Raw genomic sequence first — 57,671 nt, 5'->3', positions numbered from 1 at the left:
TTGCGCGAGGTCGCCCTGCAACACGACATCTGTCCCTATTACCTGAGCCAGGAAATGGCCCGCTGGGCAGACGTGGTAGTCGCCGATTACAACTACTATTTCGACTTCAGCGCGCTGCTGTTCGGGCTGGCCCAGGCCAATAACTGGAAAGTCGCGGTGTTGGTGGACGAAGCACACAACCTGGTGGAGCGCGGCCGGCAGATGTATAGCGCCAGCCTCGACCAATCGACCCTCAACGCTGTACGAAAAACCGCGCCCGAGGCGTTGAAAAAATCCTTGCAGCGGGTCAATCGTGAGTGGAATGCCCTGCATAACCAGCAACTCGGTGCCTATCAAGCCTATGACAAGGCGCCGGAAAAACTGCTCCAGGCGTTGTCATCGTGCAGCGCGAGCATCGGCGATTACCTGAACGATCACCCGCAAGGCCTGGACGGGGCGTTACAGAACTTCTATTTCGACATGCTGCAGTTTTGCCGAGTGGCCGAGCTGTTTGATGAACAGTTCCTGTTCGACATCAGCAAGCGCGACCTCGACCGCCAACGCAACCTGTCGCAGCTGTGCCTGCGCAACGTGGTGCCCGCTGGTTTCATCCGCCCACGCCTGACGGCCGCACGCAGCACCGTGCTGTTTTCTGCGACCCTGAGCCCTCGCCACTACTATGCCGACCTGCTTGGTACGCCAACGAACACGGTGTGGATAGACGTTGAATCGCCATTTCACGCCGATCAGCTGCAAGTGCACATCGTCAGCCAGATCTCCACGCGGTTTGTCCATCGCCAGTCATCCCTCGCACCGATCGTCGAGCTGATCGCCCGGCAGTTCAGCCAACGCCCCGGCAACTACCTGGCGTTTTTCAGCAGCTTCGATTATTTGCAGCAAGTGGCGCAGTTGCTGGCCCAACGGCATCCCGACATCACTCTGTGGTCGCAGTCCCGGGGCATGGGGGAAGGGCAGCGACAGGACTTCCTCGATCAGTTCACCGCCGAGAGTCAGGGCGTCGGTTTCGCGGTATTGGGCGGGGCTTTTGGCGAAGGCATCGACTTGCCGGGCGCGCGCCTGATCGGAGCGTTTATCGCCACCCTCGGGCTGGCGCAACTCAACCCGGTCAACGAGCAGTTGAAACAGCGCATGGCAGCCATTTTCGGCGCCGGTTATGACTACACCTACCTGTTTCCCGGCGTGCAGAAAGTGGTGCAGGCGGCGGGGAGGGTGATCCGCACCCAGCAGGATCAAGGGGTGGTGATGCTGATCGATGACCGGTTTGGCGACAGCAAGGTCAAACAGCTACTGCCGCGCTGGTGGTCGATTGCTCCGAGGATTTTGCACACTATCGAGTAGGATTTTTTACTTTAAAAACATCGACATATCTTGAAAGACACGCCCATTTGAACAAGCAGCGAATACTGTCTTTATTCAAAGAGCCCGTCATCACTTTCAAGCTGAATCTTTGATAAGGAAATCAAGATATGTCAGTAGCACCGCAATACACGTACACCCCTGAGCAGGTCACCGTAGCATTCAATGAAATAAAAGCGACGCTGTTCAGCGGCATCACGGCCGAGGCAACCCCCAAAATCCTGGTCGTTGCCGGGCTGCAAGGGTCAGGTAAAACCTACCTGCTGGAAAAGACCCTGCTGCCTTCAAATCGCTACAACAATTATGTTCGTCTTTACCTGCCCGACTACCGCAAGAAACACCCCCAATACACAGAGATGATCAAACACGGGGTCTTGCATGCGTATGAGCATACCGAGGCATTTGTTCGCGAAGTCAGTACGAAAATCTATAAGCAAGCCTTCAGCGGCAAATTCAACATCATCATGGAATGTGCGTTCGATAGCCTCGATTTTGCAGCCTTCCCGCCGTCGGCGACCGCCGCCGGTTATCAGTTAGAAACTCACATTGTGGGCTGCACTCAAGCGTTTGCTCATGTGTCGAGCATCAAACGAGCGTTCAAAAGCCTTGAAGACCAGGAAATGGAACGGTTTCTCACGGTATCGACGCTGGATGCCAGCATGAGTTATGCGCCTGCGATCATCCTGGCCTTGGAGACGGCTGCAAAAGCGGTCAGCGGCTCGCAAGTCAATGTGTACGAACGCGGGTTCGGCGTGTTGAACGAGCGGACCTTGATTGCCCAGAGTACTTACTCCAAAACTGCCGGCGGTTCCGTTGCCACAACGACAACCAAGGTGGATTTTGCGTACAGCATCTATTCGAATATTATCGACAACCACATCTTCGCGGCGAGCGATCGCGATGAAGTCATCAAAGAGTGCCACCTGGCACTGCTCAAGATGGCGACTCATGCTTCGCATGTTCCCAAATTCGTCTACAACGATCTGTACGCCTACATCGTCAAACACGTCAATCGATAACGCTGGGTGACGAGTACCGTTTTTCCGGCTTTCCAAATGCGTGGTATGTCGCATACTCCAAAAAACGGTCATACCAAGAGGGATCAATGAACGAGGATCGGACCAACGCCATCGACGACAGTCGTTTTCGCCTGTTAATCGATGCTGTGATTGACTATGCGATCTACATGCTTGATCCCGATGGCATCATCACCAGCTGGAACAGCGGCGCCAGGCGTTTCAAGGGGTACGAGGAGTCCGAAATCCTCGGACAGCACTTTTCGCGGTTTTATACCGAAGAGGATCGCCGTGCCGGTTTGCCCCAGCGGGCACTGGACACGGCGATCAGGGAGGGGCGTTTCGAGGGGGAAGGCTGGCGGGTTCGCAAGGACGGCACGCATTTCTGGTGCCACGTGGTCATTGACCCGATTCTCGACCCGTCGGGTAAGTTGCTCGGGTTTGCCAAGATTACCCGTGACCTGACCGACCGCAAGATGGCCGAAGAAGTCCTCAAGCAAAGCGAGCAGCAGTTCCGCCTGCTGGTTCAAAGCGTCACTGATTACGCCATCTACATGCTCGCCCCGGATGGCCGCCTGACCAACTGGAATCCCGGAGCCCAGCGCATCAAGGGTTATTTGCCCGAAGAGGTCATCGGCAAGCACTTCTCAATGTTTTACACCCCGGAAGACCGCGAGGCCGGCGAACCGCAACGGACCCTGGACATTGCCGTGCGAGAAGGGCGGTTCGAAAACAAAGGCTGGCGCGTGCGCAAGGACGGTACGCGGTTCCTGGCCAATGTCGTGGTCGATCCGATTTGGGGCGAAACCGGCACTTTGCTCGGATTCGCCAAGATCACCCGTGATATCACCGAAGTCACGCAAGCCCAGCAGACGCTGGAGCAAACACGCGAGGCGCTGTTCCAGGCGCAGAAAATGCAGGCCATTGGCCAACTCAGCGGTGGTATTGCCCACGACTTCAACAATTTGCTGACGGTCATCCTCGGCAATCTGGAAATCGTGCGCAAACGAGTGGGAGAGGATCCGAAAATTACCCGGCTTGTGGACAATGCCACCCAGGGCGCCTTGCGCGGTGTCTCCCTGACCCAGCGCATGCTGGCGTTTGCCAGGCGTCAGGAACTCAAAGCCGAACCCGTCGAGATCCCGGCGCTGGTGCAAGGCATCATTGGCCTGTTGCGCAGCTCGCTCGGGCCGTCCGTGGTGCTCGAAACCCGCTTTTCACCAGAGCTCGAACCGGTCCTGGCGGATGTCAATCAGCTTGAACTGGCGGTGTTGAACCTGGTGACCAATGCCCGTGATGCGATGCCTCATGGCGGGAAAATCGTCATCAGTACCAAGACCGAAGAAACCGTGGATCAACCGCAGTTATCCCTGCTGCCAGGCCGGTATGTGTGCCTGAGCGTCAGCGATACGGGGGAGGGCATGGATGAAACCACGCTCGGTTCGGCAATGGACCCGTTCTTCACGACCAAAGGCATTGGCAAAGGCACGGGGCTGGGTCTTTCGATGGTGCATGGTTACATCGAGCAATTGGGCGGGCGATTCGTCCTCAAGAGCCAGAAGGGCATAGGCACCGTCGCCGAATTGTGGATACCCATCGCCACGACCGGTTCGGTTGCCAGGCCCGTTGCCGAGGAGACCGCACCGCCGGTGCCCCGTCTATGCGTGTTGGTGGTGGATGACGATAGCCTGGTGTTGACCAGTACCTGCCTGTTACTCGAAGACCTGGGGCATCGGGTGGTCAGTGCGACGTCCGGGGCGCAAGCGCTGGAAGTATTCGACGCCGAAGCAGCGATCGACCTGGTCATCACCGACATGGCCATGCCGCAGATGAACGGCGCACAACTGGCGCAAGCTATCCGCACTAAAAAGCCGGACCTGCCGATCATTCTTGCTACCGGTTACGCCGAGCGTCTGGAAGGTTTTGCGACCAGACTGCCGCGTCTGTCCAAACCCTTTACCCAGCTCAATCTGGTGGAAATCATCGCCTCGACCATGAAGTGATTTCGGGTGCTCGCTGTTTGGTTGCATGAGAAGCGGGCGTTCGCAGCTTTTTCCTGATCGTTCCCACGCAGAGTGGGAACGATCAATGGGTAAGCGAGTAATCAACCATCAACCAGACAGCATGACGGTGCATCAAGCCGCCAGATGGGCTGCACTCATTTCCTTCTTGTACTGCGCTTTCAAACTTTCCATCTGCGCGCCCAACTCTTCCAAGGTGGCTTTGCCCAGCAGCTTCTTGGCCTGAGGAAACATCTCGGTTTCCTCTTCTTCAATGTGATGTTCCAGCAGTTCCTTGATCACTTTCACCCGACCGGCAAATTCCGGAGTGGTCGGGTCGGTGGCCTTCAAGTCTGGCAGCACCAGCGAATCTACGGTGCGGTGTTCTTCCTTGGCTTCGTAATACATGACGTCCTGCTCCTTGCCCCCGGCTTTCTTGTACGCCGGGTACAAGACTTCTTCTTCGAGGCGGGTATGGATGGCAACCTCCATTTCCAGCTTGGCCAGCAATTCGCTGCGTTTTTTAACACCACGCTCGGTGGATTCGCTTAATTGGGTCAGGATGCCTTTTACGCGTTCATGGTCAGCTTTCAACAAGTCTATGGCGTTCATGGTCGAGTCTCTCCACATGTCAGGGGGTGAGCGCGAACGGTCTCTAGGCCGAAAGTCGCTCATGGTCTTGAGCATTTGTCGTGCCGGTTTGCCAGTGCGATAACGTGTTTATAAAACAATAAGTTGAAGTGACTGATGGCGAACTGGGGTCATGCAGCCTGCATGAGTCCGGAAATTGACTCATGCAGTTCGCAGTGGAACATTGATGTTTTTTCAGTCAAAAAAAGCCCGGCGACTGTGCCGGGCTTTTCAAGTTCAGGATATGGATTCCGGCTGCTGGAGCGAACGATGAGCGTTTTGCGTGGATATCGAGACCGGCGGGAAATTTTCGTTGAGCAGCCGCAAGTGCTCGATCGCCTCCTCGAACTTCATGTCGGCCTTTCTGCGCAAGGCCTGATAGCGATCGAACTGGTTCACATCCATGTCGCCGCCCTCCAGTAACGCGAAGGCGCTGCGGCTGAGTGCCTGGGCCTCTTCAAACATTTGATGATTACGTTCCAGGGCGAAAGCCCGGCAGGCCTTTATTTCATCGGAGGTGGAATAGTGAACCATGACCAGCACCTGATTTTTCGAAGTTCTATTTGATAGGGATCGATGCCGCAGGGACCCGAACCCGACACGTCCCGCCGTGCAAAAGCCGAGCGGGATTAAGGTTGTGACCTGCGGGATTGCTCAAGGATTTCAAATTTATCAGCGAAGAAATTCGATAACTCACGCGGCAAACATTCACGGCCATATCAAAAAAGTTGATTTTTTTGCCGTTCATACCGAGCCAGGATCGGTTGAGTACTGATGCCGTGGAAGAGAATGCTGAGCGCAACCACGGATAACGTCAGGTCGATACATAACGTTGCTATCGAATCGCCCAATCCATGATTCACGGCATAAAACAGGTAATACAGACTGCCGATGCCGCGTATGCCGAACCAGCCAATCAGCATGCGCTGGTGGCCGTTGAGCAAACGGCCCCAAGGCATGGCGACGACGCTCAGGGGGCGTATCAGGCAAAACAGCACGCCAGCGATCGGCAACGCACGCCAATCCCAGTGAGCCATCAACACCACGCCGAGCAGCGTCACCAGAAACACTTCCATGGCCCGTTCCACCAGACTGCCAAAGGCGAGCATGTCGCCCATCATGATGCCCGCGGCGACCTGCTTGTCCTCAAGGCTTGTGGTATCACCATGAACCGCATGTTGCGGCTCGACGTTCTGATGTCCCACCACGGGCTGAACCAGATGCTCGGCGGGAAGCTCGTCGTCGCCTGTGGATTTGACCTCTTCGTGGCGCAAACCCAGACCGGCGGCGAACACCGACAAGAAGCCATAACCGTGAATCCACTCGGCCCCGACATACGCCAGGGCAATCAAGGCAAGGGCCAGGTAATCGTTCGGGGAAAGGGTACTGTCGTCATTTTTGATGCGCATGAATAAGGTCAGGCGGCCAATGCCACGGCCCATCCAGTAGCCGGTGAGCAAACCGGCCGGGACTGCCCACAACAGACTGCTCAGCACCCAGTCGCTCAGCCAGCCGGGGTTACTGTCGTGTTGCACCAGCAGCAGGCCAAGGATAACGAACGGGAAGGCGATCCCGTCATTGAGCCCGGCTTCACCCGACAGCCCGAAGCGCACGCTGTCGTCATCCCGGGCGTCGTTGACTTGCACCAGGGCGGCGAGTACCGGGTCGGTGGGCGCCAGAATCGAGCCGATCAACACGGACGCGCCCCAGGACAATTCGAAGCCGTAATGCAGCAACAGGCTGACCCCGGCAATCGTCAACACCATGACCGGGCCGGCCAGGCCGTAGGCAATACGCCAGTTTTCGTTCCTGAGCGGCAAGCGCAACTTCAAACCGCAGACAAACAATGAAAACAGCACCGCGACTTCCGTCAGGTGCTCCATCCAGATGGACGCCTCTTCGGTGTCCAGTTTCAACAGGCCCAGCCCCGCGGGACCGATGGCGGCGCCCAGCACCAGGCACACCGCCGACGTGGTCACCGGCATCCAGCGCAGGTACGAAGAGGTCAGTGCCAGCGTCAGCAGCACCGCACCCAACACCGCCACCCATAAAATGAAGCTCATGCTCGGTACTCGTTGGGTGCATGCCTGCGATGCGGGATCCGCCATCAACCGACGGTCGTGCGCAGGTATTCAGGCGTCAATACGTTGAACCATAGCAGGATCATCGAGACCAGGAGGGTGACCAGCACCAGCAGGCCGACGCCCCAGACGCAAGCGGCGTTCAGCAAGCCTTGTTCCTTGCGTTCATGCATAAAGGTCGGCAAGCCGACGAACAGCAGAAACGTCGAATAGATCGACGCTGCGCCCAGCACCACAATCGCCAGCCAGCGGCTGGGGTACAAACCGGCAATGCCGGCGAGGAAGTACGGGGTCACGGTGTAAGCGGCAAAGCCGATGCATTGGTTGACGGTCGGCCGTGCGTCGAAGGTGCGCGACATCCAGCGGATAAACAGCCCCATCAACGCCACGCCGACGACGATGGTCACGTAGAGCAACACGCAGAGCTGTAGCGCGCTGGCGGTGCTGAGCTTAACGAGTTCGTTTTCGACCAGGCTCCAGCCGACGTAGGTGGTGCCAATAAACAGGCACACGGCGGGAATCATGGCGAGCAACAATAAATGGGCGAGGTAGTGGCATGGATGCGCTTCCTCTTCCTTGCGGATATCCGTCCATACGTAGTTCGGTTGGGTGAACAGCTTGACGATAGGTGCGGACATGATGACCTCCGGATCTGGAGCGGCCCGTAGCAGGGGGCCCTAAACGTATTGAGGGGCGAGTTTTGACAGGGGTTCAGTTTTTTATCCCAAAGCCGGGCGTGGTCGGATAGAGGGAATGTTTGCGAACGCGCAAGGTCAACCGAGCAGCTCTCCTTTCTGGATGATGTGCCATGAACGTCAGCCAATCCGTGGTCGAATACTTGCGTCAAAACGACTTGCTGCTGACCACCGCAGAGTCTTGTACCGCCGGAAAAATCGTCACGCTGCTGGCTGAGGTTCCGCACAGCGGGGAGTCGATCGAATGCGGGTACGTGGTCTATTCCACCGAAGCGAAACAGCGCTTGCTCCACGTCAGCCCGAAGACGATCGAAACATTCAATCTCACCAGTTGTGAAGTCGCTCAGGAAATGGCCGTGGGTGCGTTGCGCGACAGCACGGCCAATGTTGCGGTGGCGACCACCGGCATCCTCGGGCCGGAAGACGTCGATGGCATCCCGGCTGGCACCATTTGTTTCGCCTGGGCCTATCAGACCGGGCAGGGACGGTGTGTTTTCAGCCGACAGGTGCGGTTTTCCGGTACACGCAGTGAGGTGCAGTTATTGGCCGCGGAGCACGCGCTGAAGTTGCTGCCGCACTTCCACCAACGGGCATTGGCGGGTGAGCAAGGGCAGGGCGCACTCGATGAATGATGAATCCGGGCATACCGATTACCACAGCCGCGACTATCCCGTGCGCGAAGACATGGCGCATCAGGTCAAGGTCTGGCAATTCGAGCGTTGGGGCTGGTACTTCCTGGCGTTGGTGGTGTTGCTGGCGTTGCTCGGCCTGTTTTCACGCGGGCCGCTGAGTACCCGGGACGTTCAGGGCGACGATGGCAAGGTCCGGGTGCAATACGAGCGGTTCCACCGCCACGGATCGACCAATCCGATGCAGATCAGCCTGAGCGGTGCGCCCAATGCCACGGTTGAGCTGGAACTGACCGGGGCGCTGCTGGACGGTTTCAACATCGAAACCGTGCAACCACAACCCCTGCGCGCCATCAGTGCCGGGCACGGCATGAGGATGTGGGTGCAAACCGACGCTCAGGGCCAGGCGAACCTTTATCTGACGTTGCGCGGCGATGGGCTGGGACTGTTTCGCAGCCGCGTTGCATCACCTGGCGCCATGCCAGTGAACATCGATCAATTCATTTTTCCTTAGGTGACCTATGGACTCGGTATTGCGCGCGGCTGCGATATATCTGGCGCTGGTGGTGCTGTTCAAGATTGCCGGTAGACGCTCCCTGGCCGAATTGACGACATTCGATTTTGTGCTGTTGATGATCATCGGTGAGGCGACTCAGCAGGCGTTACTGGGCGATGATTTTTCCCTGACCAATTCGATGCTGGTGATCGTCACGCTGATTGTCATCGACGTCGGCCTGTCGTTGCTCAAACAGCGCTCGCAATGGGTATCGCAGTTGATCGATGGCGGACCGACGATCATCGTCGAGAACGGCAAGATTCTGCACAAACGCCTGCGTCACGCGCGATTGATCGAGGCCGACGTCATGGAGGCGGCACGTTCGAGCCAGGGCATCGAAACCCTTGAGCAGATCAAGTTCGCGATCCTGGAGCGCAACGGCAAGATATCGGTGATTGCTCAAGAGTCGTCGTGAGCAATGAATTGCGGCCATACCTGGCTTTTTGTGGCGAGGGAGCTTGCTCCCGCTTGAGGGCGTAGCACTCACAAAATCGGTGATCGTTGCCAGATTTTTGGGGCCGCTACGCAGCCCAGCGGGAGCAAGCTCCCTCGCCACAGGGTTCTCACTAACTCAACGTACTGCATTCAAAGCATCGGCTTGCCGCCGGTGATCCCGTACCGCTGCCCCGTGATGTAACTGGCCTCATCCGATGCCAGCAACACATAAATCGGCGCCACTTCCACCGGTTGGCCCGGCCGTCCGAGCGGGGTTTGACCGCCGAAGTCCTGAACCTCTTCAGCGGGCATGGTCGAGACAATCAACGGTGTCCAGATCGGCCCCGGTGCCACACAGTTCACCCGAATGTTCTTCGGCCCCAGCATCTGCGCCAGGCCAGCGGTGAAGTTGGCTATCGCGCCTTTGGTCGTGGCGTAAGGCAGGAGGGTCGGTTTGGGCATGTCGGAATTGACACGAACTGGTGTTGATGATCGAACTGCCGGGTTTCATGTGCTTCAACGCGGCCTGACAGAGCCTGAAAATAGCGGTGATGTTGACGTCGAAGGTCATCACCCATTCTTCGTCCGGGATGTCCTCGAGGTTTTCGTGGCTCATCTGGAACGCGGCGTTGTTGACCAGCACATCGATTCGGCCAAAACGTTCGACCGTTTTGTCCACCAGTGCCTGGCATTGGGCTTTCTGCGCCAGGTCATCGGGCAATAACAGACACTGCCGGCCGGCGTGTTCGACCCAGCGTGCGGTTTCCTGTGCGTCTTCATGTTCATTGAGGTAGGCGACGACGACATCCGCGCCTTCACGGGCGAAGGCGATGGCGACGGCGCGACCGATGCCACTGTCGGCGCCGGTGATCAGGGCGATCTTGCCGTCCAGTCGGCCTGACCCCTTGTAACTTTGTTCGCCACAGTCGGGGTACGGGTCCATTTTATTTTGGGAACCGGGGACAGGCTGGCTTTGCTTAGGGAAGGGTGGTTTTGGATAGGAAGTCATTGCGAAATCTCCGTTCTCAAGGCAGAGGAGTCAAAGGGTTGACCCTGGTGTTTTGCCTTGAGTTCGGTTGGATTTCCGGGATGTCACTCTTGTCGCTGATCGTTCCCACGCGGAGCGTAGGAACGATCATCATCAGGCTTTGCGATTGAGCAAACTGCGTTCCATCCGCGCAATGCCTTCTTCCAGCAACGACCGTGGGCAGCCGAAATTCAGGCGCACGAACTGTTTGTTGGCATCGCCGAAATCCAGGCCAGGGCTCAAACCGACCTTGGCCTGTTCAAGGAAAAACTGCTGCGGGCTCTCCAGTCCCAGCGCCGAGCAATCGAGCCACGCCAGGTATGTGCCTTGCGGGATATTCATGGTCACTCCCGGCAGTCGGGTGTTGACCGCGTCCACCAGATAATCCCGATTGCCTTGCAGATATGCCTTCAACCCGGCCAGCCAAGGGCCGGCTTCGCTGTAGGCGACGCGCGTCGCTTCCATGCCCAACGGGTTGACGCTGTCGACCATGCCGCAGCGGGCGTGGTTGACCTTTGCACGCAACGCCGAGTCCTGAATGATCATGAACGATGTTTTCAGCCCGGCAATGTTGTAGGCCTTGCTCGCCGACATCAGCGTGATGGTGCGCTTGGCGATTTCCGGGTTCAGGGAAGCCGTCGGAATGTGCACGCGCCCGTCGAAACACAACTCGGCATGAATCTCGTCAGAGATGATCCAGGCGTCCTGTTCCAGACAGATGTTGGCAACCGCTTGCAGTTCTTCTCGCGGGAAGACTTTGCCTAGCGGGTTGTGCGGGTTGCTCAGCAGCAGCGCACCGCCACCGGTCAGCGCCCGATTCAGGGCATCGAGTGGCGTGGCGTAAGTGCCGTCCGCCAACGCGTCGAATTCGAGTTCAACCTTGTTCAGCCCCCAGTGCCCCGGCGCATGGCGCAGCGGCGGGTAGTTCGGGACCTGCACCACAACGTTTTGTTGCGGCTGCACCAGCGCATTCAGCGCCATGTTGAACCCCGATTCCACGCCCGGCAGGAAAATCAGTTCCTCAGGCAATACGCGCCAGGCGTACTTGTTCCAGAGGTCGGCGACGATGGCATTGCGCAAGTCATCCTGGGCCACGCTGTAGCCGAGCATCGGGTGTTCCAGACGTTTTTGCAGGGCCTGGATGATCACCGGCGGTGCGCAGAAGTCCATGTCGGCCACCCACATCGGCAACACGTCGGCCGGGTAACGGCTCCATTTGGTACTGCCGGTGTTGTGGCGGTCGAACACCTGATCAAAATCGAAAGTCATGCTCAGTCTCATAAAAAGCGGGGTTGAACGTGGGGCAATGATAAGCGCCAAGCCACTGTGGGAGCGAGCCTGCTCGCGATGGCGTCACAACAGTCAGCATCTATGGTGACTGACACTCCGCTATCGCGAGCAGGCTCACTCCCACAGGGTGTGTGATGGCTTACGCCTTGGGATTGCCCGATGGTCGGTTTTCACACAGTCAGTTCTAACATTGTCTACAGTTTCAAGTGTCGGCAGCCAGACTGCCACAACCGTGATTGTCCAGAAAAACCCGGCAAAAATACCGGGTCTCCACCTGACAGGAGTGCACGATGGACCTCAACCGTCGTCAGTTCTTCAAGGTCGCTGGTATCGGCCTTGCGGGCTCGAGCCTCGGCGCGCTGGGCATGGCCCCCGCGACTGCCTTCGCCGAGCAGGTGCGCCACTTCAAGCTTGCCCACACCCATGAAACCCGCAACACCTGCCCGTATTGCTCGGTCGGCTGCGGCTTGATCATGTACAGCCAGGGCGATGCTGCGAAGAACGTCGCGCAAAACATCATTCACATCGAAGGCGATTCCGACCACCCGGTCAATCGCGGCACCTTGTGCCCCAAAGGTGCCGGCCTGCTGGATTTCATTCATAGCCCCGGCCGCCTGCAATACCCAGAGGTGCGCAAACCCGGCACCACCGAGTGGACGCGCATCTCCTGGGATGAAGCGCTCAATCGCGTTGCCGACCTGATGAAGGCCGACCGCGACGCCAACTTCATCGAGAAGAATACCCAGGGCCAAACGGTGAACCGCTGGCTGACCACCGGTTTCCTCGCGGCCTCGGCGTCGTCCAACGAAGCGGGTTATATCACCCACAAAGTCATTCGCAGTCTCGGCATGCTGGGGTTCGATAACCAGGCGCGTGTCTGACACGGCCCGACGGTGGCAAGTCTTGCCCCGACGTACGGCCGTGGTGCCATGACCAATACCTGGACCGATATCGGTAACGCGAATCTGATCCTGGTGATGGGCGGCAACGCAGCAGAAGCGCACCCGTGCGGCTTCAAATGGGTGACTGAAGCCAAGGCGCACAACAAGGCACGCTTGATCGTGGTCGATCCGCGTTTTACCCGGACCGCCTCGGTGGCCGACTATTACGCGCCGATCCGCACCGGCACCGACATCGCCTTCATGGGCGGGCTGATCAATTACCTGCTGACCGAAAACAAAATCCAGCACGAGTACGTACGCGCCTATACCGACGTGTCATTCATCGTTAAAGCCGGGTTTGGCTTCGAGGACGGGATCTTCAGCGGCTACGACGCGGCCAAACGCATCTACACGGACAAGTCTGGCTGGGGTTATGAAATCGGTGATGACGGCTTTGTCAAAGTCGACCCGACCCTGCACGACCCGCGTTGCGTCTATCAATTGATGAAGACCCATTACAGCCGCTACACCATCGAACTGGCGAGCCAGATTTGTGGCATGCCCGTCGATGCCATGCAGAAGATCTGGGAAGAAATCGCCACTTGCTCGCAACCGGGCAAGACCATGACGATTCTCTACGCGCTGGGCTGGACTCAGCACTCGATCGGTTCGCAGATCATTCGCAGCGCCGCCATGGTGCAATTGCTGCTGGGCAACGTCGGCATGCCGGGCGGGGGCGTCAATGCCTTGCGCGGGCACTCCAACATCCAAGGGCTGACCGACCTCGGCTTGCTGTCAAATGCGCTGCCGGGTTATCTGACGTTGCCGCAGGATGCGGAGCAGGATTACAGCGCCTATATCACCAAACGCACGCAACTGCCGTTGCGGCCGGGGCAACTGTCCTATTGGCAGAACTACGGCAAGTTCCACGTCAGCCTGATGAAAGCCTGGTACGGCGCGAACGCCACGCTGGAAAACCGCTGGGCTTTTGACTATCTGCCGAAACTCGACATCCCGAACTACGACATCCTCAAAGTGTTCGACCTGATGAGCCAGGGCAAGGTCAACGGCTACATGTGTCAGGGCTTCAACCCCATCGCCGCGCTACCCGACAAAAACCGGGTAATGGCGGCGCTGGCCAAGCTCAAGTGGCTGGTGGTGATGGACCCGCTGGCCACCGAGACCTCGGAGTTCTGGCGCAATGTCGGGCCGTACAACGACGTTGAAACCGCCGGCATCCAGACCGAAGTGATTCGCCTGCCCACCACTTGTTTCGCCGAAGAAGACGGCTCGCTGGTCAACAGCAGCCGCTGGCTGCAATGGCACTGGAAAGGCGCCGACGGCCCAGGCGAAGCGCGCACCGATATACGGATCATGAGCGAGCTGTTTATCCGTCTGCGTCAGCGTTACCAGGCCAACGGCGGCGCTTATGCCGAGCCGATCCTCAAACTGTCCTGGCCCTACAAAATCGCCGAAGAGCCCTCGCCGGAAGAGCTGGCCAAGGAAATCAACGGCTATGCCACCGCCGACTTTACCGACGCTAGCGGCGCGACGATCAAGGGCAACGCGCAACTGGCCGGTTTCGGCCTGCTCAGGGACGACGGCAGCACGGCTTCCGGTTGCTGGATTTTCTGCGGCAGCTGGACAGAGGCGGGTAACCAGATGGCCCGGCGCGACAACAGCGATCCGTATGGCATGAAGCAACACCAGGGCTGGGCCTGGGCCTGGCCGGCGAATCGGCGGATTCTCTACAACCGCGCTTCGTGCGACCCGCAAGGCAAGCCGTGGGACGAGAAAAAACGCCTGGTGTGGTGGAACGGTAAATCCTGGGGTGGTACCGATGTGGCTGACTTCAAGTCCGACTCGCCACCGGAAGCCGGGATGAATCCGTTCATCATGAACCCCGAAGGCGTGGCGCGGTTCTTTGCCGTCGACAAGATGAACGAAGGACCTTTCCCCGAGCACTACGAACCGTTCGAAACGCCGATCGGGATCAACCCGTTGCACCCGCAAAACAAGAAAGCCACCAGCAACCCAGCGGCGCGGATCTTCGATTCGGTCTGGGAGACCTTAGGCGTAGCCAAGGACTATCCCTATGCCGCGACCAGCTACCGGCTGACCGAGCATTTCCACTTCTGGAGCAAGCATTGCGAGCTCAACGCGATTTCCCAACCCGAGCAGTTCGTCGAGATCGGTGAAGTGCTGGCCAAGGAAAAAGGCATCGTCGCTGGCGACCGGGTTCGTGTCAGTTGCAAGCGTGGGCACATAGAAGCGGTGGCGGTGGTGACCAAGCGGATTCGTCCGCTGCAGGTCAACAATCAGGTGGTGCATCAGATCGGTATCCCGCTGCACTGGGGTTTTACCGGGCTCACGCGCCACGGTTACCTGACCAACACCCTGGTGCCGTTCCTCGGCGATGGCAACACTCAGACCCCGGAATCCAAGTCATTCCTGGTCAACGTGGAGAAAGTCTAAATGGCCAGCCAAGACATCATCGCCCGTTCGGCCACCACGACCGTCCCGTCCTCGGTGCGCAACCAGGAGGAAGTGGCCAAGCTGATCGACACCACCAAGTGCATCGGCTGCAAGGCGTGTCAGGTCGCCTGCTCGGAATGGAACGAACTGCGCGACGAGGTCGGTCACAACCTCGGCACCTACGACAACCCCCGGGACCTGAGCGCAGATACCTGGACTTTGATGCGCTTCACCGAACACGAAACCGCCGCCGGCAATCTGGAGTGGTTGATTCGCAAGGACGGCTGTATGCACTGCGCCGAGCCCGGTTGCCTGGCCGCGTGCCCGAGTCCGGGGGCGATCATCAAGCACGCCAATGGCATCGTCGATTTCGACCAGGACCATTGCATCGGCTGCGGGTATTGCATCACCGGTTGCCCGTTCGATATCCCGCGAATCTCGCAAAAGGATCACAAGGCCTACAAATGCACATTGTGCTCGGACCGCGTGGCGGTGGGGCTGGAGCCGGCCTGCGTCAAAACCTGCCCGACGGGCGCCATTGTGTTCGGCACCAAGGAAGACATGAAAGATCATGCGGCCGAAAGGATCGTCGACCTCAAGAGTCGTGGCTTCGACAATGCTGGCCTGTATGACCCCGAAGGTGTCGGCGGCACCCACGTCATGTACGTGTTGCACCACGCCGACACACCGAAGTTGTATGCCGGCCTGCCGAGCGCTCCGACCATCAGTCCGCTGGTGGACCTGTGGAAAGGCGTGAGCAAACCCTTGGGATTGCTGGCTATGGGCTTGGCCGTGCTGGCCGGGTTCTTCCACTACGTGCGGGTCGGGCCGCAATTGGTCGAGGAGGACGAACTGCCGACCACTGTTGACCCTGCGGTGCATGAAGTCGATCCGTCGGTACATACCTTTGATCCGCGCGAGGAGGACAGACCATGATCCGCAGACAGATCCTGCGCTACACCTCGAACCAGCGCACCAATCACTGGCTGGTGGCGATTTTCTTCTTGATGGCGGCACTGTCGGGGCTGGCGTTGTTCCACCCGGCGCTGTTCTGGCTGAGCAACCTGTTTGGCGGCGGCCCGTGGACGCGCATTCTGCACCCGTTCATGGGCGTGGTGATGTTCGTCCTGTTCCTGGGCTTGGTGATTCAATTTTTCCGGGCGAACATTTTTATCACCAACGATCGCTTGTGGCTGCGACGTGTCGGGCGGGTGATCCGCAACGAAGAAGAGGGCGTGCCCGCGATCGGCAAATACAACCCGGGGCAGAAGCTGCTGTTCTGGATCTTGCTGATGTGCATGCTGGTGCTGTTGTTCAGCGGCTTGGTGATCTGGCGCGAGTATTTCAGCGAGTACTTCGGCATCACCAGCATTCGTTGGGCCATGCTGCTGCATGCGTTGGCCGGTTTGATCCTGGTGCTGAGCATCATCGTTCACATCTATGCCGGCATCTGGATCAGGGGGTCGGTCAGCGCCATGACGCATGGCTGGGTCAGCCGCGCCTGGGCGAGGAGACACCATGAACTCTGGTACCGCGAAGTGACCCGCGACGAGCACCCCGACCGGCCGATCAGCAAAAAAGGATAACCCCTTGGCGACGATTCTTGAGCCTGGCGAGATCGAAGCGGCGGCGAGCTCGCCGCCGTTTCTGCACCTGCCACCGAACAATTTGTTCACTTTGCGCGCCTTGCGCCTGGAGCGTCTGGTCGACGGCCATCCGCTGGCCGATTACCTGCGGCTGGTGACCGGCCTGTGCCACGTGCAGCAGGGGCTGCTGGACGAGCCGCCCGTCACCGCCATGCCCGATCCCGAACGTAGGCGCGTGTGCCAGCAACACGGCTTGCCGCCGTTCGCTGCCGACAGCCTGGTGCGCGAAGACCATTGGCTGCCTTACCTCGAAGCCCTGTTGCAGCGTTACCAGCCACCGCCGCAACCTGCCGTGGAAAAAGCCGTGGCGATGTTGCGCAGCGCCAACGTCGGGCAGCGCAAGGCCTGGGCGATTGCGCTGGTCAGCGGCCAGTTCACCTTGCTGCCCGCCGCCGTGGTGCCGTTTCTCGGCGCGGCGTTGCAAGTAGCCTGGAGTCATTGGTTGCTGAGCACGCCGGACCTTGCGTTGAAACCCGGTGACAGCCTCAGTCAGTGCCCGGCCTGCGGTTCGCCAGCCATGGCCGGGGTGATTCGCCACCGCGGCAAGTACAACGGCTTGCGGTATCTGGTGTGCTCGCTGTGTGCCTGCGAATGGCATGTGGTGCGGGTCAAATGCGTGTATTGCGAACAAAGCAAAGGCCTTGAATACGTCAGCCTCGATGACGACCGCCACGCTGCCAATCAGGCACCCATTCGCGCGGAGGTCTGCCCCGGCTGCCGCAGCTACCTGAAACTGCTTTACCTGGAAAACGACGCCGAGGCCGAAGCGCTCTCCACGGACCTGACCAGCCTGTTGCTGGACATGCGCCTGGAGCAGGAAGGCTACCAGCGTCCGGCGCCTAATCTGTTGCTGGCGCCGGGAGGTGACTGAGCTATCCCTTTAAGCTATCCCTCCGAGCCCAGCAGCTACACTCAGGCGCGACGGTCAACGTTTGCGGGAGCGCCTGATGTCTTCCAGATCCGCCAGCTCAACCCTGCGGCTGCCTTCTATCGACAGCTTGCTGCGTCATCGCGCCTGTCAGCCATTGGCCGAGCGTTACGGGCGTGACGCCCTGCTGGCCAGCCTGCGGCAATTGTTCGATGACTTGCGTGAGCCGGTGCTTTCAGGGCAACTCGACGCCATTGAAATCGCGCCTGAAGCGTTGGCGGGCAGGGCGGGTGAACGCTTGGCCTTTCAGCATCGCAGCAATGTGCGCCGGGTGTTCAACCTCACCGGCACGGTGCTGCACACCAATCTGGGGCGAGCGTTGTTGCCGGAGGAAGCCATCGAAGCGGTGCAAAGGGCGGCCCGCTATCCGCTTAACCTGGAATTCGATCTGAACAGCGGCCAGCGCGGCGACCGTGATGACCTGATCGAAGGCTTGATCCGCGAGCTGACCGGCGCCGAGGCGGTGACGGTGGTCAACAACAACGCCGCTGCGGTGTTGCTGGCGCTCAACAGTCTGGGCGCGCGCAAGGAAGGCATCATTTCCCGGGGCGAATTGATCGAAATCGGTGGCGCCTTCCGCATTCCCGACATCATGGCCAGGGCGGGGATCAGGCTCCACGAAGTCGGCACCACCAATCGCACTCATGCCCGGGATTACGAGGCGGCCATTGGCCCACGTAGCGGTTTGCTGATGCGCGTCCATGCGAGCAACTACAACATCGAAGGCTTCACCGCGCGGGTGCCGACCGCCGAGTTGGCGCTACTCGCGCATCAACACGGTTTGCCATTGCTTGAAGACCTCGGCAGCGGCAGCCTGCTGGACCTGACGCGCTGGGGCTTGCCCGCCGAACCCACGGTGCGCCAGGCGCTGAGCGATGGCGCTGACATCGTCACCTTCAGCGGCGACAAACTGCTGGGTGGCCCCCAGGCCGGGTTGATTGTCGGCCGCAAAGACTTGATTGCGAAGATCAAGAAGAACCCACTCAAACGCGCCTTGCGGGTCGACAAACTGACCCTCGCTGCCCTCGAAGCGGTGTTGGGCTTGTACCGCGACCCTGATCGTCTGGCTGAGCGGCTGCCGAGTTTGCGCCTGTTGACCCGACCGCAGGCGGACATCCTCGCCCAGGCTGAGCGTCTGCAACCTTCGCTGGCCAAAGCCTTGGGCGACGGCTGGAGCGTCCGCGCAGTCCCGGCGCTGGGGATGATCGGCAGCGGCAGCCAACCGGTGGCGCGATTGCCCAGTGCCGCGTTATGCCTGCGACCGCACGTCTCCAAACGTCTTCGTGGACGGCAGCTGCATGGCCTGGAAGCTGTCCTGCGTGCGTTGCCGATTCCAGTGCTCGGGCGCATTGATGACGATGCGTTGTGGCTGGATTTGCGGCAACTGGACGATGAGCCAGCGTGGCTGGCGCAACTCGATCAGATTGCAGGCACCCTAGCGTGATCGTCGGCACCGCAGGGCACATCGACCACGGCAAGACGGCCTTGCTCCAGGCACTGACCGGCCTGCTCGGCGACCGGCGTCGGGAAGAGCGTGAACGCGGCATGACCATCGACCTCGGCTACCTCTACGCAGCGCTGGAACCCCATGCGCCCCTGACCGGTTTTATCGACGTGCCCGGTCATGAGCGCTTCACCCACAACATGCTGGCGGGGGCCCAGGGCATTGATCTGGTGTTGCTGGTGGTCGCGGCCGACGATGGCGTCATGCCGCAGACCCGCGAACACCTGGCCATCGTTGAACTGCTGGGCATCCCTCGGGCGCTGGTGGCGATCAGCAAATGCGACCGGGTCGAACCGTCCAGAGTGCAAGCCGTTCGCGATCAGGTCCAGACATTGCTGGCACCGGGGCCTTATGCCGACGCGCCGCAGATTGCGCTGTCGAGTGTGACCGGGGAGGGCATCGAGACGCTGCGACAGGCCCTGCTCGCGGCGCAACGTGAAGTGCTTCAACGCAGCACCCTTGGCGGTTTTCACCTGGCGATCGATCGTGCCTTCAGCGTCGCCGGCGTCGGTATCGTGGTGACCGGCACTGCGTTGTCTGGCGTGGTGGCCGTGGGCGATACGCTGATGCTCGGCCCGCTGGGCAAACCCGTTCGCGTGCGCGGGCTGCATGCGCAGAATCGGGCGGCCGAGATCGCAATGGCCGGACAGCGCGTCGCGTTGAACCTGAGTGGCGAACGCTTGGCCCTGGAGCAGATCCATCGCGGTCAATGGCTGTCGGCCGAGTGGCTGTACGCGCCGACCCAGCGAGTGGATATCGAGCTGCAATTGTTGGCCAGCGAACCCAAAGCCTTCGAGCATTTTCAGCCTGTGCATGTTCACGTGGGAACTCAGGATGTCACCAGCCGGGTGGCATTGCTGGAAGGCACCCGTCTCATGCCGGGTGAACGGATGTTCGCGCAGCTGCTGTTGAACGCGCCGGTACAGGTCGTGAAGGGCGATCCATTGATCCTGCGGGACCAGAGCGCCCAACGCACCCTTGGCGGCGCGCGGGTGCTCGACCCGTTTGCACCGACCCGACAACGCCGCAGCCCCGAACGGTTGGCGCAGTTACACGCCCTCGCCACAGGCAATGCGTTGGAGGAGATCCTGCCGGCGTTATTGGCCAACAGCGACACCGGGTTCGACCCGCGGCGTCTGGAGCGTCAGTTCAACCGCCCCCGCAACACCTGGGTTTTGCCCGATGACGTGCGCCTGATCGACACCCGCCAAGGCCCGTTGCTGTTCAGTGCGGCCCGCTGGGACGCGCTGAAAGCGCCGTTGCTGGACCACCTCGCCCGTTTTCATCAACTGGAACCGGATCAAATGGGCCCGGACCGGGATCGCCTGCGGCGGTTCAGCGGCACAGCGCTGGAGCGTCCGACGTTCATCAGCCTGCTCGACGAATTACTCGCCAGCGGTGCCCTTGCCGCCAGCGGACCCTGGTTGCATTTGCCTGACCATCAAGTGCGTTTGAGCGAAGCCGACGAAGCCCTGTGGCAGCACTTGCAACCGTTGTTCGAACAGGCTGGTTTTGATCCGCCATGGGTGCGCGATCTTGGCCATGAGGAGGCGGCCGTGCGCTTGCTGTTGTGCAAGATGGCCAGGTTGGGATTGCTGCATCAAGTCGTCCGCGACCTGTTCTACACCGACACGATGATCCGCCGTTTGGCGGCTATGCTTGTGCAACTGGCCGCGCAAAACCCGGTGATTCAGGTCACGGCGTTTCGTGATGCCGTGGGCCTGGGTCGCAAGCGTAGCATCCAGATTCTCGAATACTTCGACCGGATCGGCCTGACGCGACGGTTTGGCGACAAGCGCCATCTGCGCCTCGACAATGCCCTGGCCCAACGCACCGATCACTGATTTCAAGGAAGGCAATCGCGCCCGGTGGCGCGGCCGGGCTTCAAACCCGGTTGGGGACGGCATCCGTTCCCGGGCAGGTTCGACTCCGGCTGCCTTCCGCCATTTTCCCCATCAGAGATGCCCGAAGCTCAGCGGGTACTGGATGACCACATAAACCCTATCGATATCATCCCCCGCCTGGGCTGTGTTGGCTCGATGCGAAACATGGGACAGCTGCACGGACAGTCCTTTGGCCGCGCCGGACTGCACGATGTAACGCAGGTCTATGTCGCGTTCCCAATGCCGTCCGCCATCGCCTTGTTGAGGCACGTATTCATCGACTGAGTCATCGAAAAGGTTGTAGGCGCCGCCCTTGGGCGCATGGGTGCCGTCGATTTGGCTGCCCATGACGTAACGCGTCATGAAGTTCAGGCCGGGAATCCCGAAAGCGCTCAAATCGAGGTCGTAGCGTGCTTGCCATGAGCGTTCATGGGCGCCGTTGAAGTCGGCGTATTTGATCGAGTTGGCCAGGTAGATCGAGTCTCCACCGACAAAATCGAACGGCGTGTCGCCATTGATTTTTTGATAGGCCAGGGTGAAGGCATGCGCATCGACGGTGTACTTGCCCGACAGGCTGAACGCGGTGTTGTCGATGGCACCAGCCAGCGCTTTGCCGGCGTCCTGCGTGTGGTAGAGATTGGCGTCGAGGAATACCCCAGGCTGCTTCAGGTGCAGGTTGGCGTAGTACTGATGCCAGGTGTCGCTGAGTTCTGAGGCATAGAGCGCGCCGCCGACTGGACGTTGGGTGAACAGGTCGGTGCCGAGAAACGTAATGCCTCCGGCCTCGGTGTTGGCGCCGTAGCCGTAGAAGTTGCCCTTGCCCGAAGAACTGTCCTGGTTCTTGAACGCGGTGAAATGACCGGCAACCAGATTGACGCCTTCAATTTCGTGGCTGTTTAGCAGTAATCCTGTGGCGTACTCCGGTTGCAGACGCTTGTCCGCGGTGTCGAATACCGGGGTTTCCACCATCATTTCACCGAACGCCAAGGTCGTTCGGGAGGCTCTGATTTTCAGCGCGCCGCCACCACTGGAATAGTTGTCTTCGCTACGACCGTCATCATCCACGGGCAACAATCCCGTCCCGGAATGTCCTTTGCCGCCATCCAGCTTCAGCCCCACAAAGGCATGGGCGTCGAGACCAAACCCAAGCGTGCCAGGTGTGAAACCGGATTCAAAAGCGCTGATAAATCCTTGAGCCCACTCTTTTTTGGAGCGTTTGTCTCCAGGTGAGGGGGATTGGTCTTCACTGTTGAGGTAGAAATTTCGGCTGAGCACCTCAAGCGTCGCTCTGTCCATAAACCCTTGTGCAAATTCATCAGCCATGGCTGTCCCGGCGGTACCGGCGAAGAGCACCGATAACCAGATGGGGAACCTGACGCAAAGGTCTCGCTTACCAAACTTCATCGGTCAATCACCGGCAGCAGTGACTGCGGAATGTCCGCAGTCACTCGCTTTTTATAGGAAAACCGCTTAATGGCCTTCCGAAGCACCGAACATGGTTTTGGCGTAGATCAGGCCAAGACCGTAGGAACCTCCGTTCGCAATCGAGGTTTTCACCGTTTCGTCATAGGTTTCAGTACGTGCCCAGTCGCGCTGGAGTTCAAGCAGGTATTGCAGCGAGGTCATTGGGCGGGCACCGATCTGGATCATGCGCTGCATCGCCATTTCATGGGCTTCGGTGCTGACGTCGCCACAGGCATCGGCAATCACGTAAACCTCGAAACCCTGGTCGATGGCCGACAGTGCCGGGCCCACGATGCACACAGAGGTCCACAGACCGGCGAGGACGATTTTCTGTTTGCCGAACGCGTTGACTTCGACGGCAATGCGCTCGTCTTCCCAGGTGTTCATGCTGGTACGGTCGATGACATTGTGTTCCGGAAACACTGACTTGATTTCGTCGAAGATCGGCCCGGAAAAGCTCTTCTCGGCGACGGTGGTCAGGATGGTCGAGACCTTGAAGCCCCGCGCGGCCTTGGCCACAAGTGCAGCGTTGTTGCGCAGGGTGACGGCGTCAATTGACTTGGTCGCAAAGGACATCTGCGACTGGTGATCGATCATGATCAGGGTGTGGTCGGACGGGGTCAGCAGGGTTTTGCCGGGAGCAGCTTTTGCGATGGCCATGACAATGTCCTTACGGTGTGAGTGAGGAGGACATGGTTGCCGGGATTGCCGTGAGGATATTGAATGTATGTGCTGTTTTTACGGGGATGGTGAAGAAAGAGCCCCCGCACGATAGTGGTTATCGCGCGGGCTTATCGATCACTGCATCACATAACGCCCCGGCGCCGACTCGATTGCCGGGTATTGCGCGTTGCCGGTGTGCAGCACCGAGGGCTGGCGTTCGCCGGACTGTTCAGCCAGCCAGACGAACCAATCATTCCACCAGCTACCGGAATGTTGCTGGGCGTTCTTGAACCAGGTTTCCGGGTTCTTGGTGACCCGGTTGTTGGTCCAGTAGTGGCGTTTTTCCTTGGCCGGCGGGTTGATCACCCCGGCGATATGCCCTGATGCGCCCAGCACAAAACGCTTGGTCCCGGAAAGCAACTCGGTGCTGGCGTAAGCGCTTCGCCACGGCACGATGTGATCGTCATGGGTGGCGAGGATGTACGCCGGAGCATCGATGGCACGCAGGTCCAGCTTGACCCCGCAACAGTCCAGCTCACCGGATTTCAGGTCGTTCTGCAGATAGGTGTGGCGCAGATACCAGCAATACATCGGCCCCGGCAGGTTGGTGCTGTCGTTGTTCCAGAACAGCAGGTCGAGGGGGATCGGTTTCTGGCCCTTGAGGTATTTGTCGACGTTGTAGTTCCACCACAAGTCGTTGGGCCGCAGCAGCGAGAAGGTATTGCCCATGTCCTCGCCCTTGAACAGGCCGATGGGCCCATCCTGGCCGCCGATGGTGCGCTCGCGGTAGGCCACCAATTGTTCGTCGACAAAAATGTCGATAGGGCCGGTATCGAGGTAGTCAAGGAAGGTGGTCAACAGGCTCACGCTGCCAATCTCGCGGTCGCCGCGCGCCGCCAGGACCGCCAGCGCCGAACTCAACAAGGTGCCGCCAATGCAGAAGCCGACACAATTGGGCCGTTGCTCGCCGCTAATCTCGCGGGTCACTTGCAGGCCTTTGATGATGCCGGTTTCGATCAGGTCATCCCAAGTGGTGGCGGCGTGCTCCTGGTCGAAGTTGCGCCACGACATCAGAAACACCGGATGCCCTTGTTTCAACAGATGAGCAACCATCGAGTTGTCCGGGCGCAAGTCGAGAATGTAGTACTTGTTGATGGACGGCGGCACGACAAACACCGGGCGCCGGTATTGGGTTTCGCTTTGCGGGTAATACTGAATCAGCTGGAACAGTTCGTTCTCGAACACCACTTCGCCAGGGGTGTTGGCGAGATCGACACCGACTTTGAATGCACCAGCGTCGCACTGGCGCATCTTGCCTTCTTGCAGGTCGCTGGCCAGGTGCAACAGGCCGGTGAGGAGGCTACTGCCCTGGGTATCGACGACACGTTGCAACGCATCGGGATTACTCGCCAGGAAATTGCTCGGCGCGCCGGCGGCGATGGCTTGTTCCACCAGATAGAGCAGGCGCTGGCGCGGTTTTTTGTCCGGGATCGCCAACTTGTCCAGCAGCTTGAGCAGGAACCCGGCGTTGAGCAGATAAAACGCGGCGAGCGAGCCAAACAGGGGCTGGCTCCAGTTGCCGCTGGCAAAACGCCGATCCTCGAAGCTGAATGGCTGACCGGTCAGCAGTTGCTGGCCGAGTGCGCCCCATTGCTGTTGGTAGTCCGATTGAAGGCTGTCCAGGGTGCTGCGCGGCAGGTCAAACCACGCGTTGTAGTCCTGGCCGGTAAACCACGGATTGGTGCTGACCCAGAGACGTAGCTGTTGCACTGCAAAGGAGGCAATGAACGGAACCTGGCCTGACCAGAAGGTGTTGAAAGTATGCGAGTTATTGTCCATGGAACTCCTTGCCCACATCAGTAAACCGGGCTGAAAAAAACCGCGGCGCCGGACTTCGGCGCCGCGTTAGCAGTCAAGCAAGCAGTCCTGTGTTTCTTCTAGCGCTCGATGGCCAGGCTGACGCCCTGGCCGCCACCGATGCACAACGTAGCCAAGCCTTTTTTGCCGTCGCGACGAATCAGCTCGTGCAACAGCGACACCAGGATTCGCGCACCCGATGCGCCGATCGGATGACCCAGGGCAATCGCGCCGCCGTTGACGTTGACTTTGCTGGTGTCCCAACCCAGCTCCTTGCCGACGGCCAGTGATTGCGCGGCGAACGCTTCATTGGCTTCGATCAGGTCGAGGTCGTCCAGGCTCCAGCCGGCTTTGGTCAATGCCAAGCGGGTGGCCGGGACCGGGCCGATCCCCATGATCGAGGGGTCCACGCCAGCGCTCGCGTAAGCCTTGATCCGCGCCAGTACCGGCAAGCCGAGGGCCAGGGCCTTGGCGGCGCTGGCCAGCAATAGCACGGCGGCGCCGTCGTTGAGAGTCGACGAGTTACCGGCGGTCACGCTGCCGGTTTTCTGGAACGCGGGTTTGAGGTTGCCCAGCGCTTGCAGGGTGCTGCCCGGACGCGGCTGTTCATCAGTATCGAAGACCAGCGGCTCACCCTTGCGCTGAGGGATCAGGATCGGGGTGATTTCACGCTTGAAGTAGCCTGCTTCGATGGCCGCAGCGGCTTTCTGTTGCGAGGCCGCGGCGAAAGCGTCCTGGTCTTCGCGACTCAGTTCGTATTTTTGTGCCAGGTTCTCGGCGGTGATGCCCATGTGGTAGTCGTTGAAGGCGTCCCACAAACCGTCCTGAATCACGCTGTCTTGCAGTTGCGCATGACCCAGGCGCAAACCGGTACGGGCCTTGGGCAGAACATAAGGCGCCAGGCTCATGTTTTCCTGACCGCCGGCAATGATGAGTTCGGCGTCGCCGCAACGGATGGCCTGGACCGCCAGCTGGACCGCCTTGAGGCCCGAGCCGCAGACCTTGTTCAGGGTCAGGGCAGGGGTGGTATGAGGCAGGCCGGCCTTGATCGCCGTCTGGCGTGCCGGGTTTTGCCCCGAGCCTGCGGTGAGTACCTGGCCGAGGATCACTTCATCGATCTGCGAGCCGTCCAGACCGGTCTCTTCCAGCAAACGGCGAATGACCGCCGCGCCCAGCTCGGTGGCTGGAATCGCGGACAAGGCACCTTGAAAACTGCCAATGGCGGTACGAGTAGCGGCTACGATTACGACTTCGTTCATGCGTGACCTCATTAAGATGTTGTCGAGCGAAAGCAGGGCGTCCATGCCCTGACAGGTCTATTGCATGTTCATGCCGCCGTTGACCGAGAAGTCGGCCCCGGTGCTGTAGGCCGATTCATCGGAAGCCAGCCAGGCCACGATGGAGGCGATTTCTTCTGGTTGGCCGAGACGCCCGACCGGTGTGGCCGCGATCATGGTGTCGAGAATGTCCTGGCGAATGGCCGCGGTCATGCTGGTCTGGATGTAGCCTGGGGAAACGGTATTGACGGTCACGCCCTTGCCGGATACTTCCCGCGCCAGGGCCATGGTGAAACCATGGATGCCGGCCTTGGCCGCGCTGTAGTTGGTCTGGCCGAACTGGCCGCGCTGACCGTTGATCGAGGAGATGTTGATGACCCGTCCCCAACCCTTGGTCAACATCCCTTCAATCACCTGTTTGGTGGTGTTGAACAGGCCGCTGAGGTTGGTGCCGATGACCGCGTTCCAGTCTTCGGGCGTCAGCTTGCGAAAGGACGCATCACGCGTGATCCCGGCGTTGTTGACCAATACATCGATCGGACCGAATTGCTCACGTGCCATTTCGAACGCTTTGCGCGTTGATTCCCAATCGGTGATGTCGCCATAGATGCATTCGAATTGATAACCCGCCTCCTGTTGGCTCGCCATCCATTCTTTCTTGCGGGGGGAATCGGAGCTGCAGCCCACGATGACCTTGAATCCTTCCTTGTACAGGCGCTGGCTAATCGCAGTGCCAATCCCACCCATACCACCCGTGACCAACGCAATACGACCAAGCGACTTCATATGCACTCTTCCTTTTTGTATTTTGCGCTGCAAGATGGGGGATTGTTCGGTATTGGCGGGGTGTGCGGAAGTGTTGAGAGGTGACGGTCTGGTGTCCAACGGTGCCATGCCCGAAGCGCAACGGAACTTTCTGTCGTCGTCTCGTCGCTCATCGGCCACTGCTACAAGGCGACGACCGGCCTGAAATACTGGCTAAAAGTGAGGAGTACCTATACTGGGATCAATATTGGCAACGAAACAACCCGTTAGAGTTTTGATTCATCGCAGATCAGTTATGGCTCCGGACAGGATGTTCGGTTCCACAGGTCATTGAGGACGCCATGTATAGAATGAGTTCAGGCTATGCCAGCGTGTTGGTAAATACGCTCTTGGCTCAAGGACTGGATGTTGCCAGTCTGTGCCAGGAGGCTGAACTAGACATGAAGCTTGCGAACAAGCCAGGAGCGTTTTGCGAGCGAAGGGCAATCTATCGACTATGGGATCTGGCCGCTCGGGCCTCGGGTGATCCAGACATCGGCTTGAAGGCCTATGGAAGTTTCCATCCCGGCAGCTTTCAGATCGTCGGCTACACCATGATGTCCAGTCTGAATCTGAAAAAAGCCCTTGAACGACTGGTCCGTTTCAGTCCGTTGATTGGTACCGGCTTCAGCCTTTTCTTTACATCGGAACAGCAGAACTACCGGCTTTCCGGCTTCGATCATCAACAAAAAGGTTCGGTCAAACCTCGCCAATACACCGATGCAGCGCTGGCTTCATTGCTGGGCTTCTGTCGTAAGCTGGCGGGCGGCAACGCACCGCAACCCTTGAGCGTGGGATTCACCTATCCCGAACCTGAAGACACCACCGAGCATCGTCGGCTGTTTGGCTGCGACCTGCATTTCGACGCGCCTTTCGACAGCATTTTGTTTGATGGTCAGGAACTGATGCGTCCGTTGAGCATGGCCAATGAAACATTGGCGGTGCTGCATGACAGTTTTGCCGAGGCTCAACTGGACCTGCTGTTTGGTTTTTGCATTGTCAGCAGGATTCGCGCATTGATTACCGAGCGCTTGAGCCAGGGCCAGGGGCAGTGCGACATGGAGTCGATCGCGGCGGCATTGAACATCAGCAAGCGGACGCTGCAACGCGCGCTGGAAAAGGAAGGGACGCAATTCAAGGACGTGCAGAACGATGTTCGCCGGCAACTCGCCGATTTCTACCTGCGCCATTCTCACTTCAACATGAAGCATGTCGCGTATCTCCTTGGTTTTCATGATCACAGCAGTTTCAACAAAGCCTGTAGCCGCTGGTTTGGCATGACGCCCGGTCAGTATCGGGCCGATGAATCGTTTGAAATCAAGGAAGCCGCGTCGGTCTGACGCGGTCTTCCTCGGTGCTCAACGTTATTTCACCGGAGGTTTTTTCACGCCTTTCTTGCCCTTGGCAGGTTGGCGCGCTGGACTGGCAACCTTGGCGATGGGGTCTGGGGTCACTGCGGGTATTTTCCGCTTGATTGGCTCGGGGATGACGACCGGGGTTTTCTGTTTGATTGGCTTGGGGATTTCCAGCGGGGTGATCTGCTTGATTGGCTCCGGGGTTGCCACTGGGGCTTTCTGCTTGATCGGCTCAGGGGTAACCACCGGCACTTTCTCTACGCTGGCATCGGCTTCACCGGGTGGTTGAGTCAGGCTGAAACCAGGCATTGGCACCTCGAGCAGCGTGTGCAGTTCACGCCAGAAGAGGTTGTCTGCGCCTTTGGTCAGCAGTTCCGGCAGCAAGTTGGCGACGGCCGCGAGTACTTGCTGGCGTTCTTCGACCTCGGCAAGCATCAAGGGCAGGCTGTGCAGGCTTTCTTGCGGATGGGTGGCGACCAGCAGTTTTTGCAGGCGCAGGGTTTCGCGCAAATCAAGCGGCTCGGCACTGTAGTCCTGAAGCAACACTTGCAGTTGCAGGATCAATTTTTCGACACTTTCCTTGCCCGGCTCGTCGCTGTCGCGGCCCAGCAGGAACAGGATCCGTATCAAGGCTTCCATCAGGCCGCCGAGGGGCAGGGCATCCTGCAAACGCTCGATCAACACCTTGTCGTGCTGCTCGGCATGTTCCTGAAGATTTCGCCCGGGAGCATTGCCAGTGAGGCTGTTGAGTACGCCATACACGCCGTAGAAACACATTTCCTGAGCCGCATCACGCAGGTCGCGATAACCGTTCAAGGCATCCTGCACCTGATTGGAAAACAGTTCCTGCCAGACCAGCAACGGGTTGTTCTGGCTGGCGGGGTGACGATCCTTGCTCACTTGGGCGGCGCTGCCTGCCAGCCACCAGAGCGCCGGGTTCAAACTGCTCCAGGCCACTTGTTGCTGATGGAAAGGATGCGCCCGGCGCAGCATTTCGGCGCTTGGTTCGTTGATCAGCTGGCGCAACCACGGACGTATGCATTCGTCGTAAACGCTGTTGTTGATGGCGGACGCGCGCTGCACCAGGGCGAATTCGCGATCATCATCACGGGGCGGCTTCACTTCGCCATGGATGTCGGCGATACGCCGGCGCTCGAAACGCACGGCATATGGCGTCGCCGAGTGCTCCGGCAGGTCGTCGATCAGCATTTCATACAGCCCGGCTGACAGTGCGTTAATTGCGTCGACCGCACCAAGCAATTCACGGTGTTCACGCCGCGCCACGTCACCGGACACGAAGATGCCCAGGTGACCGATGCTCGCGTGTCGCAGGTAAACGATGGTGCGTCCGGCATTTTGCAACGCGAGATCGCTGGGGTAGACGTCGGTGATCCAGTCCAGTGCCTGCTGCGGGGAGGTGATGTTGTCACCATACGAGCAGAACACCACCACCGGCACTTCGATCAGTTTGAGATCAAGCCCGCTGCTCTTGCGCCCGAGACCACCGGACAGCTGATTGCCGATGAACAGGTCGTCGACAATCATCTCGATCTCTTCGCCATTAAGCAGGGTCGGGCTGCCCCACCAGCGTTCGAAGTCCAGAAAGCGTGCGGCCTCGCTGTCGACTTCGCTGAACAGGTGGTAGTACTTGCCCCAAAAGGTGTTGGCCGGGTCCAGGTTTTCGAAATTGCTGACTAGCCAGGTGCCGTCGAAACGGTCATTGCCCAGATCGCTACCGAGCCGCGCCATCCAGCCACCGCCCAGCAAACCGCCGGTGTAGCGCATCGGATTGCGGCCATTGACGCCGGCCCAGTATGACAACGGCGCACCGTTGACGATGATCAGCCCCGGCAGCTCCGGCCGGGTGGCCGCGAGGCCCATTAACGCCCAGCCCGCCTGGCAATTACCAATGACGACTGGTTTGGCGCTGTCTGGATGCCGGGCGCTGACGACTTCGATGAACCGCGCTTGGGCGTCGGTGATATCAGCAAGGGTTTGCCCTGGGCGGGGCGAGTGACTGAAGGAGATGAAGTAGGTGGGGTGGCCGGCTCTCAGGCTTTCGCCGATCACCGAATCCTGTTTGAAACCGCCGATGCCCGAGCCGTGACCGCCGCGGGGATCGATGATGATCACCGGCTGTTTCTTGCTGTCGATCTGTTGTCCAGGACCGCCGAGGATTTGCAACAACGAATAGTTGACCGGGCGGGGCAGGTCTTCACCGGCGACCAGCGTTTCATGATTGAACTTGAGCAGCAGCGGATACCCGGCGCGTTCGTGGGCCAAGGTGTTATCGCCGCGCTGACGCAAGGTGTCCCAGAACAACACGCTGCGTTGGCCGAGGTCCGTGAAGTATTCCTGCCAGTCAGCAGGCGTTGGCTGTCGGAGTTGCCCAAGGCTTAAAGGCGCGAAGGTTTTTGCCTGGCGCTTCTGCACGGCGTCGAGGACGTTACGGGTATTGAGGCGTTGCAGATGATTCAGGTGTTCGAACAAGCCGGCGGGCTCGGAGAACTCTTCATCTTGCAGCGCAATATTTAATTCCTGACCCATCGTGATCTCCTGACGCTGTGCATGGGAACCGGCCCATCAGACCCCTTAAGTTAAAGAGGGCTGGCCTGGCCGTTCGATGATCAGGAGTTTACAGCGTATAAGGAGGGCATTAGCAAAGTTTATTTTGCACCGCACAAAAATACACGTTGCCAAATAGTTTTGTGCACTGCAATATCAAGGCTAACGCGATGACTGGCCGGATCGCTATCGCGTCCTCAGGCTCATCAGGGCCTTCCAGCACCAGGAGATTCAAGCATGTCTTTTTTCAATTCGGAAAAACTGCAAACCGCTCAGAAAGCCAACCTCGACCTTTTGCAGCAAATCAGCGGCAAAGTCTTCGCCAGCGTTGAACAGCTCAGCCAGTTGCAGTTCAAGGCACTGCGCGACTCCACAGAAGAGCACTTCGAAGGCGTTCGCAAGTTGCTGGCCGTGCGTGATCCACAAGGTTTCGCCGAGCTGCAGGCTTCTTTCACCCAGCCGAGTGCGCAGACCGAACGTCTGGCCGAGTTCAATCGCCAGGTTCAAGCACTGATCGTCGGTACTCAGTCGGACATCGCCAAATTGACCTCAAGCCAGGTCGAAGCGGGCACCCAACAGGTGCAAGAGTTCGTTGAAACCATCAGCAAGAATGCACCTGCCGGCTCCGAGCCTGTTGTGGCCGCGTTCAAGTCGAGCCTGGCGAACGCCGGTACTGTGTTCGAAAGCGCACAGAAAGCCGTAAAACAGGCTGCCGATGTGGCTCAGACCAGTTTCGACGCAGCGACTGCCACGGCCACCAAAGCTGCTTCAGAAGCAAGTGCCAAGGCTACCAGCGGTAACAAGTAAGTCACATTAGATAAGCAGCACCAATGGCGATGGGTTTATTCCCCATCGCCATTTTTTTTCGTCCCGCCATCGGCTCCGGGCTTGCCGCCGAACATGCCGAACAGGTTCTGGGTGTTCAGGTACAGCGCCTTTGACTGGTCGACATATTGGCGCATCAGGTCCTGCATCACCGGCGCCTGCTGGTGCATGAAGTCGCTCCAGGCCTCGGACGACTGTGCGCCGGTCTGGGACTGGATGTCGATCACGGTTTGAATGCTCTTGTCCAGATAGCTGCCGAGTACGCCCTGGTAAGGGCCGTAGAACTGGATAATCCCCATCAGCATTTCGGTAGTGAAGATTGGCTCACCGCCGCTTTCAGCTTCCAGGATCACTTGCAGCAGGATGCTGCGGGTCAGGTCCTCGCCGCTCTTGGCATCGACCACCTGAAAGGCAACTTTGTCGACCACCAACTGGCGTATGTCCGCCAGCGTCAAATGACTGCTGGTGTGGGTGTCATACAGTCGGCGATTGGGGTACTTCTTGATCAGGCGGGGGGTGGTGTCAGTCATGCGGGGGCGTCTCGCGGCGGGCCTGGTTTGCCGGCATCTTAACCTACTCTGGCCCCTGCCGCGGATTAGCGGGTACCGATCGTTCCCACTCCGCGTGGGAATGCATCAATGGACGCTCTGCGTCCGCTGTAGGGACGCGGAGCGTCCCGGGCTGCATTCCCACGCAGAGCGTGGGAACGATCGGGGGAGGAGGGCTTGCTTACCAGATCGGCAAGGTGTAGCTGACGATCAACCGGTTTTCATCCAGGTCGCTGCCGAAGTGGGTCGAGCGCACCGTCGCGTTGCGCCACTTCACCCCGACATTCTTCAACGGCCCGCTCTGCACCACATAACCAATGTCGGTATCACGTTCCCATTCCTTGCCTTCGGGGCGATTGCCGCCCAGATCGATGTTGTCACCGGTGAGGTAACGAGTCATGAAGGTCAGGCCCGGAATGCCGATGGCCGCAAAGTTGTAGTCGTAGCGCGCCTGCCAGGACTGTTCGTCCTTGCTGGCGAAGTCGCCGATCTGCACGAAGTTCACCAGGAAGGCATCGGTGCCGTTGACGTAGGCGTAGCCGGTGTCGCCGCTCATGCCTTGATAACCCAGGCCCACCGCATGCCCGCCGAGGTTGTAGGTGAACATCGCGCCAATCGCATTGTTATCGACATTACTGCCGCCATCGTCCGTGGAGCGGGCGAAGCGCAGATCGGTCTTCAGCGACTGGCCGGTGGTGACTGGCAAGACGTAGGTCAGGTTGACCAGGTGCTGGCTGTAGAAGTTGTCGAGGTGGCCGTAGCTGTAGCCGGTGGCGAGGTTGCTGGTCCATTTGTAGTTCAGGCTGGCGAAATCGAAGCTGTCGCTGTCGAGATGACGCGTGGTGATGCCCTTGGCGCCGGTACGGGTGATGCCCATGTCCTCGTAGTCCGAGGAGTCGCGCTGATTGACTTGCGTCAGTCGCCCGGCATCCACGGTCAGGCCTTCGAGTTCCAGCGAGGTCAACTGACCGCCCTTGAAGGTTTGTGGCAACAGCCGTGAATCGTTGGCCAGTACCGTCGGCAGTTTCGGCAGCAGCGTGCCGAGTTTCAGTGTGCTTTTTGAGGCGCGCACTTTGGCGGTCAGGCCCAGTTCGCCGTACTCGTCCTGCGCCCCTTTGCTCGTGTCACGGTGGCGTTTAAGCAGGCCGGAACCTGCGCGATCAGGGCTGGAATCGAGCTTGACGCCGAGCAGGCCGATGGCATCGAAGCCGACACCGATCAACCCGTCGGTGTATCCCGATTCGTAGCGCAGCAGGAACCCCTGCGCCCATTCCTCTTGTTTGGATTGGGCGGCGTTGTCCTGGCGATAGTCACGGTTGAAATAGAAGTTGCGCAGCTCAAGGCTGGCCTTGCTGTCTTTGACAAAGTCAGCGGCGGCGGGGGCCGAGAGGCTGATGACGCCGCCGGCCAGCAACAGTCGGGTAGCGAGGGTGCGGGTGTTGCGGTCCATGGTGAAGCCCCTTTGTTTTTATTATGGAAAGACAGGTCCCGCGGCCCTCGCCAGGTGGGCGAGGGCTTATCGATAAAAAAACGCGAACGCCAAAAAGAGAGGAGCGTGACGCCGCGTGCGGTTCAATCGTTAGAACTGTTCGGCGCTCAGGCCAAACAACGAGGCACTGCCCGCGCGGATGGATTGCTCCAGGCTCAAAATGCGCGGTAGCAGGCGGTGGATATAGAAGTCGGCGGTGGCGATTTTCGCGCCATAAAACCCTTGGTCTTCGGGCAGCTTTTGCTTGGCAACCTGTGCCATGCGTGCCCAAAGCCAGGCGTAGGCGACGTAACCGAACAGGTGCAAATACTCCACCGACGCGGCGCCGACTTCGTTGCGATTGGTCGCGGCCCGATCCTGCAGCCAGTCGCTCAGGTCTTCCAGACGCTGCACGGCATCGAACAGTTGAGTGCAGTAGGGCGCGTCAGGCTGATGGGCGAAATGACGGATCTCAGCGGTGAACTGGCGCAGCGCGAAGCCCTTGTCGGCGAGCACCTTGCGTCCGAGCAAGTCCAGGGCCTGAATGCCGTTGGTGCCTTCGTAGATCTGCGCGATGCGCACGTCGCGGACCAATTGTTCCTGGCCCCATTCGCGGATGTAGCCATGACCGCCGAACACCTGCTGGCCGTTGATGCAGCTTTCCAGGCCGGTGTCGGTGAAGAACGCCTTGGCCACCGGCGTCAGCAGCGCAACCAGGGTTTGCGCGTTGTCTCGTTCCTGGACGTCATCGGAAAACTTCGCCAGATCGAGTTGCTGGCCGACATAGCTGGCGAACGCACGGCCGCCTTCGGTCATGGCTTTCATGCTCAGCAGCATGCGGCGCACGTCGGGGTGGACGATGATCGGGTCAGCCACTTTGTCCGGAGCAATGGCACCGGTCGGCGCGCGACTCTGAACCCGCTCACGCGCATAGGCGACGGCGCTCTGATAGGACGCTTCGGCGCAGCCAATGCCCTGAATGCCAATGGACAGGCGTTCGTAATTCATCATGGTGAACATCGCTGCCAAACCTTTGTTGGCCTCGCCGACCAGCCAGCCGCTGGCGCCGTCGAAGTTCATCACGCAGGTGGCCGAGGCCTTGATGCCCATCTTGTGTTCGATCGACCCGCAACTCACGGCATTGGCAGCGCCGAGGGAACCGTCGGCATTGACCAGCACCTTGGGCACGACGAACAGTGAGATGCCTTTCGGCCCCGCGGGTGCGTCCGGCAGTTTGGCCAGCACCAGATGCACAATGTTTTCGGTCAGGTCCTGATCGCCACCGGTGATGAAGATCTTGCTGCCGGTGATGCTGAAGCTGCCGTCGGCTTGAGGTTCGGCGCGGGTGCGGATAATCCCCAGGTCGGTGCCGGCGTGGGCTTCGGTCAGGCACATGGAGCCGGCCCAGCGGCCCTCGTACATCGGCGGCAAGTAAAGGTTTTTCAGGGTGTCGCTGGCGTGAGCATCCAGCGCCAGGCAGGCACCGGAACTCAACGCCGAATACAGCGCGAAGCTGGAGTTGGCGCCGTAGAGCATTTCTTCGAACTGCACGGCGAGCATCTTCGGCATGCCCATGCCGCCAAAATCAGCGTTACCGGAAAGGCCCACCCAGCCGCCTTCGATGTAGGTGGCATAAGCCTGTTTGAAACCGATTGGCGTGCTGACCTGGCCATCGACCCACTGGGCGCCTTCCTCGTCACCGCTGCGATTCAATGGCGCAATCAGGTGCGAGGTGACTTTGGCCGCCTCCTCAAGAATGGCGTCAGCGGTGGCGGCGTCGACACTGTCGGCCAGGGCCGGCAAGCGTGCCCACAGGGCCGGGGCGTCGAACACTTCGTGCAAGACAAAGCGCATGTCGCGCAGCGGGGCGTTGAATTCGGGCATAACGTGAACCTCAAAAGGTTGTGCGATGGGCACGGCGCCGCTAGAGCAGGCCGTGCCCTTTCAATCAATGAGCGGAAGCGCTGGCGGCACCGAGGCCGGTCTGGGCGCGAACGAACTGGTCGGCGTAAGCGTCACGCTCCTTGTCGGCCCGCACGCTGCGGTCGAGTTTCGACACCACGACGATCACGAAGAACGCCAGCGGCATGGAGAACAGCGCCGGGTGGTCGTACGGGAAGATCGCGTGAGCATGGCCGAGCACGGTGACCCAGACCGCTGGCGAAAGGATCACCAGCACCAGTGCGCAGATCAGGCCGGCGAAACCGCCGATGATTGCGCCTTTGGTGGTCAGGCCTTTCCAGTACATGGCCATGATCAGCACTGGGAAGTTGGTCGATGCGGCGATACCGAAGGTCAGGCCCACCAGGAACGCGACGTTCATCTTCTCGAACAGAATGCCCAGCAGAATCGCGATGATGCCAAGGCCCACAGTGGCCATGCGGGTCACGCGCATTTCCTGTTTCTGGCTGGCTTTGCCTTTCTTGAACACCGTGGCGTAGAGATCGTGGGAAATCGCCGAAGCACCGGCCAGGGCCAGCCCGGAGACCACCGCCAGAATGGTGGCGAAGGCTACGGCCGAGAGGAACCCGAAGAACAGGTTGCCACCGACCGCTTTGGCCAGGTGCATCGCAACCATGTTGCCGCCGCCAATCAACGCGCCGCCGACTTCACCATTAACGTAGTACTGCGGGTCAGTGCCGATGATCACCATCGCGGCAAAGCCCAGGGTGCAGACAACGAGGAAGAAGAAACCGATGAAGCCCGTGGCGTAGAACACCGACTTACGCGCTTCCTTGGCGTTAGGCACGGTGAAGAAGCGCATCAGGATGTGCGGCAGACCGGCAATCCCGAACACCAGGCCCAGCGACATCGAAGCGGTGTTGATCGGGTCGGCGAGCATTGAGCCGGGGCCCATGATGTTCCAGCCGCTGGCATGGGCTTCGACGGCTTTGCTGGCCAGGGTTTCGTAGCTGAAGCCAAATTGCGACATGGCCATCAACGCCAGGGTCGTGCCGCCAGCCAACAGCAACACAGCCTTGATGATCTGCACCCACGTGGTGGCGATCATGCCGCCGAAAATCACATACACCAGCATCAGCGCGCCGACGATCACCACGGCTACCGGGTAGTCGAGGCCAAACAGCAACTTGATCAACTGCCCCGCACCGACCATCTGCACGATCAGGTAGCAGCACACCACCGTCAACGAACCAAACGCGGCGAAGATCCGCACTTTGTTCTGGTCCAGTCGATAGGACACGATGTCGGCAAAGGTGTAGCGCCCCAGGTTGCGCAAGCGCTCGGCCATCAGGAAGGTGATGATCGGCCAGCCAACGAAGAAACCGATGGTATAGATGAAACCGTCATAACCCTTTGCGAACACCAGGCTGGACAGCCCCAGTAGCGTGGCGGCGGACATGTAGTCGCCGGCAATCGCCAGACCGTTCTGGAACCCGGTGATGCCACCGCCTGCGGTGTAGAAGTCGGACGTTGATTTGGTTTGCCGCGCGGCCCACCAGGTGATGGCCAGCGTGCCCAGCACGAAGACGAAGAACATGCCGATCGCATGCAGGTTGAGCGGTTGTTTTTCCACCGCACCCAGCGCGGGTGCAGCCAGCACGACGGAGGCCGGCAACAGCCCGGCAGCGGCGAGGAGAAGTTTACGTAGCAGGTTCATTACTTGCTCTCCTCGAGAATGGCCGCGCCCAGTGCGTCGAAGCGGGTGTTGGCGCTGTAGACGTACCAACCGGTCAGTAGCCAGGAAAAAATGATGATCGCCGCGCCAACCGGCATGCCCAGGGTCAACATCCGATGTTCGGCGAGCGGTGCATGCAGCCACTGCGGGGCAAACGCCACCACCAGCATGAACGCATAGTAAATGCCCAGCACCGCAGCACTCAGCGACCAGGCCAGGCGCGAACGGCTGTTCACCAATTGAAGGAATTTCGGGTTGGACCGAATGCGTTCACAGCGTTGGGTATCGGTTGAATGGATGTCGATCATGGGTGGCTCCACATTGTTTTTGTTATCAGTGTGTAAGGGGCAGGGCAGCGCCGAATTCGGCGTGCACGAGCCCGAAACGGCAGGTAAAGGCACCTGCCGCTTGACGGGTACAACGTTGGTTCGGGTTAGAGCGCTTTAGCCCTGTCGCGCAGAACGTACTTCTGGATCTTGCCGGTTGAGGTCTTCGGCAGCAGGGTGAACACCACCGTGCGCGGGACTTTGAAACCGGCCAGGTGTTCGCGGCAGAAACCGATGATGTCGGCCTCGCGAACGTCCTGGTGATCAGCCTTCAATGTGATAAAGGCACAGGGCGTTTCGCCCCACTTCTCATCAGGGCGGGCGACGACGGCCGCTTCCATGACGGCTGGATGGCGATAGAGCACACCTTCCAGTTCGATGGTGGAAATGTTCTCGCCGCCGGAAATGATGATGTCCTTGAGTCGGTCCTTGATTTCGACGTAACCGTTGGGATGACACACCGCCAGGTCGCCGGTGTGGAACCAGCCGCCCTCGAACGCTTCGGCCGTGGCGGTCGGGTTCTTCAGGTAGCCCTTCATCACGGTGTTGCCGCGCATGAAGATCTCACCGATGGTCTGACCGTCTCGCGGGGTCGGCTCCAGCGTCTTCGAGTCGCCGACCATCACGCCTTCGAGCGTCGGGTAGCGCACGCCCTGACGGGATTTGATTTGCGCCCGTTCGTCCAGAGGCAACTCGTCCCACTCGGCATGCCAGGCGCAGAGCGTCACCGGACCGTAGGTTTCGGTCAGGCCATAGACGTGGGTGACCTTGATGCCCATTTCTTCCACGGCGCCGATCACTTTGGCCGGCGGTGCGGCACCGGCGACCATGGCGTTGACCGGGTGATCGATCGCCGCTTTCGCCGATTCCGGCATGTTGACCAAGGCATTGAGCACGATCGGCGCGGCGCACAGGTGGGTGACCTGATGCTCGCGGATCAGCGTGAGGATTTTCTGTGGATCGACACGGCGCAGGAACACATGCACACCGGCCATGGCGGTGATGATCCACGGGTAGCACCAACCATTGCAATGGAACATCGGCAGGGTCCAGAGGTAGACCGGGTGGTTGCCCATGGCCCAGGTCATCTGGTTGCCCAGCGAGTTCAGGTATGCACCGCGATGGTGGTAAACCACACCTTTAGGGTTGCCAGTAGTGCCTGAGGTGTAGTTCAGCGAGATGGCTTGCCATTCATCATCGGGCCACTGCCAGGCGAAAGCAGGGTCGCCTTCGGCCAATAGCGCTTCATAGTCCAGATCACTGACCGCCTGGCCTTCGCCGTATTCCGGATCATTGACATCGATCACCAGCGGCGGGTGATCCAGCATGCCGATCGCCGCGTGGATCACATCATGGAACTCGCGGTCGGTAATCAGCACCTTGGCTTCGCCATGTTGCAGCATGAAGGCGATGGCTTCGGCATCCAGGCGCACGTTGAGCGGGTTGAGCACCGCGCCGATCATCGGCACGCCGAAGTGCACTTCCAGCATCTCGGGAATGTTGGGCAGCATCACCGCTACGGTGTCGTTCTTGCCGATGCCGCGCCCGGCCAGAGCCGACGCCAGGCGACGGCAGCGGGTGTAGGTCTGCGCCCAGGTGCGGCGGATAGAGCCATGGATGACGGCGGGGTAGTCTGGATAAACGCTGGCGGTGCGCTCGATGAAGCTGAGCGGAGACAAGGCAATATGATTGACAGCCGCAGGGCCTAGCCCTTGTTCATAGATCGACATGTACGGGTACTCGGTGGCTGATTGTTAGCTCTATAGGTGACCCTTGCAGCGTCGCCGCTGGGGGCACCTTTTATGTCCGGTTTGCTTTATATAACATTCAGCTACTGATATGGAAGTACAACCTACGTTATATAGGATATGTACTATATTTGATTCTTGCGGATCTAAATCAATACAGCCACACCGCCGAGGCCGGTATATCCTTGGCTTCCCCAACGAAGCGGACCTGTGATGACCCTGACCCCCGTTCGATTGCACAGCTGGTTGCGCCTGCAGCGCGAGGGCGTGTCGCTGGCCGCCCGGGCCGATGCGTTGTGCCGTGCGCTGCAGGATTGCCCCGAGGTGCGCCGGGCGGTTTATCTGAGTTGGCAAGCCAATGCGCGGATTTACAGCCACGAGGGCGCCGCCCAGCATTTTCCACCGGGGCTGGGCGACCCTTCGCTGGCCAGCGATCAGCGGTTGTTTGATCGGCTGGCCGAAGCGGGGCGGCTGGATCTGGCGCAAGTACGTCAACTCGATTGCTGGTTGGCCGGGCGATTGCGCCGGGCCGCTATCAGCCATGGCCAGGTGTTTGATCTGGCGTTACAACCGGGGCAGCCGGGGCTGTTGCTGGTGGAAGTGTGCGAAGGCGTGAGTCTTGATTGGCTGGGTTGGGTGCAGGACTTGCTGACGACCTTGCTGAGCAGCGTCAACGGCATGCTGCGCGGCTCGCCGCTGTTGGGCCACGACCCGCAACCGAGCCTGTTGCTCGATGCCCAGGGCCGACCGCTGGAGTTCAATGCCGCGCTGTTGGCACTGCTCGCCGAAAAACCGCTGACTGATGTGCTGGGTTTTCTGCCAGTCAATCACCGGGTGCTGGTCCGTGCCTGCCTGGACCAGCAGCGCGCCATCGAAGGGGTCGAAGCCCAATTGGACGCGCAGATCCTGATCTGGACGTTTATCCCCGACCCTCAGGACAACCGCGTGCTTGCCCGTTGCCGCGATGCCACGGCACAAGTATTGGCCGAGCGTGAAGCGGCCACGGCACGCCGGTTGTACCGGCTGATCATCGAAAACACCACCGACCTGATTTCCAGGCATACACCCGACGGGCGCTTTCTGGATGCCTCGCCCGCGTCCTGGACATTGCTCGGCTACTGGCCGGAGGAGTTGCGAGGGCAAATGGCCCAGGGTTTGTTCCATGGTCAGGACCTGGCCAGCCTGGTGCAACGCGCGCGCGATGCCCTGGAGCAGGACGGTTATCACACGATGACCTATCGCATTCGTCATCGCGACGGGCATTACCTGTGGTTCGAAACCGCGAGCCGGGCGATTCGTGAAACCTACACCGGGACGGTGGTTGAAGTGGTCAGCGTCTCCCGGGACATTACCGCCCGGGTGCAAGCCGAGGAGAACAAGCGGCGCCTGGCGGAGGTGGTCGAAGCCAACACCGACCCGGTGTTGTTCATCGACCCCGAGGGGCAAGTCACTTACCTCAATCCCGCGGCGCGGCGCATCCTCGGGATCGACGAGCAACAACCGATGCCGGCCCTGGCGGAACTGTTCGCCAGCAGCGACCTGGCACGTCTGCAACGTGATGGCTGGAGCAGCGCCGAACGCGACGGTGTCTGGAGCACCGATGCGCGATTGCAGCCACCGGGGGGCGGCACTTCGGTGCCGGTGTCGCTGGTGCTGCTGGCGCACCGTTCGGCCGGCGGCGAGCGCTATTACTCGTTGGTGGCGCGGGACATGACCGAGCGTGAACTGCGTGAAGTGCAACAGCGCCGCCATCAGGACGAACTGGCGCACACCGCGCGGTTGGTCACCCTGGGTGAATTGGCCTCGGGCATCGCACACGAAATCAACCAGCCGTTGGCGGCGGTGGTCAATTACGCCAATGCCAGTCAGCGCTATTTGCAGACGCTGGACTCCAATCCCCAGGCCGCCGCCCGAGTGGCGCAAGGGCTGGAGCGCATTACCCATCACGCCACGCATGCTTCAGAAGTGATCAGACGTTTGCGCGCGTTTCTGCGCAAGGGACAACGCCGGATGCAAGCCCTGAATTTCACCGACGTCGCCCGCGAGGCCGTGCGCTTGTGTGCCTGGGAGGCGAGCAATTGCCAAGTGACAATCGAGGACCGCCTGCCGGATAATCTGCCGCCGATTTATGCCGACCGGGTGCTGCTGGAGCAGGTCCTGCTTAATCTCCTGCGAAACGCCATCGACGCCAACCGCGAACGACATCCGGGGCAGCCTTCGCTGATCGTGATGGCAGCGGAGCAGGGCGCTGGTGCAACCGTGGAAATCAGTGTGCAAGACCAGGGCCCGGGTGTCAGCGAGCCGGAACTGGAGCAGATATTTACCCCGTTCTATACCAGCAAGGCCGATGGCCTGGGGCTTGGTTTGTCCATGAGCCGCAGCATCATCGAAGGGTTCGGTGGTGAATTGCAGGCCCGACGCCAACCTGTCGGGCTGCTGATGTGCTGCCGCTTGCCGCTGGCCGGCCCAACAAAACAACAACAGGAATAACGTAATGGCAGGTGTGACAGAGCACGTGGTGTATGTGGTCGACGATGACCAAGGCATGCTCGACTCAACGGTCTGGTTATTGGAATCGGTCGGACTCAAGGCCTTGCCGTTTACCAGCGGCGTGGCGTTTCTCAATGCCTGTGATGCCAGTCTTGATGCTTGCGTGCTGCTCGATGTTCGAATGCCCGGCATGGGCGGTTTGAACGTGCAGGAAGAAATGCGCGCACGTGAGCTGAACCTGCCGATCATTTTCGTCAGCGGGCACGCAGATGTACCGATCGTGGTTCGCGCCTTCAAGGCGGGCGCCCATGACTTCATCGAGAAGCCGTACAACGAGCAATTGCTGCTGGACAGCGTGCAACAGGCGCTCAGCAACTGCGCGGCAAACCGCTCGGGCAATCAGGGCCATGAAGCCTTGCAGGCGCGTTTGCTGACACTGACCCCACGAGAGCGCGATGTCTTGCTGCCGCTGGTCCAGGGTTACACCACCCGCGAGATCGCCGAACAACTGGGCGTGAGCGCAAAAACCGTCGACCTGTATCGTTCGCGGGTAATGAAACGCATGCAGGCCAATACCTTGCCGGACCTGGTGGGCATGGCCATCGCCGCTGAACTGGTCGATCCGCTGAAGCTGCGGTGATTGCTCACGCTTTCCATTTGGCGTCTATGCTGGGCTTACCGATCCCATCCCTCTGCAGCGATCTGCAAGGAGGCAGCAATGGTGCCCACATCCAGTTCCGAGAAAGCGTTTACTCGCAGTCTGCTCGATGTTTTGATCCGTGCCGGGTTGATTGCCGTACTGGTGCTGTTCTGCTTTGAGATCTTCAGCCCGTTTCGCGACCTTATGCTGTGGTCGGTGATCCTGGCGATCACGCTTTATCCATTGCAAGAGCGGCTCAAGGGGCCGCTGGGTCAGAAAGACGGCCGTATTGCGACCCTGATTGTGCTGGTCGCAATCGTAGTGCTGATGGTGCCGATCTACCTGTTGGTCACCTCGATTGCCGATTCGGTCGAGCACGCCATGACCATCATCAGGGACGGCAAATTCCATATTCCGCCACCCGCCGATTCAGTTGCTGAATGGCCTTTAGTGGGCAAGTCGATCTCGGCAGTATGGCTGCAGGCCTCTACCGATCTTCCAGACCTGACAGCGAAGTACCTGCCGCAGATAAAACATTTCAGTGTGGGTTTCCTCGCCAAACTGGCCGGCGTCGGCATGGGCTTTCTTACCTTTATCTTTGCCCTGATCATTGCCGGCATTTTCATGGCCTACGGCGAGAGCGGCAGGCGCAGTGCGATACAGATCGCTTCCCGCGTCAGCGATCCGGGCAAGGGGCCGAAAATCGCCGAACTGTGTACCGCGACGATTCGTGCAGTCGCGCTGGGCGTGGTCGGCATCGCCTTCATCCAGATGCTGTTGGTAGGCATCGGATTCGTGCTCAAGGGGGTTCCCGGTGCCGGTCTGCTGGCCTTGGCGGTGCTGCTGCTCGGCATCATGCAATTACCTGCAACGTTGATTACGCTGCCGGTGATTGCCTATGTGTTCGCCACCGAAGGGGCCAGTACGGTGACGATCATCTTCGCCATCTATGTGTTCATTGCCGGGCTGGTGGATAACGTACTCAAGCCCTTGCTGCTGGGGCGCGGCGTCGATGTGCCAATGCCGGTGGTGCTGATCGGTGCCTTGGGGGGCATGGTCACGAGCGGTATCCTCGGCTTGTTCATTGGCCCGGTGGTGCTTGCGGTCGGCTATCAGTTGTTCTGGCAATGGGTAGAGGATCAGCCACAGAACAGACCGGACGTCCCGCCGACGTTATGACTGCCCGGGCTTGCGCTAGCATGAAAGATATTCAGGCCATTCGCCCTGACGAGCAGGGCTGCCATCATGACGACACAGAGTCATCAACTGCTGGACCAGGTGCTGATCGCCCATGGTGGTCTGGAACGCTGGAGCCACTTCAGTAAAGTTCGCGCCACCCTCGTGACTGGCGGCTCGCTATGGGGCATGAAAGGGCTGACGCAGGACAGCACGCCCCGGCAGATGACCGTTTGGCTGCATGAACAGCGCGCTTCGGTGATGCCATTCGGTGGGCCTGATCAACGGACCGCCTACACGCCGGACCGCATCGCCATCGAAACCACCGAGGGCAAGGTGATTGCCGAGCGACCAGCGCCCCGGGAATCCTTTCGCGGACACGGGCAAACATCCCCTTGGGATCCACTTCAGCGGGCGTACTTCAACGGTTACGCGCTCTGGTCCTACCTGACCATGCCGTTCCTGTTCACCTTGCCGGGTGTCCTGGCCGAGGAAGTCGAACCCTGGCAAGAGGGAACACAGCGCTGGCGACGATTACAGGTGACCTTTCCCGAGAACATCACCACCCACTGCGCGGTGCAGGATTTCTACTTCGGCGAAGACTTCCTGCTTCGTCGACATGACTACAACGTTGACGTGAGTGGTGGCCTGCCTGCCGCGCAGTATGTCCATGACTACGTTGAAGCAGTCGGGCTGCGCATGCCCGGCAAACGGCGAGCCTATCGGCGCGGAGCAGACGGGCAGCCAGACAAGGACGTCTTGTTGGTGGCTATCGACCTCAGCGACATCAGCTACGCCTAGAGAGGGTTGAATCATGACCATTCATTCCTGGGAAAAACTCTATCTAGATGACTTGAGCCTGGGTCAGCAGTTCGAAAGCGACAGCCTGCGTGTCCATCGAGCGTCGATGCTGACCTTTGCTCAGGAATTCGACCCGCAACCGTTTCACCTCGATCCTGAAGCCGCCGAACTGAGCCTGTTCCGTGGTCTGGCAGCCAGTGGCTGGAACACCGCAGCCCTGACCATGAAGTTGTTGGTGGAAAGCGTGCCATTGGCAGACGGGATCATCGGCCTGGGTATCAAATTGAGCTGGCCGACGCCAACCTACCCGGACGATCTGTTGCGCCTGCAATGCACCGTTCAGGCCATCGATCCGTCCAGCACCAAGCCGGACCGGGGTGTGGTGACCCTGTTCATGGAAACACTCAATCAAAACGATAAGGTCGTGCAACGAGCCACCGGCAAACTGCTGGTGTTCAGAAGACCGGCGCCTGATTGAGACAGTAGTCATGGGTATATGGAGCGGGCGTGAGCGGCAAGGCGTCTTGCCGTTGCACTGAGCGCGTTCCTTGTCGATTGCAGGGGCGGGAGGCGGCGTTGTGAAAACATTCCTGCTCATGCCTGGCGCTTCAACGCTGAACATGTTGCGCCAAGCGTGCCTGCAACGCCGTGATGCGGTGCCGCCAACCTTAACCGAAAAAGCGCTTATTCCAGGCATTCCAGATGCCCGCTACTGGCTGGACCAGGACCTGACGCCGTTCATTCGGGATGTGAGTCAGGCCAACCTTCGAGAAGCCGAAGCGCTTGCCAGCGCAGGGATGCCCAATGACACCCTGCCGTTGGCCAGCATGTTGGCCGTTTCCGGGGGCGGCGATGCCGGCACATTCGCCGGGGGCATCATTGCGGGGTGGACCCAGCATGGGTCTCGTCCCGTGTTCAAAGTCGTCACCGGCATCAGCGCTGGCGCCCTGGTCGCCCCATTTGCCTACCTGGGGCCCCAGTACGACAGTGTCATTCTGGGTATCTGCAATGCAGTCGGTCCAAAAGACATTTTCCATCCGCGCAATATGCTGACCCGTCTTGCCAGCGATGGTATGGCGCACAGCAAGCCACTGTCGCGGCTGATTGCACAGCACATTACCGCCGAGGTTCTTGCGGCGATCGCCTCGGAATACGCCAAAGGACGCCTTCTGATGATCGGCACCACCGATCTCGATTCAGGGCGCCCGGTCACCTGGAACATGGGCGCTATTGCCTCAAGCCAGGCACCGGGCGCGCTCGACCTGTTTCGCAACATCATGATCGCGTCGATGAGTATTCCCGGCGCAGTCTCACCGGTCATGATCGATGTGGAGGTTGACGGCCAACAGTTTCAGGAAATGCACGTGGACGGAGGCGTCCTGACTCAGGTGTTTCTCTATCCACCTGGCACTGTGATGGCGCTGAACCGCGTGACCGGGGCGCGTTTGCGTGATGAACGGCATTTCTATGTCATTCGCAACGGCAAATTGGAGCTGCAATGGTCCGGAACCAAGCGTCGCACCTTGAGCATCGGCGGTCGCGCCATCAGCGCGTTGATCCAGACTCAGGGGATCAGCGATCTGGATCGGATTTACCGAATTGCACAGCAGGATGGCGCGGACTTCAATCTGGCGTACATCGGCTCCGACTTTGATATTTCCCGTAATCACAGATTCGATGGCGAGTACATGAAGCGCTTGTTCGAATACGCCTTTGAACTCAGCGCGAAAGGCTATCCGTGGCATAAATCGCCGAGTACGTGAGGGAGGGCCGGCGCTCTACCCGATACCGATCCGTAACACGATTTGTAGCAGCTGCCGAGCCTGCGAGGCTGCGTTCGGCTGCGCAGCAGTCGTGAGTCCGGCTGACGCGGTATGTCTGACGTACTGCAAATGACTGATTTACGACTGCTGCGAAGCCGAACGCAGCCTCGCAGGCTCGGCAGCTGCTACAAAAGTGTTGCGGCTGAAATACGGAAATAGCGGCGCTTGATTTTTCGGACTTGTCTCGGAGAAATCAGCTGACCGGTTCAGCCGTACAACTCATCGCCCCTGAACCTGGTTTCTGGAAAATCACCCCGTTGCCGTCTTGCCAGAAGCGGTAGCTCCCCTGGGAATCCTTGCCTGTGTATTGGGTTCCCGAATCACTCGGCACCTGGTTCAGGGTGATCGAGGTGTTCGCCCATTTCAGGTACACGACGCCTGGCTGCGTATTAAAGAAGGTGGCGGCAATCAGTGGGGTTAACCCGGTACACCGAAAAGCCAGGGGGCCTTCGGTGAGCCTGTCTGGATCCTTGGTTCTCACAATGGCCGAGCCTTGGCGCAGCTGGTGCGCGCGCTCGGCATAACTTCGGATCGTGCACGCCTTGGGCTCAGACGTGGATGCACACTGATTGCGGGAGTCGATCCAGAACTCCTGGTCGATCAAGATTTTATCTGGCCGCGGTACAGACCGTTGATCCGTGAGCGCCAGGCGATAAAGACGCGTCAGTTCGATATCCATCTGCGCCAGTTGCCGATCACGACAGATAAGCTTTTCGACGGATGCCCTGGCCGTGGCGCAGTCGAAGCTGGTCTCGAACGATGCCGCCTGGGCGCAGGTGCTCGTCACCGCGCAAACGCTGGCAGCGAGCAGACAGGTGAAAAGGTTGGTGACCGTTTTCATGTTGGCTTCACCCAGATCATTACGTGATCCCCGGAGTGCCATGGAACCTATCGATCCGTTGGACATTGATTCATTCGCATTGGGTGTATCGAGTGTAAGTCAGTGCTCAAAACTTGCCACTCCCGGTCTGGCCTACGGGGTGCTTTGGACTTAAATTGAACCGCGTTTCACCAGGAGAGCGCTTCCTGCTCTTTCGATATGTGGCCAGTGAAGGCACAATGCGCATCCTTTTTTGGCTGGCCTTGCCGGAGGCGCCTCGAAATGATCAAAACGCCGTACTACCTCATCGATAAACAGAAGCTGCTGGCGAACATGCAGAAGATCGCCTACGTGCGCGAACAGTCCGGGGCCAAGGCCCTGCTGGCACTCAAGTGCTTCGCCACCTGGTCGGTGTTCGACCTGATGCAGCAATACATGGACGGCACCACGTCGTCGTCGCTTTACGAGCTCAAGCTCGGTCGACAGAAGTTCGCTGGCGAAACCCACGCCTACAGCGTGGCCTGGGCCGACGACGAGATCGAGGAAATGCTCGAAAACTGCGACAAGATCATCTTCAACTCCATCGGTCAGTTGCAGCGTTACACCGAGGCTTCGGCCGGCAAGGTGCGTGGCCTGCGGGTCAACCCGCAGGTGAGCAGCTCGGATTATCTGCTGGCTGACCCCGCGCGACCGTTCAGCCGTCTGGGCGAGTGGGACCCGGTGAAGATCGAGCAGGTCATCGGGCAGATCTCTGGCTTCATGTTCCACAACAATTGCGAGAACGGTGATTTCGGCCTGTTCGACCAGATGCTGTGCACCATCGAAGAACGCTTTGGCGACTTGCTGCACAAGGTCGAGTGGGTCAGCCTCGGTGGCGGTATCCATTTCACAGGTGATGGCTACGCACTGGACGAGTTCTGCGCGCGCCTCAAGGCTTTCTCGCAAAAATACGGCGTTCAGGTCTACCTGGAACCGGGCGAAGCGGCCATCACGCAGAGCGCGTCGCTGGAAGTCACCGTGCTCGACACCCTCTACAACGGCAAGCACCTGGCGGTTGTGGACAGCTCCATCGAAGCGCATATGCTCGATCTGCTGATCTATCGCCTGAATGCCAAGCTGGCGCCTAGCGAGGGTGAGCACACGTACATGGTGTGCGGCAAATCCTGCCTGGCCGGAGACATTTTCGGTGAATATCAGTTTGATCGTCCGCTGGCGATTGGGGATCGGCTGTCGTTCATCGATGCAGCGGGCTACACCATGGTCAAGAAGAACTGGTTCAACGGCCTGAAAATGCCGTCCATCGTAGTGAAACAACTCGACGGTACAGTCGAAGTGGTTCGTGAGTTTGATTACAACGACTACATGTCCAGCCTTTCGTAAGCTGGCAGAGAAGGAGAGAGAGAAAAATTGAAGAAGAACGTGCTTATCATTGGTGCAGGAGGTGTCGCCAAGGTGGTGGCCCACAAGTGCGCGCAGCACAACGATGAACTCGGTCGTATTGCTATCGCGTCGCGCAACATCTCCAAGTGCCAGGCCATCATCGACAGCGTCAAGGCCAAGGGCAGCCTCAAAGTGCCCGCCGAAATCCAGGCCTTCTCGCTGAACGCCCTGGATGTCGAAGCGACCAAGACGCTGATCCGCGAAACCGGATCGCAGATCGTCATCAACGTCGGTTCCGCGTTCCTCAACATGTCGGTGCTGCGCGCCTGCATCGATACCGGCGTGGCCTATCTGGACACCGCCATTCACGAAGAACCAGGCAAAGTCTGCGAGACGCCGCCCTGGTATGGCAACTACGAGTGGAACCACCTCGAAGAGTGCAAAGAGAAGAACATTACCGCCATTCTCGGCGTGGGCTTCGACCCGGGTGTGGTCAACGCCTATGCAGCACTGGCGCAACAACAGTATTTCGACCGCATTGATTCGATCGACATTCTCGACGTCAACGCCGGTTCCCATGGCAAGTATTTCGCCACCAATTTCGACCCGGAAATCAACTTCCGCGAATTCACCGGACAAGTGTGGAGCTGGCAGAACAGCCAGTGGACCAGCAACACGATGTTCGAAGTCAAACGCACCGACGACCTGCCGGTCGTAGGCGAGCAGAACCTGTACCTGACCGGCCACGATGAAGTGCACTCGCTGTCGAAGAACCTCGACGTGCCCAACGTGCGTTTCTGGATGAGCTTCGGCGAACACTACATCAATGTGTTCACCGTACTCAGGAACCTTGGCTTGCTCTCCGAGCAACCGGTCAAGACAGCCGAAGGCCTGGAAGTCGTGCCGCTGAAACTGGTCAAGGCCGTGCTCCCTGATCCGAGCTCGCTGGCGCCTGGCTACACCGGCAAAACCTGCATTGGCGACCTGGTCAAGGGCACCAAGGATGGCCAGCCGCGCGAAGTGTTCATCTACAACGTGGCTGATCATGAAGACGCTTATGCGGAAACTGACAGCCAGGGCATTTCCTATACCGCAGGCGTGCCGCCCGTGGCCGCAGCCTTGCTGGTCGCCCGTGGCGAGTGGGACGTGCAGCGCATGGCCAACGTCGAGGAGCTTGCGGCCGAGCCGTTCCTCAAGGCGCTGGATGTGATGGGCCTGCCGACCCGCATCAAGGACGAAAATGGAGATCGTCCGTGGAGCTGAAACGCCTGAGGCTCCTGAAATACAGGTGAGTCTCGTTTCCCGCTCCAGCTAAAGATCTACAGTGAATTCTGTAAATCATTGAAATCAGGACCTTCGGGTCCTTTTTTCGTTCCGGCGCGAACCACTGAAATCCATCCTGGCTTCGACGTCGGCAGTCTCTTGCGCGTTGTTCATCGCCGGGTTGTTGCAGGGGTAATGCTCGTTGCCTGAGGCGATCCGGCCGATTGCCCTACGTAGTGGTACGGCATGATCTAAGCTCCACAATGGATGGCTTCTCGAGCAGGGGTTTCAATGCGAAGCACACCTGAAAACAGCCTGCAAAATGCGTTGAAAGCCTGTAGAGACAGCTTCATTTCTGTGGGTTTTTTCAGTCTTTTCATCAACGCGCTAATGCTCGTTCCTATCTTCTATATGCTTCAGGTGTATGGGAGAGTGCTGAGCAGTAGAAGTCTGACGACCCTGGCAATGCTGACGCTGATCATGACCTTGCTGGTGGTCACGCTCGGCTCACTGGAATGGGTTCGTTCTCGGATCATGGTCCGGGTCAGCACCCGGCTGGATGTGTTGCTCAGTCGCCAGGTCTATAAGGCCAGTTTCAAACGGGCACTGGACAGTGGCGGCATGGATGCTTCGGCCCAGTCGCTGAACGACTTGACGGGCTTGAGGCAGTTTCTCTCCGGTAATGGATTGTTCGCCTTTTTCGATGCGCCCTGGTTGCCGATCTATATCGCGGTGATGTTCCTGTTTCATCCCTGGTTTGGCTGGGTCGCGACGGGCAGTGCGCTGTTGTTGCTGTTACTCGCGTTTATCAATGAGCGGCTGACGGGACCGGCACTGGCCCAGGCCAACAAGGAGCATATTGGCGCGACGCTCTACACCACGAAAAATCTGCGCAACGCTGAAGTCATCGAGTCCATGGGCATGCTTGAAACCCTGATGGACCGTTGGGGGCGTCGGCAAAGGAACGTCCTGTTGCTGCAGTCCCGGGCGAGCGATAGAGGGGCCATCGTCAGTACGATTTCCAAATCCTTCCGTATCCTCGTGCAATCACTGGTCCTTGGACTGGGGGCGTACCTGGCCGTGGAGCAGCAGTTGGGGGTAGGCCTGGTGTTTGCCGGGTCTGTACTGCTGGGGCGCGCATTGGCCCCCATTGATCTGATCATCGGCAGCTGGAAGGGTTTTATTGCGGCCCGCTCGCAGTACGCCCGTCTCAACGACATTCTCGACAAGCAACTGGCTCAGCCCGAGCGTATGTCCTTGCCTGCGCCTCAGGGGCACGTGCAAGTGGAAAACCTGGTGGTCACGGCACCTGGTTCGAAAACCCCGATCATCAAAAACATCAGCTTCAGCGTACCTGCCGGCTGCATGGTGGGAATCATTGGCCCAAGTGCCGCGGGCAAGTCGACCCTGGCCAGGGCACTGATGGGGGTATGGGTGCCGCAGCATGGGGTGGTCCGCCTGGATGGTGCCGACATCAGCGCGTGGGACAAACATGAGCTTGGGCCCCATATCGGTTACTTGCCCCAGGACATTGAATTATTCGAAGGCAGCGTCAGCGAGAACATTGCGCGCTTCGCCGAGGTCGATTCCGAGAAAGTCATTCTGGCCGCCAGGACTGCTGGCGTTCACGAAATGATTTTGCTGTTGCCGGATGGCTACGACACCGTCATTGGCAGCGAAGGGGTCATGCTGTCGGGAGGACAGCGCCAGCGCATAGGACTGGCCCGCGCTCTATATGGCAACCCACGGCTGATTGTTCTCGACGAGCCCAATTCCAATCTCGACGAAGTCGGTGATCGCGCCCTGGCAGCAGCCATCCAGCAGCTCAAGCGGAATGGCGCGACCCTGTTTGTGATTACCCACCGAACCAACATCGTGTCGCAACTTGACCGGTTGATGGTGATGACCGACGGCGTTATCAGCCTCTATGGGCCACGCGAGCACGTGCTGGCCAAACTCAACGCGCAGCAGCAGGTACAAAAGCACACCGCGCAAGCCGGCGCCAACATGGCTTCGGTCGCTACCAGCAAGGACGATGCGGATGGACCGTACGATGCCCAATCGTCAAATTGACAGCTTCGCCGACCTGCCGGTATCCGACCGAAAAATCCGTCGCCTGGGTTTTGGCATTGTCGGGGTGATCTTCGGCCTGTTTGGCACTTGGGCGGCGCTCGCGCCGCTGGACGGTGCCGCTTACGCGCCTGGCGTGGTCACCGTGCAGTCTTACCGCAAAACGGTCCAGCATCTGGAAGGGGGCATCGTCAAAGCGGTGTTGGTCCATGACGGTGACATCGTCAAGCGGGATGATCCACTGATCATTCTCGATGATGCCCAGTTGCGCTTCGAATACGAGATGACCCGAAGCCAGCTCGTCGCGGCCAGAGCCATGGAAGCAAGACTCCGGGCGGAGCGCGACGCGCTGTCGGCGATCAGCTTTGGGGAGATAGCCGATCCCTCCAGTGTGCGAGGTGTGGAAGCGCGCCAAGGCGAGACCCAGGTGTTCAATGCCCGGCAGGGCTCGAGGCTGGGCCAGATTTCGGTGTTGAAGGAGCGCATTGGCCAGTTGCATCAACAAATCAAGGGACTGGAATCGATGATCGCTGCCAAGGTTCACCTGGAGAAATCCTACAGCGGTGAAATCGGTGAATTGACCGACCTGCTCAAGCAAGGGTTCGTTGACAAACAACGTCTGATTGAGCAGGAGCGCAAGCTGGGAATGCTCAGGTCGGAAGTGGCCGATCACCGTTCAACCATCAACAGGACTCGTCTGCAGATCAACGAAACACAGCTGCAGATTCTGCAAATCGACAAGGATTTCAATGCCGAGGTCGTCAAGCAGCTGGCCGAAGTGCAAACCAGGATGTACGACCTGCAAGAGAAAACCTCAGCCCTGGAAGACCGGCTCAGCCGTATCGTCATCCGCTCACCCGACGCGGGCATGGTGATTGGCATGACCGTGCACACCATTGGTGGCGTCGTGCGTCCGGCAACGCCGCTGCTGGACATTGTTCCATCGGTTTCCGAGCTGGTCATAGAGGCCCAGGTGGAGCCGATGGACATTGATCGCATCGCCATCGGCAAGCGTGCCGATATCCGTTTCGCCGCGTTCAACAGCTCGACCACTCCGGTGATCGAAGGCGAGGTCAGCAGCGTATCGGCTGACCGACTGACCAATGAAAAGTCCGGGGCTGCCTATTATCTGGCGCGGATCCGGGTCACCGAAGCCGGTGCGCAGACCCTGGGTGAGCGCAAGTTGCTGCCGGGGATGCCGGCGGACGTGTTGATCATCACCGGGCAGCGCACGCTGTTGCAGTACTTGGTGCAGCCGGCTCGCGATGCCCTGTCTCAATCGATGATCGAGGAATAACCGTGCGCGCGTCGGCAGTTCTGCTGGGCGGTCTGCTGATGCTTGCAGCGGGTGCCGCGCTGGCGCAAACCCCGGCAGCAACACCAAACGGGGTCAGCGCCTCGACGTTTTCCACCGACCTCATGCAGTTGTATCGCGAGGCGCGACTGGAGGATCCGCGGATATTGGCTTCCTTTGCACAAGCGCAGGCGGGCCGGGAACATCAGCGCGAGGCCATGGGGGCGCTGTTTCCGCAGGTATCGATGAACGCCGGGACGAATCGAATTCACCAGGAAAACGACCTGGTGCAGCAGAGTTACGATAGCGAAAGCTACAGCCTGGTGTTGCGTCAGTACCTCTACAACAAGGTCGCATGGGAGAACTATCAGAAATTCAAAAGCCTGGCCAGGCAGTCCGAATCTGAGGCGTTGGAAGCCCAGGCCGAGGCCACCGTGGAGTTGGCCCGGCGTTACTTCACCGCATTGGCGGCCGAGGATGAACTGGAGTTGGTGAGGGCGGAACGTCGAACCACGCAAAAGAGCCTGGACCGAGTCAATGCGTTGTACGAAAAGCAGTTGGCATTGATTACCGACCAACTCGACCTCAAGGCCCGGGTCGATTTGCTCGCTGCGCAGGAGCTGGATGCCCGCAACCAGGCCAGTATCAGTCGCGAGGCATTGGCGGAGATCGTCGGCCGGCCAGTCAAGGAGAAGCTCAACCGGATTCGCGATGACGTGCAACTACGGGTTTCGGCGCAGAGCCTTGAAACCTGGGTGCGCGAGGGTATGGCGCTAAACCCTGCACTCAAGGCCAACGAAAGCGGTGTCGAAGCGGCGGGCGCTGCGTTGCGCAGCGGTAAGGGCGGGCACTATCCGACCCTGAGTCTGAGCCTGAGCGCACAAGAGACAAACGAAGGCTACAACAATGCCCTGACGCCGCGCACAGACAGTTATGTCGCCGGCATTGGCGTTCAGGTGCCGCTGTACAGCGGTGGCTCGACCTCGGCGCGGGTCCGTGGTCTCTACCAGGATCAGATTACCGCCGAGCAGGAACTGGAAGCGATCCGGCGCCGGGTGGTCAAAGAGATCACGAGCGCTTACCTGACCGCCAATTCGAGCGTAGAAAAGATTAGCGCGAGCCGAAATGCCCTGAGCTCGGCACAGCTGTCCAGGGTGGCGGCAGAGAAAGCGCTCAATTACGGAATGGTCAATGCCGTCGATGTACTAGCCAGCGTACGCAACGAATTCCGGGCTCGTCGTGATCTGCTCAAGACGCAATATGAGTTCGTCACCAATGTCCTCACGCTCAATCGCTGGGCGGGAAAGTCGCCTGCCGAAAGTGTCGAAAGCGTTAATGCCTGGCTGGGCCCCGTCAGCGCCAGCCAAAACCTGACATCCCCCTGATCCTGCCGCAATACCGACTGTGGATCCCGCCCAAACTGAACGCCAATTTCAGCCTGACCTCCAGCAGTTCTGGCGGTGGTTGCATGGCTCGGCGAGACAGGCTTCGCCGAAAAATTGACGCCAGAGTTTATTCTGTGCTGGCTTCACGCCACTTGTCGGTTAGTTGACGATTTTGATCGGATTCAGGCTTAGGTCGCAGGTCTTCCGCAGCGAGCCTAAGACCTTGATTTCTTGAGGTTGAGGGCACCCGTGGGAAGATTTACGGGGCTATGCGCATGAGGTTTGAGGTGACGGCTGATGGAATGGGCGGGCGGGTAGTGCGCTGGGCTGGCCTAGACTCAGTTCAGTGGCTGGATGGAGCACATCCACATGCGCAAGCTATTGATTGTTGTTCCTATTTAAGTTTTTTCGATAGCTTGCCCGGGGTTTGCAAACGTCCTCAACTTCAGCCGGTGACGCTAGTGTCGCTCAGGCCTGTCGGCGTTCGTATCTGTCCTTCGATCGCGCGGACCAAGTGAGCGGGCCGCTGATCCAGGAAGTCCAATGGATGGAGGTCATGGTTCATTCTCAAGGGAGTCAGCAAAGTAATGACGACCCACAGAAAACCCATACGCGTGATGCTGATCGATTGTCGTCCCCTCGTGCTCATGGGGCTTCACGACCTGATCAATGCCAGGAAGCCTCAGATGGAAGTGAGCGGCCAGGCCACCACCTATACCAGCGCGCTGGATCTTGCCGATCAGATGCGTCCCAATGTCATTTTTTTCAGTTTCTTTCCAGATGCGCTGAACCCGTTGGAGGTCGTCGCGCAACTCACCCGCAGCGCTGAAATGAAAGTGCTGGTGCTCAAGGGCTTGTACGAAGCCGTCCCCGTTGCCCAGGCAATAGAGGCGGGCGCTCGCGGCATCGTGCTGGCGGAAGACCCGACAGAATCGATCATCCAGGCCATCATCACGGTCCACCACCGCGACATTGGACTGGATAGAGCCTGGGCCGGTGGGCTTTCCGGCTACGCCGCGACCGGACATATACATTTGAAGTGCAATCTGGAGCAGGCGAAACAAGCGCGGCTGACGTTGCGCGAGAGAGAACTGATTCGCGCCATCGTGGGGGATCCGTCCGCCAAATACATCAGCATCGCCGGGCGCCTGGGCATCAGCGAGCACACCGTGCACAACCACCTCAGCAACATTTATCAAAAGCTTAATCTCATCAACCGCATCGACTTGCTGATGTATGCGCTGAAGCACGGGCTTACCAACGACGAAAAACCACTCGATTCCACTTGGGTGGAAATGGATTTGGCTTCACGTCAAAACAAGACGCTCTGACACCCCTTGGCGCGTCTGGGCCGTCACCGTGTTGTCGTCCCAGAGGATTCAGCACGCAGGCGATCCGCTGCGAGGGTGGTTTGCGCCACCCTCGTATTCTTTACGCGCGCGATACCTCAGGCGCCGCCAAAAACAATGTCGCTAGCCAGAACATCGACCCCGACCAAGGTGATGGTGGTTGTTTGTCCGCCATCCTCGGCAATCGTCACGATGCTGTCTGCGCCGGAGATGTCGATCGATTGGACCACGGCATTCTGGTCGCCGTTGAGCACCAGCGTGTCTCGCAGGCTTGGGTCCGCATCGAAGCCGGTGACCTGGTACAGGTTCTCATCGACTGACAAATCAATGTTGAAGGCATCACGCTCTCCGCCTGTACCAACCAGCGTGAAGTCGAAGAGCGCGTTGGCCGGGTCGTTGGCGAACAGGTTGGCGTCAAACGTACTCGTCGCCGAGTCCCCATCCTTGTCCGTCAGCGTCGCGCTGAACGCCAGCTGGAGGTCGCTGGCCAGGTTCTCGGACTCCTGAATGAACTCGATCACCGGGATCTTGATCACGCCCAGGCCCATCGTGAGCTGAACCGCGTCAATGAGCTTGGAGTCCACTCGCTCGATGAGGAAGGACGTCTGTCCTCCATCCTCCGAGGTCAGGTCAGCGGCAAGAACCTTCGTCGGCGAACCCGACGTCGTGCCGTCAGCGTAGAAGATCGTGTAATACAGTTCCTCCGTTGCCGGGTCATACCCCTGCACCGAGTTGTCGATGAAAACTTTCAGGCTCGTCAACAAGGTCTCGGGATTGATAACGAAACTCTCGTCACCGGCATTGATGCCTGCCGTCCCGTTTCCATCCAGGTTGTTGTTGGCAATGCCGATGCCGGAAGTGCTGACGTTCATGTTCGCGGTGCCGATGAATGCAAACCCGCCGGCTTCTATTTGCGTTTCGGTGAGGTCGGGCGCTCCCACGGTGATGGCGGAAAATATTTCGCCTGCGGTAGTGGTCGCGTTAACACCAAAAAAGACAATCTCCTCAGAGGGCGAAGGAATAGTCGGCGGATTCTGCGGCGGAATCAGCAATGTGCGCACGGGATCCGGGCCACCGGCACCGAGCGAGCCGTCTTCAGAGCTCTGGACGATCGTCGAACCGAAGCCTTGCTCAAGATCCAGTGCATAGCTGCCATTGGCATAGGCGGTCAACGTGTAGTCGACGCTGGTATCCGCTGTATTGGCGTTATTGTCGAAATCGCCGGTCAACGTCCCTGCGAATTGGTACGCGCCATTGGCATCCGGTGAGGGCGTCTGCTCGATGAGCGTGCCGGTCCCGGTTGTGGTCGTGTTGTCCGGTCTGACGATGGTGAACTGGCCATTCACCAACGAGATATTCAAACCGGTCGCACCCAGCCCGTCGGCTCCGGCCGAGTTGTTCCAGAACCCATATTGAGCAAGGACGCTACCGGTCCCGATCAGGTTGCCGAATGCGAGCGATGGGCCGTCGTCCTTGAATATCAGGTTTTGCCCGATATTGAGTGTCGCCTGGGCACTGTCGCCGTCGCCATCGGTCTTGGTCCCTATCAGTGTCACCAGATTGTCCGCCGATAGAGTCTTCGAATCATCGGGATTGGTGGCATCGGGGTGC

45 protein-coding genes, 1 tRNA gene and 1 pseudogene (1 of these 47 running past the window's edge) are annotated in these 57,671 nt (G+C 59.3%); 27 read left to right on the top strand and 20 right to left on the bottom strand.

Annotation, left to right across the window (positions count from 1 at the left end; genetic code table 11):
- From ACQ4OB_RS24285 to ACQ4OB_RS24275, 3 genes are all read left to right on the top strand, one after another.
- A protein-coding gene (locus ACQ4OB_RS24285; RefSeq protein WP_430956598.1) for an ATP-dependent DNA helicase crosses the window boundary here: on the top strand, nucleotides 1-1,338 show its 3' portion. It extends 942 nt beyond the left edge of the window; 1,338 of the gene's 2,280 nt are visible here — the last part of the coding sequence; its start codon lies off the left edge, out of view; it ends in the stop codon at nucleotides 1,336-1,338.
- Nucleotides 1,339-1,466: 128 nt separating this feature from the next.
- Complete coding sequence (locus tag ACQ4OB_RS24280; protein WP_430956597.1) at nucleotides 1,467-2,375, top strand: zeta toxin family protein; 909 nt, start codon at nucleotides 1,467-1,469, stop codon at nucleotides 2,373-2,375.
- Between the two features lie 86 nt (nucleotides 2,376-2,461).
- Nucleotides 2,462-4,375, top strand: coding sequence for a hybrid sensor histidine kinase/response regulator (locus ACQ4OB_RS24275; RefSeq protein WP_102614700.1), 1,914 nt, complete (start codon nucleotides 2,462-2,464; stop codon nucleotides 4,373-4,375).
- 132 nt (nucleotides 4,376-4,507) lie between these two features.
- Here ACQ4OB_RS24275 and ACQ4OB_RS24270 read toward each other — a convergent pair whose 3' ends face one another.
- The 4 genes from ACQ4OB_RS24270 to ACQ4OB_RS24255 form a co-directional block, all read right to left on the bottom strand.
- On the bottom strand, nucleotides 4,508-4,984 hold the full coding sequence (locus tag ACQ4OB_RS24270; protein ID WP_074876558.1) for a hemerythrin domain-containing protein: 477 nt from the start codon (nucleotides 4,982-4,984) through the stop codon (nucleotides 4,508-4,510).
- A gap of 255 nt (nucleotides 4,985-5,239) precedes the next feature.
- Nucleotides 5,240-5,536: a hypothetical protein gene (locus tag ACQ4OB_RS24265; protein WP_074880683.1), complete on the bottom strand. Its 297-nt coding sequence runs from the start codon at nucleotides 5,534-5,536 to the stop codon at nucleotides 5,240-5,242.
- 185 nt (nucleotides 5,537-5,721) lie between these two features.
- On the bottom strand, nucleotides 5,722-7,065 hold the full coding sequence (locus ACQ4OB_RS24260; protein WP_430956596.1) for a cation:proton antiporter: 1,344 nt from the start codon (nucleotides 7,063-7,065) through the stop codon (nucleotides 5,722-5,724).
- 44 nt (nucleotides 7,066-7,109) lie between these two features.
- Nucleotides 7,110-7,721, bottom strand: a complete 612-nt coding sequence (locus ACQ4OB_RS24255) for a Yip1 family protein (RefSeq protein ID WP_102614698.1) — start codon at nucleotides 7,719-7,721, stop codon at nucleotides 7,110-7,112.
- A gap of 170 nt (nucleotides 7,722-7,891) precedes the next feature.
- Here ACQ4OB_RS24255 and ACQ4OB_RS24250 point away from each other — a divergent pair, with 170 nt between their 5' ends.
- Genes ACQ4OB_RS24250 through ACQ4OB_RS24240 form a run of 3 tightly spaced genes read left to right on the top strand, consistent with a single transcriptional unit; the run spans nucleotide 7,892 to nucleotide 9,378 of the window.
- Nucleotides 7,892-8,410, top strand: coding sequence for a CinA family protein (locus ACQ4OB_RS24250; protein ID WP_430956595.1), 519 nt, complete (start codon nucleotides 7,892-7,894; stop codon nucleotides 8,408-8,410).
- Nucleotides 8,403-8,921, top strand: a complete 519-nt coding sequence (locus ACQ4OB_RS24245; RefSeq protein WP_430956594.1) for a hypothetical protein — start codon at nucleotides 8,403-8,405, stop codon at nucleotides 8,919-8,921. Before ACQ4OB_RS24250 ends, ACQ4OB_RS24245 begins: the two co-directional genes overlap by 8 nt.
- A 7-nt stretch (nucleotides 8,922-8,928) precedes the next feature.
- Nucleotides 8,929-9,378 carry a DUF421 domain-containing protein gene (locus ACQ4OB_RS24240; protein ID WP_430956593.1) on the top strand — a complete coding sequence of 150 codons (450 nt, stop codon included), beginning with the start codon at nucleotides 8,929-8,931 and terminating at the stop codon, nucleotides 9,376-9,378.
- A gap of 170 nt (nucleotides 9,379-9,548) precedes the next feature.
- On the opposite strand, the pseudogene ACQ4OB_RS24235 reads toward ACQ4OB_RS24240, so the two are convergent.
- Nucleotides 9,549-10,407, bottom strand: a pseudogene (locus tag ACQ4OB_RS24235) (glucose 1-dehydrogenase).
- A 132-nt stretch (nucleotides 10,408-10,539) separates the two neighbouring features.
- Nucleotides 10,540-11,694, bottom strand: a complete 1,155-nt coding sequence (locus ACQ4OB_RS24230) for a MalY/PatB family protein (protein WP_430956592.1) — start codon at nucleotides 11,692-11,694, stop codon at nucleotides 10,540-10,542.
- 311 nt (nucleotides 11,695-12,005) lie between these two features.
- On the opposite strand from ACQ4OB_RS24230, the gene fdnG reads away from it, so the two are divergent.
- The 7 genes from fdnG to ACQ4OB_RS24195 all read left to right on the top strand — a co-directional run bounded on the left by fdnG (nucleotide 12,006) and on the right by ACQ4OB_RS24195 (nucleotide 21,095).
- On the top strand, nucleotides 12,006-15,071 hold the full coding sequence (gene fdnG / locus ACQ4OB_RS24225) for a formate dehydrogenase-N subunit alpha (RefSeq protein ID WP_139273398.1): 3,066 nt from the start codon (nucleotides 12,006-12,008) through the stop codon (nucleotides 15,069-15,071).
- Nucleotides 15,072-16,007: a formate dehydrogenase subunit beta gene (fdxH, locus tag ACQ4OB_RS24220; protein ID WP_430956591.1), complete on the top strand. Its 936-nt coding sequence runs from the start codon at nucleotides 15,072-15,074 to the stop codon at nucleotides 16,005-16,007.
- Entirely contained in the window at nucleotides 16,004-16,657 is a 654-nt protein-coding gene (locus ACQ4OB_RS24215) for a formate dehydrogenase subunit gamma (RefSeq protein WP_430956590.1), read from the top strand. The genes fdxH and ACQ4OB_RS24215 overlap by 4 nt, the downstream gene beginning before the upstream one ends.
- Nucleotides 16,658-16,661: 4 nt before the next feature.
- Nucleotides 16,662-17,588 carry a formate dehydrogenase accessory protein FdhE gene (gene fdhE / locus ACQ4OB_RS24210; RefSeq protein WP_430956589.1) on the top strand — a complete coding sequence of 309 codons (927 nt, stop codon included), beginning with the start codon at nucleotides 16,662-16,664 and terminating at the stop codon, nucleotides 17,586-17,588.
- A gap of 76 nt (nucleotides 17,589-17,664) precedes the next feature.
- Entirely contained in the window at nucleotides 17,665-19,089 is a 1,425-nt protein-coding gene (gene selA / locus ACQ4OB_RS24205) for an L-seryl-tRNA(Sec) selenium transferase (protein WP_430956588.1), read from the top strand.
- Nucleotides 19,086-20,993, top strand: a complete 1,908-nt coding sequence (gene selB / locus ACQ4OB_RS24200) for a selenocysteine-specific translation elongation factor (protein ID WP_430956587.1) — start codon at nucleotides 19,086-19,088, stop codon at nucleotides 20,991-20,993. Before selA ends, selB begins: the two co-directional genes overlap by 4 nt.
- A 6-nt stretch (nucleotides 20,994-20,999) precedes the next feature.
- Nucleotides 21,000-21,095: transfer RNA gene (locus ACQ4OB_RS24195), tRNA-Sec, on the top strand.
- Nucleotides 21,096-21,104: 9 nt separating this feature from the next.
- Here the strand turns inward: ACQ4OB_RS24195 and ACQ4OB_RS24190 are convergent.
- The 5 genes from ACQ4OB_RS24190 to phbB all read right to left on the bottom strand — a co-directional run bounded on the left by ACQ4OB_RS24190 (nucleotide 21,105) and on the right by phbB (nucleotide 27,079).
- Nucleotides 21,105-22,436 (bottom strand): OprD family porin, encoded by a 1,332-nt coding sequence (locus ACQ4OB_RS24190; RefSeq protein ID WP_074876587.1) that lies wholly within the window; start codon nucleotides 22,434-22,436, stop codon nucleotides 21,105-21,107.
- Between the two features lie 66 nt (nucleotides 22,437-22,502).
- Complete coding sequence (locus ACQ4OB_RS24185) at nucleotides 22,503-23,156, bottom strand: hydrolase (RefSeq protein ID WP_074876589.1); 654 nt, start codon at nucleotides 23,154-23,156, stop codon at nucleotides 22,503-22,505.
- Nucleotides 23,157-23,294: 138 nt separating this feature from the next.
- Nucleotides 23,295-24,998, bottom strand: a complete 1,704-nt coding sequence (gene phaC, locus ACQ4OB_RS24180; protein ID WP_074876591.1) for a class I poly(R)-hydroxyalkanoic acid synthase — start codon at nucleotides 24,996-24,998, stop codon at nucleotides 23,295-23,297.
- A 98-nt stretch (nucleotides 24,999-25,096) separates the two neighbouring features.
- A complete protein-coding gene (locus ACQ4OB_RS24175) occupies nucleotides 25,097-26,275 on the bottom strand; it encodes an acetyl-CoA C-acetyltransferase (RefSeq protein ID WP_430956586.1) in 1,179 nt (392 codons plus the stop codon).
- 57 nt (nucleotides 26,276-26,332) lie between these two features.
- Nucleotides 26,333-27,079 carry an acetoacetyl-CoA reductase gene (gene phbB / locus ACQ4OB_RS24170; protein WP_074876595.1) on the bottom strand — a complete coding sequence of 249 codons (747 nt, stop codon included), beginning with the start codon at nucleotides 27,077-27,079 and terminating at the stop codon, nucleotides 26,333-26,335.
- Nucleotides 27,080-27,399: 320 nt separating this feature from the next.
- Between phbB and ACQ4OB_RS24165 the strand changes: the two genes are divergently transcribed.
- Entirely contained in the window at nucleotides 27,400-28,437 is a 1,038-nt protein-coding gene (locus tag ACQ4OB_RS24165) for an AraC family transcriptional regulator (protein WP_102614687.1), read from the top strand.
- A 24-nt stretch (nucleotides 28,438-28,461) separates the two neighbouring features.
- Here the strand turns inward: ACQ4OB_RS24165 and ACQ4OB_RS24160 are convergent, their stop codons facing one another.
- On the bottom strand, nucleotides 28,462-30,999 hold the full coding sequence (locus ACQ4OB_RS24160) for a DUF3141 domain-containing protein (RefSeq protein WP_430956585.1): 2,538 nt from the start codon (nucleotides 30,997-30,999) through the stop codon (nucleotides 28,462-28,464).
- 255 nt (nucleotides 31,000-31,254) lie between these two features.
- Between ACQ4OB_RS24160 and phaP the strand changes: the two genes are divergently transcribed.
- A complete protein-coding gene (phaP, locus tag ACQ4OB_RS24155) occupies nucleotides 31,255-31,824 on the top strand; it encodes a TIGR01841 family phasin (protein ID WP_074876602.1) in 570 nt (189 codons plus the stop codon).
- A gap of 35 nt (nucleotides 31,825-31,859) precedes the next feature.
- On the opposite strand, the gene phaR is transcribed toward phaP, so the two are convergent.
- The 6 genes from phaR to ACQ4OB_RS24125 form a co-directional block, all read right to left on the bottom strand.
- Nucleotides 31,860-32,372 (bottom strand): polyhydroxyalkanoate synthesis repressor PhaR, encoded by a 513-nt coding sequence (gene phaR, locus ACQ4OB_RS24150; RefSeq protein ID WP_074880686.1) that lies wholly within the window; start codon nucleotides 32,370-32,372, stop codon nucleotides 31,860-31,862.
- A gap of 199 nt (nucleotides 32,373-32,571) precedes the next feature.
- Nucleotides 32,572-33,840: an OprD family porin gene (locus ACQ4OB_RS24145; RefSeq protein WP_207250617.1), complete on the bottom strand. Its 1,269-nt coding sequence runs from the start codon at nucleotides 33,838-33,840 to the stop codon at nucleotides 32,572-32,574.
- A 129-nt stretch (nucleotides 33,841-33,969) separates the two neighbouring features.
- A complete protein-coding gene (locus ACQ4OB_RS24140) occupies nucleotides 33,970-35,742 on the bottom strand; it encodes an acyl-CoA dehydrogenase C-terminal domain-containing protein (protein WP_430956584.1) in 1,773 nt (590 codons plus the stop codon).
- A 64-nt stretch (nucleotides 35,743-35,806) separates the two neighbouring features.
- On the bottom strand, nucleotides 35,807-37,477 hold the full coding sequence (locus ACQ4OB_RS24135; protein WP_102616630.1) for a cation acetate symporter: 1,671 nt from the start codon (nucleotides 37,475-37,477) through the stop codon (nucleotides 35,807-35,809).
- Nucleotides 37,477-37,803, bottom strand: a complete 327-nt coding sequence (locus ACQ4OB_RS24130) for a DUF485 domain-containing protein (protein WP_074876610.1) — start codon at nucleotides 37,801-37,803, stop codon at nucleotides 37,477-37,479. The genes ACQ4OB_RS24135 and ACQ4OB_RS24130 overlap by 1 nt, the downstream gene beginning before the upstream one ends.
- A gap of 125 nt (nucleotides 37,804-37,928) precedes the next feature.
- Nucleotides 37,929-39,551 carry an acyl-CoA synthetase gene (locus tag ACQ4OB_RS24125; protein WP_074876612.1) on the bottom strand — a complete coding sequence of 541 codons (1,623 nt, stop codon included), beginning with the start codon at nucleotides 39,549-39,551 and terminating at the stop codon, nucleotides 37,929-37,931.
- 231 nt (nucleotides 39,552-39,782) lie between these two features.
- Here ACQ4OB_RS24125 and ACQ4OB_RS24120 point away from each other — a divergent pair, with 231 nt between their 5' ends.
- The 6 genes from ACQ4OB_RS24120 to ACQ4OB_RS24095 all read left to right on the top strand — a co-directional run bounded on the left by ACQ4OB_RS24120 (nucleotide 39,783) and on the right by ACQ4OB_RS24095 (nucleotide 46,439).
- Nucleotides 39,783-42,059 carry a PAS domain-containing sensor histidine kinase gene (locus ACQ4OB_RS24120; RefSeq protein WP_074876614.1) on the top strand — a complete coding sequence of 759 codons (2,277 nt, stop codon included), beginning with the start codon at nucleotides 39,783-39,785 and terminating at the stop codon, nucleotides 42,057-42,059.
- 4 nt (nucleotides 42,060-42,063) lie between these two features.
- Entirely contained in the window at nucleotides 42,064-42,699 is a 636-nt protein-coding gene (locus ACQ4OB_RS24115; RefSeq protein WP_074876618.1) for a response regulator transcription factor, read from the top strand.
- 78 nt (nucleotides 42,700-42,777) lie between these two features.
- Entirely contained in the window at nucleotides 42,778-43,878 is a 1,101-nt protein-coding gene (locus ACQ4OB_RS24110) for an AI-2E family transporter (protein WP_430956583.1), read from the top strand.
- 66 nt (nucleotides 43,879-43,944) lie between these two features.
- Complete coding sequence (locus ACQ4OB_RS24105) at nucleotides 43,945-44,676, top strand: hypothetical protein (RefSeq protein ID WP_430956582.1); 732 nt, start codon at nucleotides 43,945-43,947, stop codon at nucleotides 44,674-44,676.
- 13 nt (nucleotides 44,677-44,689) lie between these two features.
- Nucleotides 44,690-45,154, top strand: coding sequence for a MaoC family dehydratase (locus ACQ4OB_RS24100; protein WP_430956581.1), 465 nt, complete (start codon nucleotides 44,690-44,692; stop codon nucleotides 45,152-45,154).
- A gap of 100 nt (nucleotides 45,155-45,254) precedes the next feature.
- Nucleotides 45,255-46,439, top strand: coding sequence for a patatin-like phospholipase family protein (locus ACQ4OB_RS24095; protein WP_074876626.1), 1,185 nt, complete (start codon nucleotides 45,255-45,257; stop codon nucleotides 46,437-46,439).
- A gap of 253 nt (nucleotides 46,440-46,692) precedes the next feature.
- On the opposite strand, the gene ACQ4OB_RS24090 is transcribed toward ACQ4OB_RS24095, so the two are convergent.
- Nucleotides 46,693-47,340 carry an MliC family protein gene (locus ACQ4OB_RS24090; RefSeq protein ID WP_430956580.1) on the bottom strand — a complete coding sequence of 216 codons (648 nt, stop codon included), beginning with the start codon at nucleotides 47,338-47,340 and terminating at the stop codon, nucleotides 46,693-46,695.
- Nucleotides 47,341-47,601: 261 nt separating this feature from the next.
- Here ACQ4OB_RS24090 and ACQ4OB_RS24085 point away from each other — a divergent pair, with 261 nt between their 5' ends.
- The 6 genes from ACQ4OB_RS24085 (at nucleotide 47,602) to ACQ4OB_RS24060 (ending at nucleotide 56,042) form a co-directional block, all read left to right on the top strand.
- A complete protein-coding gene (locus ACQ4OB_RS24085) occupies nucleotides 47,602-48,699 on the top strand; it encodes a carboxynorspermidine decarboxylase (RefSeq protein WP_430956579.1) in 1,098 nt (365 codons plus the stop codon).
- 27 nt (nucleotides 48,700-48,726) lie between these two features.
- Complete coding sequence (locus tag ACQ4OB_RS24080) at nucleotides 48,727-49,962, top strand: saccharopine dehydrogenase family protein (RefSeq protein WP_074876630.1); 1,236 nt, start codon at nucleotides 48,727-48,729, stop codon at nucleotides 49,960-49,962.
- Between the two features lie 291 nt (nucleotides 49,963-50,253).
- A complete protein-coding gene (locus ACQ4OB_RS24075; protein WP_102616625.1) occupies nucleotides 50,254-52,035 on the top strand; it encodes a type I secretion system permease/ATPase in 1,782 nt (593 codons plus the stop codon).
- Nucleotides 52,016-53,329: an HlyD family type I secretion periplasmic adaptor subunit gene (locus ACQ4OB_RS24070; RefSeq protein ID WP_430956578.1), complete on the top strand. Its 1,314-nt coding sequence runs from the start codon at nucleotides 52,016-52,018 to the stop codon at nucleotides 53,327-53,329. Before ACQ4OB_RS24075 ends, ACQ4OB_RS24070 begins: the two co-directional genes overlap by 20 nt.
- 2 nt (nucleotides 53,330-53,331) lie before the next feature.
- Nucleotides 53,332-54,711 carry a TolC family outer membrane protein gene (locus ACQ4OB_RS24065; protein WP_074876634.1) on the top strand — a complete coding sequence of 460 codons (1,380 nt, stop codon included), beginning with the start codon at nucleotides 53,332-53,334 and terminating at the stop codon, nucleotides 54,709-54,711.
- Nucleotides 54,712-55,298: 587 nt separating this feature from the next.
- Nucleotides 55,299-56,042, top strand: coding sequence for a response regulator transcription factor (locus ACQ4OB_RS24060; protein ID WP_430956577.1), 744 nt, complete (start codon nucleotides 55,299-55,301; stop codon nucleotides 56,040-56,042).
- A 116-nt stretch (nucleotides 56,043-56,158) separates the two neighbouring features.
- Here the strand turns inward: ACQ4OB_RS24060 and ACQ4OB_RS24055 are convergent.
- The coding region (locus ACQ4OB_RS24055) for a DUF5801 repeats-in-toxin domain-containing protein (RefSeq protein WP_430956576.1) at nucleotides 56,159-57,671 on the bottom strand (1,513 nt) is incomplete at its 5' end.

The sequence above is a fragment of the Pseudomonas sp. ES4 genome, from assembly GCF_050586665.1.
Classification (GTDB): domain Bacteria; phylum Pseudomonadota; class Gammaproteobacteria; order Pseudomonadales; family Pseudomonadaceae; genus Aquipseudomonas; species Aquipseudomonas frederiksbergensis.
The sequence above is the reverse complement of the archived record's forward strand: the minus strand, read 5'-3'. Positions and strand labels throughout refer to the sequence as shown.

What these genes read in the sequence shown, in the direction of transcription:
- phaC (WP_074876591.1), bottom strand. Translation starts at nt 24,998, where the DNA reads ATGGACAATAACTCGCATACTTTCAACACCTTCTGGTCAGGCCAGGTT.
- ACQ4OB_RS24250 (WP_430956595.1), top strand. Translation starts at nt 7,892, where the DNA reads ATGAACGTCAGCCAATCCGTGGTCGAATACTTGCGTCAAAACGACTTG.
- ACQ4OB_RS24130 (WP_074876610.1), bottom strand. Translation starts at nt 37,803, where the DNA reads ATGATCGACATCCATTCAACCGATACCCAACGCTGTGAACGCATTCGG.
- ACQ4OB_RS24245 (WP_430956594.1), top strand. Translation starts at nt 8,403, where the DNA reads ATGAATGATGAATCCGGGCATACCGATTACCACAGCCGCGACTATCCC.
- ACQ4OB_RS24190 (WP_074876587.1), bottom strand. Translation starts at nt 22,436, where the DNA reads ATGAAGTTTGGTAAGCGAGACCTTTGCGTCAGGTTCCCCATCTGGTTA.
- ACQ4OB_RS24135 (WP_102616630.1), bottom strand. Translation starts at nt 37,477, where the DNA reads ATGAACCTGCTACGTAAACTTCTCCTCGCCGCTGCCGGGCTGTTGCCG.
- phbB (WP_074876595.1), bottom strand. Translation starts at nt 27,079, where the DNA reads ATGAAGTCGCTTGGTCGTATTGCGTTGGTCACGGGTGGTATGGGTGGG.
- ACQ4OB_RS24060 (WP_430956577.1), top strand. Translation starts at nt 55,299, where the DNA reads ATGACGACCCACAGAAAACCCATACGCGTGATGCTGATCGATTGTCGT.
- ACQ4OB_RS24120 (WP_074876614.1), top strand. Translation starts at nt 39,783, where the DNA reads ATGACCCTGACCCCCGTTCGATTGCACAGCTGGTTGCGCCTGCAGCGC.
- ACQ4OB_RS24215 (WP_430956590.1), top strand. Translation starts at nt 16,004, where the DNA reads ATGATCCGCAGACAGATCCTGCGCTACACCTCGAACCAGCGCACCAAT.
- ACQ4OB_RS24175 (WP_430956586.1), bottom strand. Translation starts at nt 26,275, where the DNA reads ATGAACGAAGTCGTAATCGTAGCCGCTACTCGTACCGCCATTGGCAGT.
- ACQ4OB_RS24090 (WP_430956580.1), bottom strand. Translation starts at nt 47,340, where the DNA reads ATGAAAACGGTCACCAACCTTTTCACCTGTCTGCTCGCTGCCAGCGTT.
- ACQ4OB_RS24265 (WP_074880683.1), bottom strand. Translation starts at nt 5,536, where the DNA reads ATGGTTCACTATTCCACCTCCGATGAAATAAAGGCCTGCCGGGCTTTC.
- ACQ4OB_RS24075 (WP_102616625.1), top strand. Translation starts at nt 50,254, where the DNA reads ATGCGAAGCACACCTGAAAACAGCCTGCAAAATGCGTTGAAAGCCTGT.
- ACQ4OB_RS24145 (WP_207250617.1), bottom strand. Translation starts at nt 33,840, where the DNA reads ATGGACCGCAACACCCGCACCCTCGCTACCCGACTGTTGCTGGCCGGC.
- ACQ4OB_RS24070 (WP_430956578.1), top strand. Translation starts at nt 52,016, where the DNA reads ATGCCCAATCGTCAAATTGACAGCTTCGCCGACCTGCCGGTATCCGAC.
- fdxH (WP_430956591.1), top strand. Translation starts at nt 15,072, where the DNA reads ATGGCCAGCCAAGACATCATCGCCCGTTCGGCCACCACGACCGTCCCG.
- phaR (WP_074880686.1), bottom strand. Translation starts at nt 32,372, where the DNA reads ATGACTGACACCACCCCCCGCCTGATCAAGAAGTACCCCAATCGCCGA.
- ACQ4OB_RS24230 (WP_430956592.1), bottom strand. Translation starts at nt 11,694, where the DNA reads ATGACTTTCGATTTTGATCAGGTGTTCGACCGCCACAACACCGGCAGT.
- ACQ4OB_RS24100 (WP_430956581.1), top strand. Translation starts at nt 44,690, where the DNA reads ATGACCATTCATTCCTGGGAAAAACTCTATCTAGATGACTTGAGCCTG.
- ACQ4OB_RS24125 (WP_074876612.1), bottom strand. Translation starts at nt 39,551, where the DNA reads ATGTCGATCTATGAACAAGGGCTAGGCCCTGCGGCTGTCAATCATATT.
- ACQ4OB_RS24165 (WP_102614687.1), top strand. Translation starts at nt 27,400, where the DNA reads ATGTATAGAATGAGTTCAGGCTATGCCAGCGTGTTGGTAAATACGCTC.
- ACQ4OB_RS24240 (WP_430956593.1), top strand. Translation starts at nt 8,929, where the DNA reads ATGGACTCGGTATTGCGCGCGGCTGCGATATATCTGGCGCTGGTGGTG.
- selA (WP_430956588.1), top strand. Translation starts at nt 17,665, where the DNA reads ATGTCTTCCAGATCCGCCAGCTCAACCCTGCGGCTGCCTTCTATCGAC.
- ACQ4OB_RS24085 (WP_430956579.1), top strand. Translation starts at nt 47,602, where the DNA reads ATGATCAAAACGCCGTACTACCTCATCGATAAACAGAAGCTGCTGGCG.
- ACQ4OB_RS24270 (WP_074876558.1), bottom strand. Translation starts at nt 4,984, where the DNA reads ATGAACGCCATAGACTTGTTGAAAGCTGACCATGAACGCGTAAAAGGC.
- ACQ4OB_RS24255 (WP_102614698.1), bottom strand. Translation starts at nt 7,721, where the DNA reads ATGTCCGCACCTATCGTCAAGCTGTTCACCCAACCGAACTACGTATGG.
- ACQ4OB_RS24260 (WP_430956596.1), bottom strand. Translation starts at nt 7,065, where the DNA reads ATGAGCTTCATTTTATGGGTGGCGGTGTTGGGTGCGGTGCTGCTGACG.
- ACQ4OB_RS24105 (WP_430956582.1), top strand. Translation starts at nt 43,945, where the DNA reads ATGACGACACAGAGTCATCAACTGCTGGACCAGGTGCTGATCGCCCAT.
- ACQ4OB_RS24110 (WP_430956583.1), top strand. Translation starts at nt 42,778, where the DNA reads ATGGTGCCCACATCCAGTTCCGAGAAAGCGTTTACTCGCAGTCTGCTC.
- ACQ4OB_RS24115 (WP_074876618.1), top strand. Translation starts at nt 42,064, where the DNA reads ATGGCAGGTGTGACAGAGCACGTGGTGTATGTGGTCGACGATGACCAA.
- ACQ4OB_RS24275 (WP_102614700.1), top strand. Translation starts at nt 2,462, where the DNA reads ATGAACGAGGATCGGACCAACGCCATCGACGACAGTCGTTTTCGCCTG.
- phaP (WP_074876602.1), top strand. Translation starts at nt 31,255, where the DNA reads ATGTCTTTTTTCAATTCGGAAAAACTGCAAACCGCTCAGAAAGCCAAC.
- ACQ4OB_RS24185 (WP_074876589.1), bottom strand. Translation starts at nt 23,156, where the DNA reads ATGGCCATCGCAAAAGCTGCTCCCGGCAAAACCCTGCTGACCCCGTCC.
- ACQ4OB_RS24140 (WP_430956584.1), bottom strand. Translation starts at nt 35,742, where the DNA reads ATGCCCGAATTCAACGCCCCGCTGCGCGACATGCGCTTTGTCTTGCAC.
- ACQ4OB_RS24160 (WP_430956585.1), bottom strand. Translation starts at nt 30,999, where the DNA reads ATGGGTCAGGAATTAAATATTGCGCTGCAAGATGAAGAGTTCTCCGAG.
- ACQ4OB_RS24280 (WP_430956597.1), top strand. Translation starts at nt 1,467, where the DNA reads ATGTCAGTAGCACCGCAATACACGTACACCCCTGAGCAGGTCACCGTA.